This window comes from Nocardioides kongjuensis (assembly GCF_013409625.1).
Taxonomy (GTDB): Bacteria; Actinomycetota; Actinomycetes; order Propionibacteriales; family Nocardioidaceae; genus Nocardioides; species Nocardioides kongjuensis.
On sequence record NZ_JACCBF010000001.1, the window covers coordinates 5,514,703 to 5,569,602 of the forward strand.

At 71.7% G+C, this 54,900-nt stretch carries 56 protein-coding genes (2 of these 56 cut by a window edge); 27 read left to right on the top strand and 29 right to left on the bottom strand.

The window, feature by feature from the left end; genetic code table 11:
- From BJ958_RS26430 to BJ958_RS26445, 4 genes are all read left to right on the top strand, one after another.
- On the top strand, window positions 1-29 hold the end of the coding sequence (locus BJ958_RS26430) for an SGNH/GDSL hydrolase family protein (RefSeq protein ID WP_179729731.1). The gene continues 808 nt to the left of window position 1, outside the view; only the last 29 of its 837 coding nucleotides appear in the window; its start codon lies off the left edge, out of view; the stop codon is at window positions 27-29.
- A complete protein-coding gene (locus tag BJ958_RS26435; RefSeq protein WP_179729732.1) occupies window positions 26-883 on the top strand; it encodes an ATP-grasp domain-containing protein in 858 nt (285 codons plus the stop codon). The genes BJ958_RS26430 and BJ958_RS26435 overlap by 4 nt, the downstream gene beginning before the upstream one ends.
- A 102-nt stretch (window positions 884-985) precedes the next feature.
- Window positions 986-2,614 carry a chaperonin GroEL gene (gene groL / locus BJ958_RS26440; protein ID WP_179729733.1) on the top strand — a complete coding sequence of 543 codons (1,629 nt, stop codon included), beginning with the start codon at window positions 986-988 and terminating at the stop codon, window positions 2,612-2,614.
- Window positions 2,615-2,715: 101 nt separating this feature from the next.
- Window positions 2,716-2,913, top strand: a complete 198-nt coding sequence (locus tag BJ958_RS26445) for a hypothetical protein (RefSeq protein WP_179729734.1) — start codon at window positions 2,716-2,718, stop codon at window positions 2,911-2,913.
- A gap of 188 nt (window positions 2,914-3,101) precedes the next feature.
- Here BJ958_RS26445 and BJ958_RS26450 read toward each other — a convergent pair whose 3' ends face one another.
- The 5 genes from BJ958_RS26450 to BJ958_RS29275 form a co-directional block, all read right to left on the bottom strand.
- Window positions 3,102-3,584, bottom strand: a complete 483-nt coding sequence (locus BJ958_RS26450; RefSeq protein ID WP_179729735.1) for a hypothetical protein — start codon at window positions 3,582-3,584, stop codon at window positions 3,102-3,104.
- Window positions 3,585-4,079, bottom strand: coding sequence for a hypothetical protein (locus tag BJ958_RS26455; protein ID WP_179729736.1), 495 nt, complete (start codon window positions 4,077-4,079; stop codon window positions 3,585-3,587).
- Window positions 4,076-5,278, bottom strand: coding sequence for an ImmA/IrrE family metallo-endopeptidase (locus BJ958_RS26460; protein ID WP_179729737.1), 1,203 nt, complete (start codon window positions 5,276-5,278; stop codon window positions 4,076-4,078). Before BJ958_RS26460 ends, BJ958_RS26455 begins: the two co-directional genes overlap by 4 nt.
- Window positions 5,279-5,722: 444 nt before the next feature.
- Window positions 5,723-7,201: a hypothetical protein gene (locus BJ958_RS26465; RefSeq protein ID WP_179729738.1), complete on the bottom strand. Its 1,479-nt coding sequence runs from the start codon at window positions 7,199-7,201 to the stop codon at window positions 5,723-5,725.
- A 12-nt stretch (window positions 7,202-7,213) separates the two neighbouring features.
- Window positions 7,214-7,786, bottom strand: coding sequence for a VOC family protein (locus BJ958_RS29275; RefSeq protein WP_343052814.1), 573 nt, complete (start codon window positions 7,784-7,786; stop codon window positions 7,214-7,216).
- A 322-nt stretch (window positions 7,787-8,108) separates the two neighbouring features.
- On the opposite strand from BJ958_RS29275, the gene BJ958_RS26475 reads away from it, so the two are divergent.
- From BJ958_RS26475 to BJ958_RS26505, 7 genes are read left to right on the top strand one after another with little or no spacing between them, the layout of a single operon-like run.
- Window positions 8,109-8,435 carry a cupin domain-containing protein gene (locus BJ958_RS26475; protein ID WP_179729739.1) on the top strand — a complete coding sequence of 109 codons (327 nt, stop codon included), beginning with the start codon at window positions 8,109-8,111 and terminating at the stop codon, window positions 8,433-8,435.
- Window positions 8,436-8,444: 9 nt separating this feature from the next.
- The gene (locus tag BJ958_RS26480; RefSeq protein ID WP_179729740.1) at window positions 8,445-9,005 is read left to right on the top strand and encodes an NTP transferase domain-containing protein; all 561 of its coding nucleotides are present in this window, start codon (window positions 8,445-8,447) and stop codon (window positions 9,003-9,005) included.
- A 7-nt stretch (window positions 9,006-9,012) separates the two neighbouring features.
- A complete protein-coding gene (locus tag BJ958_RS26485) occupies window positions 9,013-9,225 on the top strand; it encodes a hypothetical protein (protein ID WP_179729741.1) in 213 nt (70 codons plus the stop codon).
- A gap of 53 nt (window positions 9,226-9,278) precedes the next feature.
- Window positions 9,279-10,157: an AAA family ATPase gene (locus BJ958_RS26490; RefSeq protein WP_179729742.1), complete on the top strand. Its 879-nt coding sequence runs from the start codon at window positions 9,279-9,281 to the stop codon at window positions 10,155-10,157.
- On the top strand, window positions 10,154-11,275 hold the full coding sequence (locus BJ958_RS26495; RefSeq protein WP_179729743.1) for a vWA domain-containing protein: 1,122 nt from the start codon (window positions 10,154-10,156) through the stop codon (window positions 11,273-11,275). Before BJ958_RS26490 ends, BJ958_RS26495 begins: the two co-directional genes overlap by 4 nt.
- Window positions 11,268-12,386, top strand: a complete 1,119-nt coding sequence (locus BJ958_RS26500) for an XdhC family protein (RefSeq protein ID WP_179729744.1) — start codon at window positions 11,268-11,270, stop codon at window positions 12,384-12,386. Before BJ958_RS26495 ends, BJ958_RS26500 begins: the two co-directional genes overlap by 8 nt.
- Window positions 12,387-12,418: 32 nt before the next feature.
- Window positions 12,419-13,657, top strand: a complete 1,239-nt coding sequence (locus tag BJ958_RS26505) for a sigma-54-dependent transcriptional regulator family protein (protein WP_179729745.1) — start codon at window positions 12,419-12,421, stop codon at window positions 13,655-13,657.
- Window positions 13,658-13,671: 14 nt separating this feature from the next.
- On the opposite strand, the gene BJ958_RS26510 is transcribed toward BJ958_RS26505, so the two are convergent.
- Together BJ958_RS26510 and BJ958_RS26515 are read right to left on the bottom strand one after the other, a co-directional pair.
- Window positions 13,672-14,829, bottom strand: a complete 1,158-nt coding sequence (locus BJ958_RS26510; protein ID WP_179729746.1) for a CaiB/BaiF CoA transferase family protein — start codon at window positions 14,827-14,829, stop codon at window positions 13,672-13,674.
- 65 nt (window positions 14,830-14,894) lie between these two features.
- A complete protein-coding gene (locus BJ958_RS26515; protein ID WP_179729747.1) occupies window positions 14,895-15,347 on the bottom strand; it encodes a MaoC family dehydratase in 453 nt (150 codons plus the stop codon).
- A gap of 47 nt (window positions 15,348-15,394) precedes the next feature.
- On the opposite strand from BJ958_RS26515, the gene BJ958_RS26520 reads away from it, so the two are divergent.
- The gene (locus BJ958_RS26520; protein WP_179729748.1) at window positions 15,395-16,501 is read left to right on the top strand and encodes an adenosine deaminase; all 1,107 of its coding nucleotides are present in this window, start codon (window positions 15,395-15,397) and stop codon (window positions 16,499-16,501) included.
- On the opposite strand, the gene BJ958_RS26525 is transcribed toward BJ958_RS26520, so the two are convergent.
- Window positions 16,480-16,998 carry a hypothetical protein gene (locus tag BJ958_RS26525; RefSeq protein WP_179729749.1) on the bottom strand — a complete coding sequence of 173 codons (519 nt, stop codon included), beginning with the start codon at window positions 16,996-16,998 and terminating at the stop codon, window positions 16,480-16,482. The genes BJ958_RS26520 and BJ958_RS26525 overlap by 22 nt on opposite strands.
- On the bottom strand, window positions 16,982-17,632 hold the full coding sequence (locus tag BJ958_RS26530) for an ATP-binding protein (protein WP_179729750.1): 651 nt from the start codon (window positions 17,630-17,632) through the stop codon (window positions 16,982-16,984). Before BJ958_RS26530 ends, BJ958_RS26525 begins: the two co-directional genes overlap by 17 nt.
- A 59-nt stretch (window positions 17,633-17,691) precedes the next feature.
- On the opposite strand from BJ958_RS26530, the gene BJ958_RS26535 reads away from it, so the two are divergent.
- On the top strand, window positions 17,692-18,888 hold the full coding sequence (locus BJ958_RS26535) for a dipeptidase (RefSeq protein ID WP_179729751.1): 1,197 nt from the start codon (window positions 17,692-17,694) through the stop codon (window positions 18,886-18,888).
- A gap of 75 nt (window positions 18,889-18,963) precedes the next feature.
- On the opposite strand, the gene BJ958_RS26540 is transcribed toward BJ958_RS26535, so the two are convergent.
- From BJ958_RS26540 to deoC, 5 genes are all read right to left on the bottom strand, one after another.
- Window positions 18,964-20,247, bottom strand: a complete 1,284-nt coding sequence (locus BJ958_RS26540; RefSeq protein WP_179729752.1) for an HNH endonuclease signature motif containing protein — start codon at window positions 20,245-20,247, stop codon at window positions 18,964-18,966.
- A 242-nt stretch (window positions 20,248-20,489) separates the two neighbouring features.
- A complete protein-coding gene (locus tag BJ958_RS26545; RefSeq protein ID WP_343052815.1) occupies window positions 20,490-21,035 on the bottom strand; it encodes a putative immunity protein in 546 nt (181 codons plus the stop codon).
- Window positions 21,014-21,883: an aldehyde dehydrogenase family protein gene (locus BJ958_RS26550; RefSeq protein WP_179729753.1), complete on the bottom strand. Its 870-nt coding sequence runs from the start codon at window positions 21,881-21,883 to the stop codon at window positions 21,014-21,016. Before BJ958_RS26550 ends, BJ958_RS26545 begins: the two co-directional genes overlap by 22 nt.
- Window positions 21,883-23,319, bottom strand: a complete 1,437-nt coding sequence (locus BJ958_RS26555; RefSeq protein WP_179729754.1) for an aldehyde dehydrogenase family protein — start codon at window positions 23,317-23,319, stop codon at window positions 21,883-21,885. The genes BJ958_RS26550 and BJ958_RS26555 overlap by 1 nt, the downstream gene beginning before the upstream one ends.
- Before the next feature lie 3 nt (window positions 23,320-23,322).
- The gene (gene deoC / locus BJ958_RS26560) at window positions 23,323-24,285 is read right to left on the bottom strand and encodes a deoxyribose-phosphate aldolase (RefSeq protein WP_179729755.1); all 963 of its coding nucleotides are present in this window, start codon (window positions 24,283-24,285) and stop codon (window positions 23,323-23,325) included.
- A 23-nt stretch (window positions 24,286-24,308) separates the two neighbouring features.
- Between deoC and BJ958_RS26565 the strand changes: the two genes are divergently transcribed.
- Together BJ958_RS26565 and BJ958_RS26570 are read left to right on the top strand one after the other, a co-directional pair.
- Entirely contained in the window at window positions 24,309-24,881 is a 573-nt protein-coding gene (locus tag BJ958_RS26565) for a hypothetical protein (RefSeq protein ID WP_179729756.1), read from the top strand.
- Between the two features lie 30 nt (window positions 24,882-24,911).
- On the top strand, window positions 24,912-25,478 hold the full coding sequence (locus BJ958_RS26570; RefSeq protein WP_179729757.1) for an FKBP-type peptidyl-prolyl cis-trans isomerase: 567 nt from the start codon (window positions 24,912-24,914) through the stop codon (window positions 25,476-25,478).
- A 3-nt stretch (window positions 25,479-25,481) separates the two neighbouring features.
- Here the strand turns inward: BJ958_RS26570 and BJ958_RS26575 are convergent, their stop codons facing one another.
- Entirely contained in the window at window positions 25,482-27,152 is a 1,671-nt protein-coding gene (locus BJ958_RS26575; protein ID WP_179729758.1) for a phosphohexomutase domain-containing protein, read from the bottom strand.
- A gap of 106 nt (window positions 27,153-27,258) precedes the next feature.
- Between BJ958_RS26575 and BJ958_RS26580 the strand changes: the two genes are divergently transcribed.
- Window positions 27,259-29,523, top strand: coding sequence for an FdhF/YdeP family oxidoreductase (locus tag BJ958_RS26580; protein ID WP_179729759.1), 2,265 nt, complete (start codon window positions 27,259-27,261; stop codon window positions 29,521-29,523).
- A gap of 16 nt (window positions 29,524-29,539) precedes the next feature.
- On the opposite strand, the gene BJ958_RS26585 is transcribed toward BJ958_RS26580, so the two are convergent.
- Together BJ958_RS26585 and BJ958_RS26590 are read right to left on the bottom strand one after the other, a co-directional pair.
- Entirely contained in the window at window positions 29,540-30,529 is a 990-nt protein-coding gene (locus BJ958_RS26585) for an aldo/keto reductase (RefSeq protein WP_179729760.1), read from the bottom strand.
- A gap of 34 nt (window positions 30,530-30,563) precedes the next feature.
- On the bottom strand, window positions 30,564-30,947 hold the full coding sequence (locus BJ958_RS26590) for a MerR family transcriptional regulator (protein WP_179729761.1): 384 nt from the start codon (window positions 30,945-30,947) through the stop codon (window positions 30,564-30,566).
- 62 nt (window positions 30,948-31,009) lie between these two features.
- Here BJ958_RS26590 and BJ958_RS26595 point away from each other — a divergent pair, with 62 nt between their 5' ends.
- Window positions 31,010-31,456, top strand: a complete 447-nt coding sequence (locus tag BJ958_RS26595) for an SRPBCC family protein (RefSeq protein ID WP_179729762.1) — start codon at window positions 31,010-31,012, stop codon at window positions 31,454-31,456.
- On the opposite strand, the gene BJ958_RS26600 is transcribed toward BJ958_RS26595, so the two are convergent.
- Genes BJ958_RS26600 through BJ958_RS26610 form a run of 3 tightly spaced genes read right to left on the bottom strand, consistent with a single transcriptional unit; the run spans window position 31,453 to window position 33,617 of the window.
- A complete protein-coding gene (locus tag BJ958_RS26600) occupies window positions 31,453-32,022 on the bottom strand; it encodes a VanZ family protein (RefSeq protein ID WP_179729763.1) in 570 nt (189 codons plus the stop codon). The genes BJ958_RS26595 and BJ958_RS26600 overlap by 4 nt on opposite strands.
- A gap of 30 nt (window positions 32,023-32,052) precedes the next feature.
- Entirely contained in the window at window positions 32,053-32,892 is an 840-nt protein-coding gene (locus BJ958_RS26605; protein WP_179729764.1) for an SDR family oxidoreductase, read from the bottom strand.
- On the bottom strand, window positions 32,889-33,617 hold the full coding sequence (locus tag BJ958_RS26610) for an SDR family NAD(P)-dependent oxidoreductase (RefSeq protein ID WP_179729765.1): 729 nt from the start codon (window positions 33,615-33,617) through the stop codon (window positions 32,889-32,891). The genes BJ958_RS26605 and BJ958_RS26610 overlap by 4 nt, the downstream gene beginning before the upstream one ends.
- 120 nt (window positions 33,618-33,737) lie before the next feature.
- On the opposite strand from BJ958_RS26610, the gene BJ958_RS26615 reads away from it, so the two are divergent.
- The 5 genes from BJ958_RS26615 to BJ958_RS26635 are packed head-to-tail and all read left to right on the top strand — an operon-like array spanning window position 33,738 to window position 39,963.
- Window positions 33,738-35,066: a flavin-containing monooxygenase gene (locus BJ958_RS26615; protein WP_179729766.1), complete on the top strand. Its 1,329-nt coding sequence runs from the start codon at window positions 33,738-33,740 to the stop codon at window positions 35,064-35,066.
- Complete coding sequence (locus BJ958_RS26620) at window positions 35,063-35,692, top strand: TetR/AcrR family transcriptional regulator (RefSeq protein ID WP_218865982.1); 630 nt, start codon at window positions 35,063-35,065, stop codon at window positions 35,690-35,692. Before BJ958_RS26615 ends, BJ958_RS26620 begins: the two co-directional genes overlap by 4 nt.
- Window positions 35,689-36,615, top strand: coding sequence for an alpha/beta hydrolase (locus tag BJ958_RS26625; protein WP_179729767.1), 927 nt, complete (start codon window positions 35,689-35,691; stop codon window positions 36,613-36,615). The genes BJ958_RS26620 and BJ958_RS26625 overlap by 4 nt, the downstream gene beginning before the upstream one ends.
- Entirely contained in the window at window positions 36,608-38,209 is a 1,602-nt protein-coding gene (locus BJ958_RS26630; protein WP_179729768.1) for an AMP-binding protein, read from the top strand. The genes BJ958_RS26625 and BJ958_RS26630 overlap by 8 nt, the downstream gene beginning before the upstream one ends.
- Window positions 38,206-39,963: an N-acyl-D-amino-acid deacylase family protein gene (locus BJ958_RS26635; protein ID WP_179729769.1), complete on the top strand. Its 1,758-nt coding sequence runs from the start codon at window positions 38,206-38,208 to the stop codon at window positions 39,961-39,963. Before BJ958_RS26630 ends, BJ958_RS26635 begins: the two co-directional genes overlap by 4 nt.
- On the opposite strand, the gene BJ958_RS26640 is transcribed toward BJ958_RS26635, so the two are convergent.
- Window positions 39,953-40,897: a helix-turn-helix transcriptional regulator gene (locus BJ958_RS26640; RefSeq protein ID WP_218865983.1), complete on the bottom strand. Its 945-nt coding sequence runs from the start codon at window positions 40,895-40,897 to the stop codon at window positions 39,953-39,955. The genes BJ958_RS26635 and BJ958_RS26640 overlap by 11 nt on opposite strands.
- A 62-nt stretch (window positions 40,898-40,959) precedes the next feature.
- Here BJ958_RS26640 and BJ958_RS26645 point away from each other — a divergent pair, with 62 nt between their 5' ends.
- Together BJ958_RS26645 and BJ958_RS26650 are read left to right on the top strand one after the other, a co-directional pair.
- Entirely contained in the window at window positions 40,960-41,979 is a 1,020-nt protein-coding gene (locus tag BJ958_RS26645) for an ABC transporter ATP-binding protein (RefSeq protein ID WP_246319105.1), read from the top strand.
- The gene (locus tag BJ958_RS26650) at window positions 41,976-42,785 is read left to right on the top strand and encodes an ABC transporter permease (protein ID WP_179729770.1); all 810 of its coding nucleotides are present in this window, start codon (window positions 41,976-41,978) and stop codon (window positions 42,783-42,785) included. Before BJ958_RS26645 ends, BJ958_RS26650 begins: the two co-directional genes overlap by 4 nt.
- Window positions 42,786-42,798: 13 nt before the next feature.
- Here the strand turns inward: BJ958_RS26650 and BJ958_RS26655 are convergent, their stop codons facing one another.
- The 4 genes from BJ958_RS26655 to BJ958_RS26670 are packed head-to-tail and all read right to left on the bottom strand — an operon-like array spanning window position 42,799 to window position 47,124.
- The gene (locus BJ958_RS26655) at window positions 42,799-43,773 is read right to left on the bottom strand and encodes a DUF2332 family protein (RefSeq protein WP_179729771.1); all 975 of its coding nucleotides are present in this window, start codon (window positions 43,771-43,773) and stop codon (window positions 42,799-42,801) included.
- A gap of 16 nt (window positions 43,774-43,789) precedes the next feature.
- Window positions 43,790-44,623: a purine-nucleoside phosphorylase gene (locus BJ958_RS26660; protein WP_179729772.1), complete on the bottom strand. Its 834-nt coding sequence runs from the start codon at window positions 44,621-44,623 to the stop codon at window positions 43,790-43,792.
- A 16-nt stretch (window positions 44,624-44,639) separates the two neighbouring features.
- A complete protein-coding gene (locus BJ958_RS26665) occupies window positions 44,640-46,082 on the bottom strand; it encodes a YncE family protein (protein ID WP_179729773.1) in 1,443 nt (480 codons plus the stop codon).
- Between the two features lie 19 nt (window positions 46,083-46,101).
- A complete protein-coding gene (locus tag BJ958_RS26670; RefSeq protein ID WP_179729774.1) occupies window positions 46,102-47,124 on the bottom strand; it encodes a hypothetical protein in 1,023 nt (340 codons plus the stop codon).
- Between the two features lie 105 nt (window positions 47,125-47,229).
- On the opposite strand from BJ958_RS26670, the gene BJ958_RS26675 reads away from it, so the two are divergent.
- Complete coding sequence (locus BJ958_RS26675) at window positions 47,230-48,969, top strand: LVIVD repeat-containing protein (protein WP_179729775.1); 1,740 nt, start codon at window positions 47,230-47,232, stop codon at window positions 48,967-48,969.
- A gap of 9 nt (window positions 48,970-48,978) precedes the next feature.
- Here BJ958_RS26675 and BJ958_RS26680 read toward each other — a convergent pair whose 3' ends face one another.
- Window positions 48,979-49,431, bottom strand: coding sequence for a gamma-glutamylcyclotransferase (locus BJ958_RS26680; protein WP_179729776.1), 453 nt, complete (start codon window positions 49,429-49,431; stop codon window positions 48,979-48,981).
- Between the two features lie 47 nt (window positions 49,432-49,478).
- Complete coding sequence (locus BJ958_RS26685; RefSeq protein ID WP_179729777.1) at window positions 49,479-50,654, bottom strand: S8 family peptidase; 1,176 nt, start codon at window positions 50,652-50,654, stop codon at window positions 49,479-49,481.
- 117 nt (window positions 50,655-50,771) lie between these two features.
- Between BJ958_RS26685 and lpdA the strand changes: the two genes are divergently transcribed.
- Window positions 50,772-52,172: a dihydrolipoyl dehydrogenase gene (gene lpdA, locus BJ958_RS26690; protein ID WP_179729778.1), complete on the top strand. Its 1,401-nt coding sequence runs from the start codon at window positions 50,772-50,774 to the stop codon at window positions 52,170-52,172.
- A 131-nt stretch (window positions 52,173-52,303) separates the two neighbouring features.
- Entirely contained in the window at window positions 52,304-53,035 is a 732-nt protein-coding gene (locus BJ958_RS26695; protein ID WP_179729779.1) for a hypothetical protein, read from the top strand.
- 9 nt (window positions 53,036-53,044) lie between these two features.
- Here the strand turns inward: BJ958_RS26695 and BJ958_RS26700 are convergent, their stop codons facing one another.
- Together BJ958_RS26700 and BJ958_RS26705 are read right to left on the bottom strand one after the other, a co-directional pair.
- Complete coding sequence (locus BJ958_RS26700; protein WP_218865985.1) at window positions 53,045-53,758, bottom strand: hypothetical protein; 714 nt, start codon at window positions 53,756-53,758, stop codon at window positions 53,045-53,047.
- A protein-coding gene (locus BJ958_RS26705) for a protein kinase domain-containing protein (RefSeq protein WP_179729781.1) crosses the window boundary here: on the bottom strand, window positions 53,755-54,900 show its 3' portion. It continues 444 nt past the right edge of the window; 1,146 of the gene's 1,590 nt are visible here — the last part of the coding sequence; its start codon lies beyond the right edge, outside the window; it ends in the stop codon at window positions 53,755-53,757. Before BJ958_RS26705 ends, BJ958_RS26700 begins: the two co-directional genes overlap by 4 nt.

A 54,900-nucleotide genomic window follows, 5' to 3' on the forward strand; every position in this document is an offset into this window, starting at 1 on the left:
ACCTGGCGCCACCTAGCGTGGGGGCATGACCACCGTCCTCCTCGTGACCTTCGACCTGATGCCCGACGGCGAGCCGGGCGGGGCCGCGCTGGCACCCGCGCTGGCGGCGCACGGCATCGACGCCCGCTGGGTGCGCTGGGACGACCCCGCCGTCGACTGGGCGGGTGCCGACCTGGTCGCGGTCCGCTCGACCTGGGACTACCACCGCCGGCTGCCCGCCTTCCTCGCCTGGGCACGGGAGGTGGAGGTGGTGACGCCCCTGCTCAACGGGGCCGAGGTGTTCGCCTGGAACGCGGACAAGGCCTACCTGCTCGAGCTCGCGGACGACGTCCCCACGGTCCCGACGATGCTCCTCGACGACACCGACTGCGCCGGCGGGATCGCGAAGGCCCTGGCCCGGTGGGGGAGCGTGGTCGTGAAGCCGCGCACCGGCGCGGGCGGCGTCGGCGTCGTGGTCGTCGAGAGCATCGACGACGCCCGGCTCGAGGGCCTGGTCGCCGGACCGTGGATCGCGCAGCCGCTCGTCGCGTCGGTGCGGACGACGGGGGAGTCGTCGGTCTACGTCCTCGACGGGGTCGCGGTCGCGCAGGTCGACAAGGTCGCGGCGGCCGGCGAGGTGCGCGTGCACGAGCTGTACGGCGGCACGAGCCGGCCCGTCGTGCTGGACCCGGAGCGGGCGGCTGTCGCCGAGGGCGTCGTACGGGCGGCGGCGAACCGGCGGGGTGCGGACCTGGCCTACGCGCGCGTCGACCTGATGGCCTGGGAGGGGGCCTGGTCGGTGAGCGAGCTCGAGCTGATCGAGCCCGGCCTCTACCTCGACGTCGACCCGGACAACGCGGAGCGGTTCGCGACCCTCGTCGCGGGCCGCCTGGCCCGCTCCTGAGACCCCCTTCTCCTTGCACTCGCCATGGTCGAGTGCTAAACATGATGCTGGCACTCTCGCCTTGAGAGTGACAACGGACATCGCGAAGGAATCGCAGGAGTTATGTCGAAGCTGATTGCTTTCAACGAGGAGGCCCGCCGCGGTCTCGAGCGTGGCATGAACACGCTCGCGGACGCCGTCAAGGTCACCCTGGGCCCCAAGGGCCGCAACGTCGTTCTGGAGAAGAAGTGGGGCGCCCCCACGATCACCAACGACGGTGTCTCCATCGCCAAGGAGATCGAGCTCGAGGACCCCTACGAGAAGATCGGCGCCGAGCTGGTCAAGGAGGTCGCGAAGAAGACGGACGACGTCGCCGGTGACGGTACGACCACCGCGACCGTCCTCGCCCAGGCGCTGGTCCGCGAGGGCCTGCGCAACGTTGCCGCCGGCGCGAACCCGATGGGTCTCAAGCGCGGCATCGAGGCCGCCGTCTCCGCCGTCTCCGAGCAGCTGCTCGGCATGGCCAAGGACGTCGAGACCCGCGAGCAGATCGCTGCCACCGCCACCATCTCCGCCGGTGGCGACGCCACCGTCGGTGACGCCATCGCCGAGGCGATGGACAAGGTCGGCAAGGAGGGCGTGATCACGGTCGAGGAGTCGAACACCTTCGGCATCGACCTCGAGCTCACCGAGGGCATGCGCTTCGACAAGGGCTACATCTCGGCGTACTTCGTCACCGACCCCGAGCGCATGGAGACCGTCCTCGAGGACGCCTACGTGCTCATCGCCAACAGCAAGATCAGCAACGTCAAGGACCTGCTGCCGCTGCTGGAGAAGGTCATGCAGTCGGGCAAGCCGCTCGTCATCCTCGCCGAGGACGTCGACGGCGAGGCGCTGTCGACCCTGGTCGTCAACAAGATCCGCGGCACCTTCAAGTCCGTCGCCGTCAAGGCCCCGGGCTTCGGCGACCGCCGCAAGGCCATGCTGCAGGACATCGCGATCCTCACCGGCGGCCAGGTCATCTCCGAGGAGGTCGGCCTCAAGCTGGAGACCGCCGGTCTCGAGCTGCTCGGCCAGGCCCGCAAGGTCGTCATCACCAAGGACGAGACCACCATCGTCGAGGGTGCCGGCGACGCTGCCCAGATCGAGGGCCGGGTCAACCAGATCCGCGCCGAGATCGAGAAGTCGGACTCCGACTACGACCGCGAGAAGCTGCAGGAGCGCCTCGCCAAGCTGGCCGGCGGCGTGGCCGTCATCAAGGTCGGCGCGGCCACCGAGGTCGAGCTCAAGGAGCGCAAGCACCGCATCGAGGACGCCGTCCGCAACGCGAAGGCGGCCGTCGAGGAGGGCATCCTCCCCGGTGGTGGCGTCGCGCTGGTCCAGGCCGGTGCCAACGCGTTCGACAAGCTCGAGCTCGAGGGTGACGAGGCCACCGGTGCGAACATCGTGAAGGTTGCGCTGTCCGCCCCGCTCAAGCAGATCGCCGTCAACGCCGGCCTCGAGGGTGGCGTCGTCGCGGAGAAGGTTGCCAACCTCCCCGCCGGCCAGGGCCTCAACGCCGCCACGGGCGAGTACGTCGACCTGCTGGCCGAGGGCATCATCGACCCGGCCAAGGTCACCCGCTCGGCGCTGCAGAACGCCGCGTCGATCGCCGCGCTGTTCCTCACCACCGAGGCCGTCGTGGCCGACAAGCCGGAGAAGGCCGCCGCTGGTGGCGACCCGACCGGTGGCATGGGCGGCATGGACTTCTGAGTCCCTCCGCTTCACCTGTTTCACACCACAGGGCCCTCGCTTCGGCGGGGGCCCTGTGGCATTAGTTCGACAGCGCCGACCGGCCGTCCCATGATGGAGACATGGTCGTGCCGGACTGGATCGGTCGCGCCCTCGGACGCCGACAACAGCGCGCGAGGCTCGCGGCGAGGAAGGTCGCCCGGGAACGGGCGGCGGTGCAGGGCGCCGAGCGCTGGGCACAGGAGTCGCACGGTGAGCTGCCGGTCGTGCCGAGCCAGGGGGACCTGATCTGCTTCAACGCGGCGATACATCCCTGCTGATCGCCAGCGAAGGCGGGTCAGCCGGCCAGAGAGTCCACGACTCGACCTCGCTGACGGACCGCCAAGTCGTGGCTGCGCGTCGGGTGCGAAGCGGCTGCTGCACAGGCGCCGTGTGCGGGCCGGCAACTAGCCGTATCGCGGCGAAAGGACACGGGCGCACGACGAGATCACGAGTGATCGCGGGCAGGTCAACGACCGCTGGAGTCGAAGCCAGGAACGAAGGAGAGATCCTGGCCAGGTAGAGACAGGAGGAGTTCGTCGTCGAGGTCGATCTTGAACTCGGCTGCAAGCGCGACGATCTCTTCGCCGACCGAAGTTCGTAGCGCCTCGAGACAGGCCGCAAAGAATGCGAAGTCCTGCTGGAACTTTGACGAGTGCGCACCAGCTGCGGTCACAAAATCTCGCGCGGCCTTCCGCATCCGCTTGAAGGATGCTTCAAGGGTGCCGCCATGCTTGACGTTCGGAATTTCGAGGTTGAGAAGGTCGCGCATCTTCTCCGCTGACAGCCTGCAGAACTCGGGGTCTTCGCGTCGATGGCCATCCGTCAGCAGGCGCATGTCCTCGAATCGGGTGAGCACTCGGCGCACAACGTCCTTGTTCGACTGGACGTACTCAACGTCAAGCGACACTCCCAGCAGTCCGATGCCAGTCAACCGAATCGGGATGCCCATTCAAATCTCCTGTCGAGCGGAATCTGTATCGGAAGGTACTTGTGTTCGGCCGGCGGCGTGGGAGAGTTGCTCTGCGAGGTCCGCCGCACTCAACCACGCGACCTGATGGCGCTCGCAGGCTTCGCGGACTGGGATGTCAGCGGTGACGACTGTGTAGACCTCGCCGATGAGAGACTCGCTAAGCCGTTGGGCGCCGTCGAGGGCGCATGCGATAAGGAGCGGGTCGGCGCAGCCTTCGCCGGCGTACAGGTCGATGAGTTCGAAGTCGTCTGCCGGCACCCGGCCCATCACCTCCTTGAGGTGTTCGAGAACCGAGGGCGTCGTCTTGTACTCAAGCGGGGTCAAGTCGTAACGGTCTGCGTAGATGCCGGCTTCGTGGATGACTTCCGACGGGAACCGGGCCACCTCGCGGAGAAGCGTGGACGTCCGGACGTCTTGCGGCATTTGGAATAGCGCGTTGTTGTCCACGAGGTAGCGATCGAAGTCGATGCTCATGCCGTGGCCGCCAAGTCCCGGACCTCTGAGGTGCTCAGATGGTTGAGGCAGACGCTGCGGCGAAACTCGCCGACATCCAGTCGTCCCGAGCCAAGTTGGATGACCATCCGGCTGAAATATTCAGGGCCGCAATACCGCATGACCGCGTTGATCGGTTTGGCTTTCTGTGCCGGCTTCTTCTCCCGTTGCAGATATACGCGCTCAAGTTCGGCAAGCCAAGCATCGGTGGTCTCGCGGTCAATTAGGTCGAGTTTCCATGCTCGCATCACGAAGGCCGACGGCGTGACTTTGTAGGCCGTTGCGTGCTGCCGCGCGGCGTCGAGGCTAGGTACGGAGACCTTCTTCAGTTCGGCTCGTGGCATGAGAACTTCGCCCGCGACTTCGTACTCGCGCTTGATGGCGCCGTTGCCGGTCTTGTCCTCGAACGTAACGGGGGCGAATGTGCCGTAGCCGACGAGGGCCGCGAGCAGCACCATGGTGAAGATCTTGCGTCCAGCCGGTTCGAAGTCTCCTTCATCACCAGAAGCGAGGAACAGGTACGGAATCTTGTTGTCCTTCACCGCGAGCCCCGAGAACTTGATGCCTTGCGGGACACGCTGCAGCATGTAGCCGGGCTGGTTACGGGACACGAACAACTGGTGGGCTTCGAAGCAGTTGATCAGGAACTCGAATGCCCGCTCTTTCGTGCCGTTCGCGTGCAACTCATCGAGAGTGAACCCAAGCGCTGAGCGCAGGATGTTCGCATCCTCCACCGGGGTCCGTTTGGTCTTGGCAGGCTTGCCCAAGCATCCGACGACCTGGTTCTTCGCCATGTTCGGTTCGAGGCGCTTGAGGTGTTCCTGTTTGCGGAGGAGGTCCTTGACGATCAACTCGACGTCGGCAAGCTGCACCTCGTGTCGTGAGTTCATCGAGAACGCTTGCTTGGACGTGCCTTTGAGCAGCAGATTGGTCTTCCGTTGAACCTGGGATCGGATGTTCTCGACGGGGGCGAAGAACAGGGTCCACGGGATGTCAGCTGCGCGGGCGTGGGCGACGAGGTCGGCCCAATTGATGAATCCGTCCTCGCGGGCGTGTCGAATATCGGCATACCCGCGACGGTGGGAGTTGTCGAAAAGCAGGTCGAATCCAGTCCTAGAAATGGGGACGGTTTGACCGTTGAGCTTGACGAGCAGTTCGTCGCTGGCGTCGGGGTGGGACATCGCTGGGCCTGTTGTAGGTGACGGTGTTCGCCGATCCTCGCGAACAAGTCCCCGCGAGGGTCTGTCCGCGTTCCGGCTCAAACATGTAATCACTGCTCCCTGCCATCTGTGTCAGGTTTCTTCAAATGGGTGCGTGAACCGCGGACGGGACGCTTCGGCCAGGGCTCGCGCCAGCTCAGGCGCCGGCATCGGTCCGGCTGGGGGGCGGAGGGTGCTGCGCGGCGTAGAGATCGCGGGTGATCAAGGATTCTGAAGAACTACTTGGCACCGCGAGCCACTGGCCACGGACCGGTCAATACGTGTCTGGCGGCCCTCGATTCAAGACGCGTCGCACGTTCCGGTCCGGGTCCTTCTGGGCAGAATGACCGAGGAGGCCCAGCCCACCAAGTCACCGGTTCGCTGTCCGGCCGACTCATCCCGGGCGCGCCAGAGCCCCGGCGTCGCTCAGGCTGAGACGGGAGCGGCGTGGACCAGGTCGACGGGTGGGTCGGGGTAGCACTCGCCGAGCACCGTGCCGTCGCGGGCTCGAAGCAGCTCGACGCGGATCGTGCCGCGTGGGGTGACGATGCGGGCGAGGCCGTGGGGCGTGATCCAGCGGTAGGCGGTAAGGCCGAGCTGGCGCACCTGGTAGCCGCCTCCGCCGTCGGGGAGGTGGCCGTGGGTCTTGATCCGATGGTGTCTTCGGGTCAGGGGAGCGGCGTTGTGGTCGCCGGTCTGGTCGGGTGGGCCGCCGCGCACGGGAGGGACGTAGGGAGTGGGGTGGTCGAGGTCGAAGTGCCCGCCGACGCCGGGCGCGTTGGTGGAGTGGGGGAACACGTCACCGCACATCCGCTGGAGGGCGCGCTCACGGACGATGGTGGGGTGCTCGTAGGCGTTCACGCTCGTGACACCGGCGAGGTCCAGCACGGGTTGCACGGTGACGTCGTGGCGGCCGAGGAGCTCGGCGAGCTGCTCGCGCAGGAACGGGCCGAGCCCTTCGACCCGGGCGACGCCGGGAAGGACGCCGGTGAGCGCCAGAGCCGAGACGTGTACGTGGATGACTGCCTTGCGGCGTCGGGCGGGCTTCTTCCTGGGCGGCTCGGGTGAGGGGCTGTCGTCGGCCCCGCCGTCGAGGCCGTCGAGGAACCGTGCGGCGGCGTGCGGGTCGGAGAGGAGCGCGAGCGCCTGGGCACGCAGCTGGGCCCGCGTCGGGGGCTCCTCGTCCGAGGCGCGGTCGTGGTGCGCCTCGAGGGCATCGGCGAGGTCGTCGATGACGGAATCCAGCTGGACCGCGGCACCGGCGGGCAGCTTCGCGGCGAACCGGCGGGTGGCGGCCTCGCCGCCGCCGAGGCGGTCGATGATGTCGCCGGGACGCGGCTTGGAGAGCCAGCACCCGGTCTTCTGGGCGTCCGCGGCGACCCGGGCCTGGTGGGCCGCCAGGTCGGCCTCGATCACCTTCGCCTCGGCGATCCGCAGGATCCGGCCCGGGGACTCCTGCACCGCGGCAGCGACGGCGGCATCGACCAGGCGCACCGCGTCGCGGTCGAGCTCCCGGGACAGCACGGCGACCTTGCGCGCGAGCCAGACCGGCATCCGCAGGTCGAGCACCAGGCTCCACACCGCCGGCAACCGGTGGCGCAGGTCCAGCGCGGCCGCGGCGAGGTTGTGCGTGCTGACGTAGCCGGACTGGAAGGCGATGGCCAGCTCACCGAGGCACAGCTCGGCGACCAGCGGTGTGCCGTCGCCGCCGAGCCGGACCAATCGGTCCCCGCCCCGCGACACCGGTGCGGCGCCGGGGGCGGACTGGGGGTCGTTGCCGTTGCGGTCGCACCACGCCAGCGCCAGCAGGAGCTGGTCGACCTCGGCCTGGCGCCGCTCACGCACGTTGGCCTCGGCGCGCGCCAGCAGCTCTGCCGCTGCCAGCTCGCCCAGGTCCAGGTCCATGCCCACAGTCGATCACGCACCCCCGACACAAACCGGCTCATCCCCATCAAGGGTGTAGGTGGGCGCCCGCGGGCCCATGCGCAGGGGGCGTGGTCCATCGCCGGCCGCGGCATCGCCGACCTGCAGTACCGACGGACAGCCTGACCGACCCGGCGCATCGCGGATCGGGTAGGTCAGCTGCCCCCAGCGATGTTGACCAGCCACGAGGTCCCGAACCGGTCGACGCACATCCCGAACTCGTCGCCCCACGGCTGGGTGGCCATCTCGACCGTCACGGTCCCTCCGTCCGACAGCGCCTGCCAGTAGCCGCGCATTTCCTCGGTGTCGTCCCCGCCGAGGCTGACCGCGAAGTTGTTTCCCGGGCCGCAACGTCTCGCCCGGCAGCATGTCGGCGGCCATCAGCGTGAGGCCAGACGCTGTTTCCAGCTGGCCGTGCATGACCTGGTCGCCTATGCCGTGGTCGTCGGTGCCGAAGTCGCCGAAGTGGTTGATCGTGAGATCGCCGCCGAAGACGTCCTGGTAGAACGCCAGCGCGGCCGAGGCATCACCCGCGAAGCTGAGGTAGGGGTTCAGTCGAGTGGTCATGGACCGACGATAGAGGGCTCATTTCAATCGAGCGTGTCGGAGTTGGGGTCTGAAGCCGCCGGTCTCGAGCAGCGATCTGGCGGTGTGGTTGGTCAGGTTGCGAAACCGAGCGGCGGGTTGGCGTCGGGCGCGTCGGGGTCTTCCGGATGGCGAGCGTGTGAACCTCCATCTTCGGGAGGTCTCGACTCCTACCCGCTCAACGACAGCGCCACCGAACCCACAGCGCTGCATCCTCATCTGGAGAGCCCACAAGCCCGGCCGATGCGGTAGGCATGAGGTGCGGCTCGATCCGCCGTGAAGCGATGTCCGGGAGGAGCACGTCATGGAGTCGACGAACCTGACCGCGCTGGCGGACAGCCAGCTCGAGGCCGCCCGGGCCGCGAGCAGCGGACGTGCCTCCGTCACCGTGTACGGCGGCCGCGAGCACCGGCTGCGGCAGACCTTGATCGCGCTGCGGGCGGGGGAGCGCCTGGGTGAGCACGATGCTCCCGAGGAGGCGACGCTGCAGGTGGTGGAGGGAGAGGTCGCGCTGCACGCGGGTGGCGACACCTGGCGTGGCGGCGTCGGCGACCACCTCGTCATCCCGCCGCAGCGGCACGACCTCGAGGCGATCAGTGACGCAGCGGTGCTGCTGACGGTGGCCAACTAGCCTGACTCCGTGACAACCAGCGGTCTCCTCCTCGCCGCCGGTGCGGGCCGCCGGATGGGCATGCCCAAGGCGCTGGTCCGCGACGACGACGGCACGCCCTGGCTGACTCGATCGGTGCAGGTCCTCCGCGAGGGCGGGTGCGACCGAGTGGTGGTCGTGCTGGGCGCGGGCGCCGACGAGGCGGAGCCGCTGCTCGACGGCCTGGACGGCGTGAGCACGGTCCGCTCGGAGGACTGGTCCTCGGGCATGGGCGCCTCGCTCGCGACCGGCCTGGCAGCCCTCGACGAGGCCGACACCGAAGCCGCTCTGGTCCACCTCGTCGACCTGCCGGACGTCACCGCGGAGGTCGTGGCGCGCGTGCTGGCGACCGCCACGAGTAGTCAGGCACTCGCCCGGGCGTCGTACGACGGCCGCCCCGGTCACCCCGTCCTGATCGGCCGCGACCACTGGCTAGGCGTGATCACGAGCGCCACGGGCGACCAGGGCGCGCGCACCTACTTGGCATCCCACGAGGTGACCCTCGTCGAGTGCGGGGACCTGGCGAGCGGCGCCGACGTCGACCGGCGATGATGGACCGATGACCTCGGGTGCGCAGGGACGGGAAGTGTCGGCCGGGATGCGGCTGCTGGTCATCATGGGCTGCGTCGTCCTCGGCGGCGCGATCGGGACGGTCGCGGCGATCGCGCTCGACGCGTCGAGGGAGGTGGAGACCGTCGCACGCGTGGTGGGCGTCCTGTGCGGCTACGTCGCCAGCCGCACGATCCTGCGCTGGCTCTACACACCCCGCTGACTTCGGCAACAGTTGCCAACCTCCCGCCAACGGCCGCCGCCTAGCCTTGGTGCATGGACACCCGCGTCGCCGATCTCGCCCGCCGGCTGGAGGAGACGGGCTACCTCGCCGACGACGAGCTGGCGACCGTCCTGTTCCTGTCGCTGGAGATGTCGCGCCCGCTGCTGCTCGAGGGTGAGCCGGGCACCGGCAAGACGGCGCTGGCCGAGGCGATCGCGGAGTGCCTGGACCGGCCGCTGATCCGGCTGCAGTGCTACGAGGGCATCGACGCGACGCAGGCGCTCTACGACTGGGACTTCCCGCGCCAGATCCTGCACCTGCGGGCCCTGGAGGCGCTGTCGGGGAGCACCAAGGGTGACGTGGAGGAGGCCGAGAAGAGCCTGTACGACGAGCGTTTCCTCCTCGCGCGACCGGTCCTGGCCGCGCTGCAGCAGAGCCCGGCGGTGCTGCTCATCGACGAGGTCGACCGGGCCGACGACGAGTTCGAGGCGTTCCTGCTCGAGGTGCTCTCCACGTTCCAGGTGACCATCCCCGAGCTCGGCACCGTGCAGGCCGCGACGCCGCCGACGGTCGTGCTCACCTCCAACCGCACCCGCGAGCTGCACGACGCGCTCAAGCGACGCTGCCTCTACCACTGGATCGACCACCCGGGCCTGGAGCGCGAGGTCGCGATCGTCCGGTCGCGGGCGCCGGAGGTCAGCGCGACCCTGGCTCGCCAGGTGGTCGAGGTCGTGCAGCAGCTGCGGGCCGGCACCGACCTGCTCAAGCCGCCGGGCGTCGCCGAGACGCTCGACTGGGCGCGGGCCCTGCAGCACCTCGGCACCACCGACCTCGACGTCGAGACCGCGGCGCGGACCCTCGGCGCGCTGGTGAAGTACCGCGACGACGCCGAGCGGGTGCGCGCCGCGCTCGACCGGATGCTCGCGCGATGACCACCGCGACCCTGACCCACCAGCCCGACGAGATCCTCCTCGGCTTCGCCACCGCGCTCCGGGCGGCCGGCGTACCCGTCACCCAGGACCGCACCCGCGCCTACCTCGACGCCGTCGCCCTGGTCGGCCTCGGCGACCGTACGGCGACCCGCGCGGCCGGGCGCGCGACGCTGTGCGCGACCCCGGAGGACCTCGAGCGCCACGACCGGGTGTTCGACCAGTGGTTCGACCGCGACAACACCACGCCCACCGTCCGTCCCCGCACCGAGCGGCAGCAGCCGACGGCGTCCCTGCTGCCCGACGAGCAGTCGGCCGCAGGTGGCGGGCCCGACGAGGACGACGACCCGGTCAAGGCGGCGGCCAGCGCGACCGAGGTGCTGCGCCACCGCGACGTCGCCACCATGGACCCCGCCGAGCGGATCCGGCTCGCGGCCATGTTCGCCAACCTCCGCGTCACCCTGCCCACCCGCCCGACCGCCCGTCGTACGCCGCACCGCCGCGGCGACGTCGACGCCTCCCGGACCCTGCGCGCCAGCCTGCGCCGGATGGGGGAGCCGGCCGAGATCCACCGCCGGCGGCGCGCGACCCGACCGCGCCGGGTGGTGCTGCTGGTCGACGTGTCCGGCTCGATGAGCGGGTACGCCGACGCGCTGCTCCGCCTCGCCCACCGGGTCGTCAACGCCGGCCCCGGCGTCGAGGTGTTCAGCCTCGGCACCCGGCTCACCCACCTGACCCGCGCCCTCAGGCGCCGCGACCCGGACCGGGCGATCGCGGCCGCGGGCGACGTCGTACCGGACTGGTCGGGCGGTACCCGGCTCGGCGAGACGCTCAAGGCGTTCGTCGACCGGCACGGCCGCCGGGGCATGGCCCGCGGCGCGGTCGTGGTGATCTTCAGCGACGGCTGGGAGCGGGGCGACACCGCGCTGCTGGCCGAGCAGGTCGACCGGCTGCACCGGCTCGCCCACAAGGTCGTCTGGGTCAACCCGCACCGTGGCAAGGACGGCTACGCCCCGGTGCAGCAGGGGATCGTCGCCGTCCTGCCCCATGTCGACGCCTTCCTCGCCGGGCACTCGCTGGCGACGTTCGCCGACCTGCTCGAGGAGGTACGCCGTGCGTGAGGTCCTGCCCCAGCTGCTCGCCTGGTGGGAGGCGGGGGAGAGCGTCGGGATGGGCACCGTCGTGGCCACCTTCCGCTCCGCCCCGCGCCCACCGGGCGCCTCGATGCTGGTCGGCCCCGACGCGTCCGCGGTCGGCTCGGTCTCGGGCGGCTGCGTCGAGGGCGCGGTCTACGACCTGGCCCAGACGGTCACGGCCTCCGGCACCCCGACCCTGCAGCGCTACGGCGTCTCCGACGACGACGCGTTCGCCGTCGGCCTGACCTGCGGCGGCATCCTCGACGTGTACGTCGAGAAGGTGGACCGGGAGACCTTCCCCGAGCTCGCCGACATCGCCGCCGACATCGAGGCCGGCCGCCCGGTCGCGGTCGCGACCGTCGTCGACCACCCCGACCCGGCGTACGTCGGCCGGCGCACCGTGATCCGCCCCGACGAGTCCCCGACGGGCTCGCTGGGAAGCCAGCGCATCGACGACGCCGTGCGCGACGACGCGCTGGGCCTGCTCGCCTCCGGCCACAACGGCACGCTGAGCTACGGCCCCGACGGCGAGCGCCGCGGGGAGGGCATGCGGGTGTTCGTGTGGGCCTTCGCCCCCGCGCCGCGGATGCTGGTCTTCGGTGCCATCGACTTCGCCGCCGCGGTGGCGCGGGTCGGCGGGTTCCTCGGCTACCACGTCACGGTGTGCGACGCGCGACCCGTGTTCGCGACGACCAGCCGGTTCCCGGGCGCCGACGAGGTGGTCGTCGAGTGGCCGCACCGCTACCTCGCCGCCGAGCAGGAGGCCGGTCGCATCGATGCCCGCACGGTGGTCGCGGTGCTCACGCACGACCCGAAGTTCGACGTTCCCCTGCTCGAGGTGGCGTTGCGGCTGCCCGAGGTCGGCTACGTCGGCGCGATGGGCTCGCGGCGCACGCACGACGACCGGATGGAGCGGCTGCGGGAGGCGGGCCTGACCGAGGACGAGCTGGCCCGGCTGCGCAGCCCGATCGGCCTGGACCTCGGCGCCCGCACCCCGGAGGAGACCGCGATCAGCATCGCCGCGGAGATCGTCGCCGGCCGCTGGGGTGGTTCGGGGGAGCCGCTGGGGACGTTGAGCGGTCGCATCCACGCGTGATCGGCGTCACAAGCGGGAGTAGTCTGCAGGGCATGGACGAGCTCGACCAGCGTCGGCGGCGCGCGCTCGCCGCCTGGACCACGTGGGTCGAGGAGGGCGACGGTGCGCTGACCCAGGTGCGTCCCGAGATCCTCGACAGCTGGACCCGCTCGGGGGCCTCCGTCGCCCGCGACGTGATCCAGGCACCGCTGGCCGACGAGTCGGAGACCCGCTCCTTCTGGAAGGGCTCGCCGCTGCAGATCGCGGTCGAGCGGGTCGAGGACGAGCTGCGCCGCACGGCCGAGGACGGCGACCTCGTCCTCGCGGTCACCGACCCCGACACCCGCGTGCTGTGGACCTACGGCGGCCGCGTGATGCGGCGCAAGGCCGAGACCGTGAACTTCGTGCCCGGCGGGCGCTGGGACGACCGCTCCGTCGGCACCAACGCCCTCGACCTGGCCAACCGGCTGGACCGGCCCTCGATGGTGTTCAGCGCCGAGCACTACGCCCCGATCGTGCACAACTGGGTGTGCTGGGCCGCGCCGCTGCACGACCCGGTCAGCGGCACCAAGCTCGGCGTCCTCGACATCTCCACGACCTGGGAGCGCACCCACCCGATCGGCCTGGCCACCGCCCGCGTGCTCGCGCGGCTGGTCGAGCAGGCACTGCCGCGCACCCACTTCTACGAGGAGGCCGCGCCGCCCGAGGAGACCAGCGAGCCGGGGCTGGTGCTCAGCCTGCTCGGCACCGCCGAGGCCCGCGTCGACGGCCAGCGGCTGCTGCTCAACCGCCGCCAGACCGAGATCCTCTCGCTGCTCGCGCTGCACCCCGACGGGCTCTCGCTCGACCAGTTGCACGCGATGCTCTACGGCGACCACGCGGTCACCTTCTCCACGCTGAAGGCGGAGGTGTCCCACCTGCGCGCCGCGCTGGCCGGTCAGCTCGCGTCGCGTCCCTACCGGCTGCTGATGCCGATCGCGACCGACGTCGACCACGTGCTCGCGCTGCTGCGCCGCGGCAACGTCGCCGCCGCCGTCGAGGCCTACGGCGGCGACCTGCTGCCCGGCACCGAGAGCCCGGCGCTGGTCGAGATGGGGGAGTACGTCGCCGTCGCGGTCCGCGAGGCGCTGCTCGCCGACCCGCAGCCCGACGCGGTGCTGCACTACAGCGAGCTGGCGCCGTACGACACCGCGGTGCTGGAGGCCTGCCTCGCCGAGCTCGGCCGTGAGGGCCGGCTGCGGCACCCGGCGATCCCGCTGCTCAAGGCGCGGCTCGCGGTCGCCGACGCCTGAGCACCGCGATCAGCTCAGGAGTCGAGCCACTCCCGGATCGACTCGTTGTGCTGCCCGAGCGTGGGCGGCGCGACGTGCTGCTCGCGGCCGCCGGCGAAGGCGTTGTCGTCGAAGCGCAGCGTCGGTCCGGGCAGCTGGATGTTGCCGAGCGTGGAGTGCTCGACGTCGATGAGCAGGCCCTGCGAGCGGGTCTGCTCCCAGGCGTAGACGTCGTCGAGGCTGCGCACCTTGCCGGCCGGTACGCCGGCCTTGTCGAGGCGCGCGAGGACGTCCTCGGCGTCGAGCGGGGCCAGCAGCTCCTCGATGAGCGCGATCACGGCGTCGCGGTTCCGGACCCGCTCAGGGTTGGTCGCCATGCCCTCGCGCTCGGGGTCGATGCCGAGCTCGGCGCACAGCGCCTGCCACAGCTTCTCCGACCCGCAGGCGATCTGCACCGGGGCGGTCGCGGTCGCGAACATGCCGTACGGCGCGATCGACGGGTGGTGGCCGCCGGCCAGCCCGGGGACCTCCTTGGCGACGGTCCACTTGGTGCCCTGGAAGGCGTGCACGCCGACCATGCCGGCGAGCAGCGAGGTGTGAACGACGCGGCCACGGCCGGTGCGCTCGCGCTCGTAGAGGGCCGACACCACGCCGTACGCACCGTTCATGCCGGCCAGCAGGTCGGCGATCGGCACGCCGACCTTGGTCGGCTCGGTGAGGCCGGTCAGCGACATGAGGCCGCCCTCGCCCTGCGCGATCTGGTCGAAGCCGGAGCGCGTCGCCTCGGGGCCGTCGTGGCCGAAGCCGGTGATCTGCAGGACGATCAGCCGCGGGTTGAGCTCGTGGAGGCGGGAGACCGGGAAGCCGAGGCGGTCCAGCACGCCGACCCGGAAGTTCTCCATCAGCACGTCGGCGCGCTCGACCAGCCGGGCCAGCACGTCCTGGTCGGCGGGGTCCTTGAGGTCGAGGGTGATCGACTCCTTGTTGCGGTTCGCCGAGAGGAAGTACGTCGACTCGCGCTCACCCTCGGTGGGGTCGACGAACGGCGGACCCCAGGTGCGGGTGTCGTCGCCCCCGGGGCTCTCGACCTTGATCACGCGGGCGCCGAGGTCGCCCAGCATCATCGCCGCATGGGGGCCCGCGAGAGCGCGAGTGAGGTCGAGGACCAGGACGTCGTCGAGAGGTGCGGACATGGGTCGACCCTAGTGACGACGGCTCCACGGGTGCATGGCAGGTCTTGCCAACAGATCCGGGCCGATCAGGGCAGCAGGAGCACCACGGTCTCGGCGACCGCGGCCGGCTTGTCCTCGCCCTCGATCTCGATGACGTGCTTGAGGGTGATCTGGTAGCCGCTGGCGAGCTCGGTGACCTCGGCCAGGGTGATCGTCGAGCGGATCCGCTTGCCGACCAGCACCGGGTTCGGGAAGCGCACCTTGTTGATGCCGTAGTTGAGCTTCGCGCCGGGCGTGGCCAGGTCGAAGATCCCGTGGCCGAGCCAGGGGATGAGGGAGAGCGTCAGGTAGCCGTGGGCGATGGTGCCGCCGAACGGCCCCTCCTTCGCACGCTCCACGTCGACGTGGATCCACTGGTGGTCACCGGTCGCCTCGGCGAACTGGTTCACCCGCTCCTGGGTGATCTCGACCCAGTCGCTGGTGCCGAGGACCTCGCCGTTGGCGGCGATCAGCTCGTCGAACGTGGTGAAGACCCGCATGGTTCTCTGCTCCTGGCTCTGTGGTGTCTCGTCACTAGGATTCGGTCATGGAACCTACACGCGGCCTGCCGGCGGACCTGCTGCGGGCGGCACCCAAGGTGCTGCTCCACGACCACCTCGACGGCGGACTGCGGCCGGCGACGATCATCGAGCTCGCCGCCGGGGTGGGCCACGCCCTCCCGGAGACCGACACCGACGCGCTCGCGCGGTGGTTCGCGGAGGCGGCCGACTCGGGTTCCCTCGAGCGCTACCTCGAGACCTTCGCCCACACCGTCGGTGTCATGCAGACCGCGGAAGCGCTCACCCGGGTCGCGCGCGAGTGCGTCGAGGACCTGGCCGCCGACGGTGTCGTGTACGCCGAGATCCGCTACGCCCCCGAGCTCCACGTCGAGTCCGGCCTCGACCTCGAGGAGGTCGTGGCGGCCGTGCAGCAGGGCTTCGAGGAGGGCATGGCCGCCGTCGCCGCGTCCGGTGGCCGGATCATCGTGCGGCACCTGCTGACCGCGATGCGCCAGGCCGCCCGCGCCATGGAGATCGCCGAGCTCGCCATCGCCTGGCGCGACCGCGGCGTCGTCGGCTTCGACATCGCCGGCCCGGAGGCGGGCTACCCGCCCACCCGGTTCATCGACGCGTTCGAGTACCTCCAGCGCGAGAACTCGCACTTCACCATCCACGCCGGCGAGGGCTTCGGCCTGCCGTCGATCTGGGAGGCCGTGCAGTGGTGCGGTGCCGACCGCCTCGGCCACGGCGTGCGGATCGTCGACGACATCAAGGTCGACGACGCCGGGGTGGCGCAGCTGGGCCGGCTGGCGTCGTACATCAGGGACAAGCGGATCCCGCTCGAGATGTGCCCCTCGTCCAACGTGCAGACCGGCGCCGCGCCGTCACTCGCCGAGCACCCGATCAAGCTGCTCGCCTCGCTGCGGTTCCGGGTCACGGTCAACACCGACAACCGGCTGATGAGCCGCACCACGCTGAGCCGGGAGTTCGGGCTGCTCGCCGAGACCTTCGGCTACGGCTGGGCCGAGATGGAGTGGCTGACCGTCAACGCGATGAAGTCCGCATTCATCCCCTACGACGAGCGGTACCGCCTGATCACCGAGACCATCAAGCCCTGGTACGCGGCGCAGGCTCAGACCACGAACCAGAAGTAGCTCCAGCCGGCGACGCCCACCTGCTGCCCGGCCCAGTTCTGCGCGGGCACGTCGATCAGGTGGCCGCTCGCCGGGTCGAACACCTCGATGCCGGTCGCGGTCGCCCGGACGGCGAGCACGACGTGGCGCGGCAGGCACCGGCTGCCGATGTAGACCGCGACGGGTCGGCTGCGCAGCTGCTCGCGCAGGACGTCGTACCCGATCGCGGGGCGGGGGCGCACGACCACCGTCGCGACCTGCTCGCCGCTGAGCGCTCGCATCGCGTTGGCGACCGCCCACGGCGGGGTGCCGAGCGCGCGCGGCCACGGCACCTGGAAACGGTCGCGCGGACTGCGCGACGACGTGAGCAGCCGGTGCTCCTCGGTGATGTCGTGCTCCGGGTCCTCCGGGCGCCACGAGGTCAGCAGGGCACGGGCGCCGAGGACGCTGGCCGCGCCGCAGGTGCGGCTGTCGGGCTGGCGCAGCGCGCTGGGCGCCAGGTCAGCCGGCCACCGCATGGTCGCCCTCCTGGTCGTGGCTGTCCCGCAGCTCGGCGAACGCCCGGTCGCCGGTCGCGACCCGGCAGCCCACGGCGATGGCCCGGCGCACGATCTGGCGCTGGGCACGGGCGAGCGCCAGGCCGCGTCGGACCAGCACCAGGGGCGGCTTGCGGTGCTCGCGCAGGTCGCGGGTGAGCCGGCGCCAGAACGTGACGACCGGGTGCTGGGTGATGCAGTACGCCTCGGCAAGGATCCCGGCGCGGCGGCACTCCTCGACGATCTCGGTCGCGAAGATCCCCTCCGCGCAGAACCGCCGGGCACCGGCCAGGTCGAGACGCTGGGAGCCGTTGCGCCGGCTCTCCGAGATCGAGTACGCCGGCACCTCGGTCGTGCCCGTCGAGCACAGCTCGCGGAGGGCGGCGAAGGCGTCCTCGTGGCTCCAGCTGCCCGGGTGGTCCCAGTCCACCAGCCCCGCGTTGGCGCCCTCGGTGATCAGCGGCAGGTCCGGCTCGTCGCCGTCACGGTAGAAGTCGTCGAGCCGCAGCGTCGGCCAGCCGTACGCCTTCGCGAGCCGCGCGGCGAGGCGGGACTTCCCGGACCCCGAGGGGCCGGCGAGCACGATCACGCGGGCACCAGGCCGACTACCGGTCATGGGGGTCGAGTCTGCCGTACCGGGGATGGGGGAGCGAGCCGGCCGGTAAGTTCGCGGCCATGGGAGAGGGAGGACGGCGGCCGCGCCGCTGGATCAAGAGGACGTTGCTGACACTGCTGGCGCTGGTGGTGCTGGCCGCGATCGGGTTCTTCACGTTCGGGCCGGGCATCGTCGAGAACGGGATGAACAAGGTCGAGCCGGCCGAGCTGCCCGAGGTCAGCCCCGAGACGCAGAAGCTCCACGACTCGCTGGAGATCGTCGACATGCACTCGGACACGCTGATGTGGGACCGCGACATCCTGGACCGCTCCGACCGCGGGCACCTGGACCTGCCCCGGCTCGAGGACGGCAACGTCGCGCTGCAGGTGTTCTCGTCGGTGTCGAAGTCGCCGAAGGGACAGAACTACGACAGCAACTCCGCCGACAGCGACAACATCACGCTGCTGACCATCGCGCAGCTGCAGCCGCCGCGGACCTGGACCTCGCTGCTGCAGCGCTCGCTCTACCACGCCGAGAAGCTGGGGAAGGCCGCGCGCAACTCCAACGGCGCGCTCCGGCTGATCCGCTCCCGCCGCGACCTCGACCGGCTGGTCGCCGACCGCGAGGACGGCCAACAGGTCACCGGCGCGCTGTTCTCGGTCGAGGGCCTGCAGAACCTCGAGGGCGACTTCGACAACCTCGACAAGCTCTTCGACGCCGGCATGCGGATGGCCGGCTTCACGCACTTCTTCGACAACGAGGTCGCCGGCTCCATGCACGGCGAGAAGAAGGGCGGACTGACCGACCTCGGGCGTCGCGTGTTCCGGGAGATGGAGCGTCGCGGGATCATCGTCGACATCGCGCACGCCAGCCACGACTCGGTGGCCGAGATGCTGGCGATGGCGACCAAGCCGGTCGTCCTCAGCCACGGCGGCGTCCAGGCCACCTGCGACGTCAACCGCAACCTCACCGACGACGAGATCCGCGGAGTCGCCGCCACCGGAGGCGTCGTCGGCGTCGGCTACTGGGACGCCGCCGTCTGCTCGCTCACCACGAAGGCCGTCGTCGACGCGATCGACCACGTCGTCGAGGTCGCCGGCATCCGGACCGCTGCCCTCGGCAGCGACTACGACGGCGCCACCACCGTCGGCTGGGACACCACCCACCTGGCCGCGATCACGCAGGAGCTGGTGGACCGTGGCTACGACCGGGCCGCGATCGCCGCGATCATGGGCGGCAACACGCTGCGGGTGATGCGGGCGACCCTCCCGCAGTAGGCGGTCGGACATGCGGACATGCGGACGTGCCGACGCCCCGCAGGACGCTGCTCCTGCGGGTGCGGGGCGGGGTCGCTACTCGTCGGGCGGGTGCACCGGGTGGGTGCCGCGGTGGTCGACCCGGAACCGGAACCCAGTGGGACTGGTCCACACGTAGGTCGCCGGCATCGGGGTGTCGTAGCGCCAGGTCGAGTGGGTCTTGGCGCGGTGGTGCCGTCGACAGAGCGGGACGAGGTTGCAGGGGCAGGTCGGACCACCCCGTTGGTGGGGCTTTGCGTGGTCGATGTCGCACCGGGTCGCGGGACGGGTGCAGTGCGGGAACCGGCAGGTGTGGTCCCGCAACGCGACCCTGGTCTTGTGGCGGTCCGGGATCTCGTAGGCCGTGACGGGGAGATGGTCGGCCAGGTCGACGACCGGACGCACGACGATCGTGGTGTGCCGGGCACGCAGCCACTCACGGATCTGCGCGGTGCTGACGGGGCAGCGGCCCTCCTCCCACCGCCCGACCGGGTTCCGGCCAGCAAGGGTGGTGTCGGTGACGTGCACGTTCAACACGACCTTGCGACCGGGGACGGTCGCGACCACCTCCCCGGTGTCGGGGTCCGGGACCAACAGGTCGAGGGCCAGGTCCTGGCGGGCGAGCTCGGCAGCGGCCTTGGAGCGGCGCACGTCGAGTGACGAGTCGTCCCCGAGCCGGCCGAGCACCTCGGCCCTGCGTCCGATGGCTTGGTCGAGGTCGTGCCCGTCGGCGGCATCCAGGAGCCCGTCGAGGTGCACGAGGCCGTGCTCGTCGACGTCGCTGATGTCGAAGTGCCGGTGGTCGGCGGCCTTGGCCCGGTCGGTCTCGGCCTTGTCGGGGTCGTAGCGGAGAACGGCTTCAGCGACGAGGCGTTCGAGCTGGGCCCACCCGACGCCGGAGGCGTTCCACAGCTGCCGGTCCACGAACCCCGCCGCCTCAGCACCAAGACCCCGGGTGAGGTCCGCGATCCGCTCAGCACGCCACGGCGCCAACCTCCCCGCCACCACCGCCTCGTAGACGTTGGGGAGCCGCCAGGCGCACTCGATGACCCGACCGACATACGCCTTGCCGCCGTCGGGGGTGCGGCCGAGGACCGCGACGAGCTCCATCAACGCGAACTCGCTGACCAGCGGTGCGCCGTCACCGGCGATCGGGACGCCGGTGTCGAGGTAGCCCTCGGTGATCGTCGCCGCACCCTCCGGTCCGGACACGACGTGGTCGCCGGCCCACTCCACGATCGTCGCCCATTCGCGGACGAGGGAGGCCTGGCGGCCTTCGACCTCGGCACGCAGCCCGGACAGCAGAGCTGCTGTCGAACGGGGCCTGGTTCCGAGATCCATGACTGAATTCTCCCACCCACCTGCGACAGAAGCGAACGTTCAGAACCCGCCTGGGGACAGGGGAAACTCCCATTCACGGGTGTGGAGAACCGACGTCACCAACCATCGCGAAGGTGCCTGCGGGACCGTAGCCCGACCGCGGAACCCGACCACCTCCCCACCTCCCTCGTCGCTGCCTTTTCGGAACGAAACCAGCCACCCAACCGACGCCCACGGACAGCCCCGGCGGTCCTCGTCCGGGATCAGCGAGCGCGCTCTCGCAGGGCTGCGTCGAGCACCACCATCAGCTCCGCCACGCGACTCCGGCCGGGCGGTGCGGCGGGGTAGCGACGCAGTACGTCGACCAGCACGGGCGTCGCACGCGCGGCCGCTGCGTCGACCGCGGCCTGACCCGCGAGGGGGTCGTCGCCGGAGGCGAGCTCGGCGATCCGGGCGGCGTTGGCCGAGGCGCGCAGGATGTGGCCGACCTGGTGTGCCCGGGCGATGGGGTGGAGGTAGGCGGCGGACGCGGCGTCGCCCGCGGCCTGCGCGGCGAGCCGGGCCGGCTCGCTCGGAGCGGCGGCCGCGGCCCGGTGGGCGTCCATCGACGCGACCCGCTGGAGGCGGCCGCGCGGCGCGCCGTCGGCGAAGACCCGAGCAGCGTCGAGCGCGGCACGCGGCCGCGGGTCCTCCGGGCAGGCGTCCTCGAACACGGGGAGCAACGGCTCTGCCGAGGCCAGGACGAAGCGCGCGACCTCGCGCAGCTCGCCGGGCGTCAGCTCGAACCTCAGATCCCGATCGGGTGCCACACCGTCTTCTGCTCGACGAACGCGGTCATGGGGGACAGGCCCGGCTCGGCCGACCAGTCCGGCTCGGCGTCGGGCGCCCGGCGTACCCGCTTGAGGTTGTCGGCCGCCGCGACCTCCAGCGAGGTCGCCAGCTCGGCGTCGCCCGCGACGCCGCACAGGTCGATCGCGTTGACGTCCATGTGGGCCGCCAGCCAGGGGCCGAGGGCGGAGGCGTCGCCGGTGAGGATGTTGACCACGCCGCCGGGGACGTCGGAGGTGGCGAGCACCTCGGAGAAGGTGACGGCGGGCAGCGGCCGCTCGTAGGACGACACGACCACCGCGACGTTGCCGGTCACGATCACCGGCGCGACGACCGAGACCAGGCCCAGCAGCGAGGACTCCTGCGGGGCGAGCACGCCCACGACGCCGGTCGGCTCGGGGGCGGTGTGGTTGAAGAACGGGCCGGCGACCGGGTTGGCGTTGCCGATCACCTGGGCGAGCTTGTCGGCCCAGCCGGCGTACCAGACCAGGCGGTCGACGGCGGCGTCGACCTGGGCTCGCGCGACCGCGGCCGAGACGCCCTCGGACTGGCGCACGGCGTCCTCGAACTGCGGGCGGCGGTCCTCCATGACCTCGGCGATCCGGTACAGGATCTGGCCGCGGTTGTAGGCCGTCCGCCCCGACCAGGGACCGAAGGCCTTGCGGGCCGCGACGACCGCGTCGCGGACGTCCTTGCGCGAGGCGAGGGAGGCGTTGGCCACGAACTTCCCCTTGCTGTCGGTGACCTCGTAGGAGTGGCCCGACTCCGAGCGCGGGAACGCGCCGCCGATGTAGAGCTTGTAGGTCTTGCGCACGTCGATGCGAGCCATCAGGCGTCCGCTCCCTTCAGGTACGCGGCGAGGCCCTGGCGCCCGCCCTCGCGGCCGTAGCCGGACTCCTTGTAGCCGCCGAACGGGCTGGCGGGGTCGAACTTGTTGAACGTGTTGGCCCACACCACGCCGGCGCGCAGCTGCGAGGCCATGTGCAGGATCCGCGAGCCCTTCTCGGTCCACACGCCGGCGGAGAGGCCGTACGGCGTGTTGTTGGCCTTCTCGATCGCCTCGGCGGGCGTGCGGAAGGTCAGCACGGACAGGACCGGTCCGAAGACCTCCTCGCGGGCGATCCGGTGGGCCTGGGTGACGCCGGTGAAGACCGTCGGCGGGAACCAGAAGCCCGACGACGGCAGGTCGCACGCCGGGGCCCAGCGCTCGGCGCCCTCGGCCTCGCCGATGTCGGAGAGCTCACGGATGCGGGCCAGCTGCTCGGCGGAGTTGATGGCGCCGATGTCGGTGTTCTTGTCGAGCGGGTCGCCGACGCGCAGCGTGCCCATCCGGCGCTTGAGCCTGCCGAGCACCTCGTCGGCCACGGACTCCTGGACCAGCAGCCGCGAGCCCGCGCAGCAGACGTGGCCCTGGTTGAAGAAGATGCCGCCGACGATGCCCTCGACCGCCTGGTCGATGGGGGCGTCGTCGAAGACGATGTTGGCGGCCTTGCCGCCCAGCTCGAGGGTGGCCTTCTTGTCGGTGCCGGCGATGGCACGGGCGATCGCCTTGCCGACCGCGGTCGAGCCGGTGAAGGCGACCTTGTCGACGTCGGGGTGGGAGACCACGGCCTGTCCGGTCGAGCCGGCACCGGTGACGATGTTGACGACACCGGGCGGCAGGTCGGCCTGCTGGCAGATCTCCGCGAACAGCAGCGCCGTCAGCGGGGTCGTCTCGGCCGGCTTGAGCACGACCGTGTTGCCGCACGCCAGCGCGGGTGCGACCTTCCACGCCAGCATGAGCAGCGGGAAGTTCCACGGGATGACCTGACCGGCGACACCCAGCGGCTGCGGGTCGGGTCCGAGGCCGGCGTGCTCGAGCTTGTCGGCCCAGCCGGCGTAGTAGAAGAAGTGCGCGGCGACGACGGGGACGTCGACGTCGCGGCTCTCCTTGATCGGCTTGCCGTTGTCGATCGACTCGAGGACGGCCAGCTCGCGAGCGCGCTCCTGGATGATCCGGGCGATCCGGAACAGGTACTTGGCCCGCTCCTTGCCCGACATCCGCGACCAGCCGCGGAACGCGCGCCGGGCCGCCCTGACGGCGAGGTCGACGTCGGCGTCGGAGGCCTCGGCGATCTCGGCGAGGGTCTCCTCGGTGGCCGGGTTGACGGTCTTGAACGACGTCCCGCGGCCGTCGACGAACTCGCCGTCGATGAACAGGCCGTAGGAGGGCTTGATGTCGACGATGCTCCGCGACTCGGGAGCCGGTGCGTACTCGAAGGCCATGTCTCAGTCCAGGGTGAAGTAGTCGGGACCGCTGTAGCGGCCGGTGGTCATCTTCGTGCGCTGCATGAGCAGGTCGTTGAGCAGCGTCGAGGCGCCGAAGCGGAACCAGTCGGGGTCCAGCCAGTCGTCGCCGACGACCTCGTTGACCATGACGAGGTACTTGATCGCGTCCTTGGCGGTGCGGATGCCGCCGGCCGGCTTCACGCCGACCTGGACGCCGGTCGCCTCGCGGAAGTCGCGGACCGCCTCGAGCATCACCAAGGTGACCGGCAGGGTCGCCGCCGGCTGGACCTTGCCGGTCGAGGTCTTGATGAAGTCGGTGCCGGCGAGCATCGCGAGCCACGACGCGCGGCGTACGTTGTCGTAGGTCTGCAGCTCGCCGGTCTCGAAGATCACCTTGAGGTGGGCGTGCGAGCCGTCGGGACGCCTGCACGCCTCGCGGGTCGCGACGATCTCCTCGAACACCTGCAGGTAGCGACCGGCCAGGAACGCGCCCCGGTCGATGACCATGTCGATCTCGTCGGCGCCGTTGGCGACCGCGTCACGGGTGTCGGCGAGCTTGACGTCCATCGACGCCCGCCCGCTGGGGAAGGCCGTCGCCACGGCCGCGACGTTGACCTCGTCCCCGACGATCGCCTTGACCTCGCCGACCAGGTCGCCGTAGACGCACACCGCCGCCACCGACGGGCAGGTCGGGTCGGCGGGGTCCGGGCGCAGTGCCTTGTTGGCGAGCGCGCGGACCTTGCCGGGGGTGTCCTGGCCCTCCAGCGTGGTCAGGTCGACCATCCTGATCGCCAGGTCGAGGGCCCACGCCTTCGAGGTGGTCTTGATCGAGCGGGTCCCGAGCCCGGCGGCCCGCGCCTCGGCACCGACCTGGTCGACACCCGGCAGGCCGTGCAGGAACCGGCGCAGCGAGGCATCGCTCGCCGTCACTTCGGAGTACGCCGCGAGGGCGGTGGTCGCCATGGGCCCAGCATAGGGTTGCGACTGTGCAGAGCGAAGGTGTCGACAAGGTCGAGCGGTACAGCTCCGGCGGCCTGGTCATGGGCGTGACCGGGCTGGTGCTGCTGGCGGCCGTGATGATCTACGGACTGGTCGACGACGAGGCCGGTCTCGCGCCCTGGGCCTACCCGTTCTGCCTCCTGCTCGGCGTGCTGACCTGGCTGGTGATGATCCGGCCCGCCGTGCGGTTGCACCGCGACGAGCTCGAGCTGCGCAACGTCCTGCACACGCGGTGGGTGCCCTTCGCCGTCATCACGCGCGTGGACGTCACCCAGGTGACTGTGGTGACCGTCGGTGAGCAGCGCTACGTCGGCAGCGGCTTCGGCCGCACCCGCGGGACCATCCGCCGGGACCGCCGCGCCTCCCACGACACCCCGCTCGAGAAGCGGTCCACCGCGTGGCTGATCGAGGACAAGATCGAGCGTCGGATCGCCGCCGCCCGCGAGCGTCGGACGACGACCGAGGGGGTCGCGCAGGTGCGCCACGCCTGGGCGGTGCCCGAGATCGCGGTGCTCGCCGTGCTCGCCGTGGCGACCGTGGTGCTGGCCCTCGTCCGCTGAGGGTTTCACGCCGTTCGTAGGCTGCACCCCATGCAGACCCGTGTCCGGCTCGCCGCCGCCGCCCTCCTGTCGCTGTCCGTGCTCGCCACCAGTGCGTGTGGTGACGACGGGGAGGACAAGGCCGCCGACAACACCTCCAGCGCGCCGTCCACGACGCCGACCAGTGACGCGCCTGTCCCCGCGGGTGACGAGTGCACGGTCGACGACATCAAGGTCGAGGGCGACTTCGGCGCGACGCCGACGATCACCATCCCCGACGACTGCAAGCCCCCGACCACGCTGCTCTCCAAGGACCTCGTCACGGGCACCGGCCCGGCCGCGAAGGCCGGCGACACCGTCGAGACGAACTACCACCTGGTGACCTGGTCGGACAAGCAGGTGCTCGACAGCTCCTTCGAGCGCGGCCAGACCTTCCCGCTCGAGGACCTCGGCAACGCGCCGGTCATCGACGGCTGGAACCAGGGCCTGATCGGCGTCCAGAAGGGCACCCGCCGGCTGCTCGTCGTGCCGCCGCAGCTGGGCTACGGCGCCGGCGGCAACGGCGTCGCGCCGAACGAGACCCTCGTCTTCGTCGTCGACGCGGTCTCGATCAGCTGACGCTCAGATCCCCGCTGCGGCGGCGATGTCGGCCCGCAACGCGGTGAGCCGCGTCGCCGCCTCGGCCCGGGCCGCGGTGACGTCGCCGCCGGCGACGGGGACCACGACCTCGAGGTAGCACTTGAGCTTGGGCTCGGTGCCGCTCGGACGGACGACGACCCGGCTCCCGTCCTCGGTGCGGTAGCGCAGGCCGTCGGTCGGCGGCAGCTGCGCCGACCCGGCCGTGAGGTCGTCGGCGGTGGTGACCGCCGAGCCGCCGAGGGAGGTCGGCGGCGTCGTGCGCAGCCGCTCCATCGCGGTGGCGATCTCGCCCAGGTCGGTGACCCGCACCGAGAGCTGGTCGGTCGCGTGCAGGCCGTGGGTGACGGCGATGTCGTCGAGCAGGTCGAGCAGGCTGCGGCCGGCGGCCTTGGCCTCGGCGGCGATCTCGCACAGCAGCAGCGCGGCGGAGACGCCGTCCTTGTCGGAGACGTGCGCCGGGTCGACGCAGTAGCCGAGCGCCTCCTCGTAGCCGAACACGAGATCGGGCAGCCGGCCGATCCACTTGAAGCCGGTGAGCGTCTCGGCGTACCGCTGCCCGTGGGCCGCTGCCATCGTCCCGAGCAGCGACGACGACACGATCGAGGTGGCGTAGACGCCGGTGCGACCGGCCCTCAGCAGGTGGTCCGCGAGCAGCGCGCCGACCTCGTCACCGCGCAGCATCCGCCAGCCGTCGGGCCCCGGCACGGCGGCCGCGCACCGGTCGGCGTCGGGGTCGTTGGCGATGACCAGGTCGGCGCCGGTCCGCTCGGCGAGCGCGACGGCGCGGTCGATGGCGCCCGGCTCCTCCGGGTTGGGGAAGGCGACCGTCGGGAAGTCCGGGTCGGGTGCCTCCTGCTCGGCGACCACCTGGGGAGCCGCGAAGCCGGCGGTCTCCAGCACCGTCGGCAGTGCGCCACCGCCGACGCCGTGCAGCGGCGTGTAGACGATGGCCAGGTCGCGCGGCCCGTCGCCGGCGATCGCCGCGACGGTGTCGAGGTAGGCGTCGACGATCCCGTCGTCGAGGACCCGGCCACCGGTCGTCTCCAGCGGCACACGGGCGATCGATTCCAGGCTTCCGACAGCCGCGATCCGCGCGGCGATCTCGCTGTCGGCGGGCGGCACGATCTGGCTGCCGTCGCCGAGGTAGACCTTGTAGCCGTTGTCCTGCGGCGGGTTGTGGCTGGCGGTCACCATCACGCCGGCAGCGCAGCCGAGCTCGCGGATCGCGAACGCCAGCAGCGGCGTCGGCAGCGGCCGGGGGAGCAGCAGCGGCTTGAGGCCGGCGCCGGTCATCACCTCGGCGGTGTCGCGGGCGAAGACGTCGGAGTTGTGGCGGGCGTCGTACCCGATGACGACGGGGGTGCCGGGGGCGGTGCCGGTGTCGAGGAGGTACGCCGCCAGGCCGGCTGCGGCGCGCAGCACGACGACCCGGTTCATCCGGTTGGGCCCGGCGCCCAGCGCGCCGCGCAGGCCCGCCGTACCGAACTCGAGGGTGCCGCGGAAGCGGTCGGCGAGGTCGGCGCGGGCGTTGGCGTCGCCGGCCTCGACGGCCGCGATCACCCGCACCAGCTCGTCGCGGGTCTGGACGTCGGGGTCCTCGGCGAGCCAGGACTGGGCCCTGGCGAGCAGGACGTCGGTGTCAGGCGTGGTCACCGGCCCACCGTAGCCGCGCGGGCCAGTGCGTGGTGGACAACGCCGGCCGCGGACTTTGTCCGCGACGTGCTGTCGCGCGGGGGTGCTGCGGGGTTAGGTTCGCTCCATGGCGGATCAGAGCTGGTCGCAGAAGGACTACCACCATCCGGCAGCCGGCTGGGGGGCCGCGATCTCGGTCAACAAGGTGCTCGCGAAGGAGCGCGCGTTCGGTCGCGGCAGCGCCGCGATGTTCCGGATGAACCACGAGAACGACGGCTTCGACTGCCCCGGCTGCGCCTGGCCCGACGACCTCAAGGGCCTCAAGCTGGACATCTGCGAGAACGGCATCAAGCACGTCGTGTGGGAGATGACGTCGAAGCGGGTGGACCGCGACTTCTTCGCCCGGCACACGGTGAGCGAGCTGGAGGGCTGGTCCGACTTCGAGCTCGAGGACCAGGGCCGGCTGACGGAGCCGATGGTCTACGACGCCGCCTCCGACACGTACGTCCCGATCAGCTGGTCCGACGCGTTCGCGTTGGTGGGCGCGGAGCTGCGGGCGCTCGACGACCCGAACCAGGCATCGTTCTACACCTCGGGCCGGCTCGGCAACGAGGCCACCTTCCTCTACCAGCTCATGGCACGGGAGTACGGCACCAACAACCTGCCCGACTGCTCGAACATGTGCCACGAGGCGTCCGGGCGGGCGCTGCAGGCCTCGCTCGGCACCGGCAAGGGCACCGCCGACCTCGAGGACTGGGAGACCGCGGACGCCCTGTTCATCATGGGCGTCAACGCCGCGTCGAACGCCCCGCGCATGCTGACCGCGCTGACCGAGGCCTTCGACCGGGGCGCCCAGATCGTGCACGTGAACCCGCTCATCGAGGCCGCCTCGCGCAAGGCGATCATCCCGCACGAGATGGTCGACATGGCCCTGATGAAGGCCACCCGCACCGGCACGCTCAACCTGCAGGTGCGTCCCGGCGGCGACATGGCGCTGATGCGGGGCATGGCCAAGGCGCTGTTCGAGGAGTTCCGCACCGACCCGAAGGCGCTCGACGTCGAGTTCATCGAGCGCTACACGCACGGCTTCTCCGACTACCGCGACCTGGTCGAGGCCACGCCGTGGTCCGAGCTGGTCGAGCAGTCCGGGCTGACGGAGAAGGAGATCCGCAAGGCCGCCCGGATCTACTCCGCCTCCGACCGCACCCTGATCAGCTGGTGCCTCGGCGTCACGCAGCACGAGCACGGCCCCGACGCGATCCGTGAGATCGTCAACGTGCTGCTCCTGCGCGGCAACCTCGGCCGCGAGGGCGCCGGCCCGTCACCGGTGCGCGGGCACAGCAACGTCCAGGGCAACCGCACCTGCGGCATCGACCACCGCCCGTCCACCGACTTCCTGGACCGTCTCGACGCGGCGACCGGGATCACGGCGCCGCGCGAGCACGGCCGCGACACCGTCTCGACCATCGCCGGGATGCACGACGGCACCGTGAAGGTGTTCGTCGGGATGGGTGGCAACTTCGTGATGGCGGCCCCGGACACGCCGTACACCGCCGAGGGGCTGCGTCGCTGCGAGCTCACCGTCCAGGTCAGCACCAAGCTCAACCGCAGCCACCTGGTCCACGGCCGCAAGGCGCTGATCCTGCCCTGCCTGGGCCGCACCGAGAAGGACGAGCAGAAGCACGGGCTGATGGAGACCTCGGTCGAGGACTCGATGAGCATGGTCCACCTGTCGCGTGGCAAGCGGAAGCCGGCCTCCTCGCACCTGCTCTCGGAGCCGGCGATCATCGCCGGGATGGCGCGCGCGACGCTGCCGGACAGCGCCACCCCGTGGGACTGGTACGTCGACGACTACGACCGGATCCGCGACACGATGGCCAAGGCGCTGATCGGGTTCGAGGACTTCAACCGGCGGGTCCGGCTGCCGCTCGGCTTCCGGCTCAAGCAGCCCGCGCGCGAGCTGGTCTTCGCGACCCCGTCGGGGCGGGCGGAGTTCTCCTCCGCGCCGCTGCCCGACGTGATCCCGGCCGACCCCGACGTGCTGGTGCTGCAGACGATGCGCTCGCACGACCAGTGGAACACCACGATCTACTCCGACGACGACCGCTACCGCGGGGTGAAGAACCTGCGCACGCTGGTGTTCCTGCACAAGGACGACATGAGGGCCCGGGGGATCGAGCAGGGTGGGCTGGTCGACATCGTCGCGACCTGCAAGGACGGCTCGACCCGCGAGCTGCGGGGGTACACGGCGCTCAGGTACGACCTGCCGCGGGGGAGTGCGGCCGGCTACATGCCCGAGATGAACGTGCTCATCGGCGCCGGCGACTACAGCGAGCAGAGCGACCAGCCCCTGATGAAGAACCTCAAGGTGCGGATCACGCCTGCCCGCTGAGTCGCGGCGGCCGGGCTCAGGCGTCGATCGTGCTCATGTCGCCGTACCGGTCGCCGGCGACGGCGTCGCGCGGCACCGCCGCGTCGAGGGCCGCGAGGTCGTCGGCGCTGAGCGTGATGTCGCGGGCGGCGGCGTTCTCCTCGAGGTAGGCGACCCGCTTGGTGCCGGGGATCGGCACGACGTCCTCGCCCTGGGCGAGCACCCACGCGAGCGCGAGCTGACCGGGGGTGCAGCCGTGCTGGGTCGCCAGCTCCCGGACCTTGTCGACGAGGGCGAGGTTGGTCACGAGGTTGTCGCCCTGGAAGCGCGGGAAGTACGCCGTGGCGCGGCTGTCGCCCTCGGCCGGGGTGTCGGTGATCGCGCCGGTCAGCAGGCCGCGGCCCAGCGGCGAGTAGGGGACCAGGCCGATGCCGAGCTCGCGCAGGGTCGGCAGGATCGCGTCCTCGAGGTCGCGCGTGAACAGCGAGTACTCGGTCTGCAGCGCGGTGACCGGGTGCACCGCGTGCGCGCGCCGGATGGTCTCCGCGGACGCCTCCGACAGCCCGAGGTGGCGCACCTTGCCGGCCTCGACGAGCTCCTTCATCGCGCCGAGGGTGTCCTCGATCGGGACCGTCTTGTCGACCCGGTGCTGGTAGTAGAGGTCGATGTGGTCGACGCCCAGGCGCTGCAGGCTGGCGTCGCAGGCGCGGCGGACGTAGTCGGGGCTGCCGTTGACCCCGAGCCGGGTCCCGTCCGGCAGCCGCTCGTTGCCGAACTTCGTGGCGAGCTGGACCTCGTCGCGGCGTCCGGCGATCGCCTTGCCGACGAGCTGCTCGTTGGTGAAGGGGCCGTACATGTCGGCGGTGTCGAGGAAGGTGATCCCCAGGTCGAGGGCGCGGTGGATGGTCGCGATGCCGGCGGCCTCGTCGGGAGCTCCGTAGAACTCCGACATGCCCATGCAGCCGAGGCCGAGGGAGGAGACGGTCAGCGGGGACGTCGTACCGAGGGTGCGGGTCGAGTTCGTCATGCCGACCATCGAACCCCTTGGAGCGCACTCCAGGTCAAGCGCTCCTGTCGAGCTCCTCGAGCCGGTGCTCGTAGATCCCGATCTTGTGGTCGATCGCCCCGAGGTGCGCGGTCACCTCGGCGAGCCGGCGAAGCACCTCCTCGCGGTGCGCGTGCAGCAGCGCGAGGCGCTCCTCCTCGTTGCCGTCGCCCGCCCGGACCAGGTCGGCGTACCGGCGCACGTCGCGGATCGGCATCCCGGTCGCGCGCAGGCAGGTGACCAGCCGGATCCACCGCAGGTCGGGCTCGTCGTACTGTCGGCGACCGCCGAGGTCGCGGGGGACCGGCCGCAGCAGCAGGCCGTCCTTCTCGTAGTAGCGCAGCGTGTCGGTCGACAGGCCGACGTGGTCGGCCGCCTCAGCGATGCTCACTCCGGGCATGGTCCGAGTGTCTCCCCTGGAGTGCACTCCAGGTCAAGCCGGGGAACCGCCATGATGGAGCCGTGCGCCGCTCCTTCGCCTTCTCCGACTCGTGGGTCGTCGACGCACCGGTCGACCACGTGGCGGCCGTGCTCGTCGACCTCGAGCACTACCCGCGCTGGTGGCCGCAGGTGCGCGCGGTGGCCAAGCTCGGCCCCGACACGGCGTGGGTGCGCTGCCGGTCCACGCTGCCCTACACCCTCGACCTGGTCCTCGACGCCGTCTCCCGCACGCCCCCGGTGGTCGAGGTGGCGATCGGCGGCGACCTGGCCGGCTACGCCCGGTTCACGCTCACCGCCGACGGCGGTGGGACCCGGCTGGACTTCGCGCAGGAGGTCACCGTCGGCGGGCTGCTCGCGCTGGCGTCGTACGGCGGGCGGAGGGTGCTGGAGTGGAACCACCGGCGGATGATGGCGGGCTGCCGGGCGGGGCTCTCGGGCACGACGAGCGAGCCCGGCCCGCCCGCCTAGCGCTGCCGGAGCTTCGCCTGCCGGTGCCGCCACGGCCGGAGCACGACGACGGCGACCAGCCCCAGCACCGCGCCGAACACCGCACCGGTGGTGTTGTCGATGACGTCGGTGACGTCGCAGGCACGGTCGATCCGGGCGAGCTCGAGCTGGGTGATCTCGATCATCGCGGAGTAGGCGGCGAGGCCGAGGAGGCCGGCGGGGGCGAGGAGCCAGCCGGTCCGCCAGCGGGCGACGGCGAGGACGAGGAGGGCGCCGGCGGGCACGAAGAGGACCGTGTTGAGGGTGCGCTGACCGGACTGGAGGATCCAGAAGCCGTCGGGTGCGGGGCCGCCGATGTCCCAGGAGCAGGAGGTCATCCGGGTCTCGGCGGGGACGAAACCGGTGTCGGGGGAGGTGGGGACCAGGGTGACCAGGGCGATCACCACGACCGACCACACGAAGCCCACGATCGCGAACCCGGAGACCCAGCCGAGGGGGCGGGCGAGGGCGAGACCGAGGAGGGCGCAGAGCACTCCCGCGACGCCGATGCCGAGCAGCATGACACCGGTCCCCCCGAACGTGACCATGGGCCCAGACGTTAGCCGCCTGCCCCCACCTCACCCCAGCCGGCGACGCCGGCTCAGGGAGACCTGCGCGCGCTGCTTCGCGATGAACCTCGTCGCCATCCGGTTCACGAGCAACGGCGAGAGCCGGCCGATCCGCCACGCGATCCGGGCCTGGCGCGGCTCGATCACGATCGCCTCGTCGGCGGCGACCGCGGCGAGCACCCGGCGGGCCAGCGCGTCCGGGTCGACGGGCTGCTTCACGCCCTGCCCCTCGAGGTAGTAGTCGCGGCCCTTGAACCGGCCGATCTCACCCTTGTCGAGGATCGGGGTGTCGACGGCGGCGGGACAGACCACGGTGACGCCGACGCCGTGCCCGGCCGCCTCGGTGCGCAGCGCCAGGGACATCCCCACCACCGCGTGCTTCGTCGTGACGTACGACGTCATCAGGCCGGCCGCCATCAGCCCGCCCATCGACGCGGTGTTGACGATGTGCCCGCTGCGCTGGGCGATCATCTGCGGGTACGCCGCGTGCACGCCGTGCACGACGCCGCGGACGTTGACGTCGATGATCGCGTTCCACTGGGCGAGGGTGAGGTCCTCGGTGTTGCCCAGGAAGGTGATGCCGGCGTTGTTGAACATCAGGTCGATCCGGCCGTGCTCGGCGACGACGGCGTCGACGGCGGACTGCACCGCCTCGGCCGAGGTCACGTCGACCTGTCGCGCCACCGCCGTCCCGGGTCCGGCGGTCGAGGAGGCGACGGCGGAGGCGGCGTCGAGGTCGAGGTCGGCGCACACGACGTACGCGCCGTCGGCGACCAGCGCCCGCACGAGCGAGGCGCCGATCCCGGAGCCGCCGCCGGTGACGATCGCGGTCGTCGTCGGGCGGGTCATGCGAACGCCTTCTCGACGAGCCCGACCAGGTCGGGGTAGCGCTTGAGGTGCGCGCCGCCGTTGATGTCGAGGGTCTCGCCGGTGATCCACGACGACTCGTCGGAGAGCAGGAACCGGATGGCGGCGGCGATCTCCGCCGGCTCGCCGGAGCGGCCGAGCGCGGTGTTGTCGAGGTAGTCCTCGCGCACGCCGGGGATGTCCATCGCGGGCGCCGTCAACGGGGTGACGACCAGGCCGGGGGCGACCGCGTTGACGCGTACGCCGCGCGCGCCGAGCTCGAGGGCGGCCACCTCGGTGAGGGCGACCAGGCCCGCCTTCGCCGCGCAGTAGGCCGCCAGGCCGGTCCCGGGCTGACGGGCGTTGAGCGACGAGAGCGACACGATCGAGCCGCCGTCCGCGATCCGGCGCCCGGCGTGCTTGAGCACCAGGAAGGCGCCGTTGAGGCAGACCTCGACGACCCGGCGCCACTCGGCCGCATCGTGGTCCACGACCCGCGACAGCGTGCTGACGCCGGCGCAGTTGACCACGCCGTGCAGGCCGCCGCGCTCGGCGACGACGAGGTCGAGGAGCGCCTCGACGGAGGCCTCGTCCGTGACGTCCACGAAGGCGTCCGCCGCGGTACCGGGGAGGTCCGCGACGACGACCTCGTGGCCCGCGTCGCGCAGCACCCGGGCGGTGGCCGCCCCGATCCCGGACGCGCCGCCGATGACGACCGTTACCTGCATGAGCTCGCTCCTGACATTCGTCTGAATCTGTTGACACGTGTCAAATGACAGGCCTAACGTGACGCCCGTCACCAGGTTTGTCAAGGGTCCCGGTCGGGACCCGACGGGAAGGAAGCAACGATGAGTGGTCCCACCGTCGCCGTGATCGGCGCGGGCATCAGCGGCCTCACGATGAGCAAGATGCTCGCCGACTACGGCGTGGAGTTCACGACCTTCGAGTCGTCGGACCGGGTCGGCGGCAACTGGGCGTTCGGCAACCCCAACGGGCACAGCAGCGCCTACCGCTCGCTGCACATCGACACCTCGAAGCACCAGCTGTCCTTCAAGGACTTCCCGATGCCCGAGGAGTACCCGGACTTCCCGCACCACACCCAGATCAAGGACTACCTCGACGCGTACGTCGACGCCTTCGACCTGCGCCGGCGCATCGAGTTCGAGAACGGCGTGGTCAGCGCCGAGCGCCGCCCCGAAGGCGGCTGGGACATCACCGACCAGGCGGGCCGGACCCGCGACTTCGACGTGCTCCTGGTGGCCAACGGCCACCACTGGGACCCCCGCTTCGCCGAGTTCCCCGGCGAGTTCACCGGCGAGACGATCCACTCGCACGCCTACATCGACCCGTGGACGCCGCTGCACCTGATGGACAAGCGGATCCTCGTGGTCGGGATCGGCAACAGCGCGGCGGACATCACCGTGGAGCTGTCGCAGAAGGCGATGCGCAACCAGGTCACCTTGTCGACGCGGAGCAGCGCGTGGATCGTGCCGAAGCTGCTCTACGGCAAGGCCGCCGACATGAACTACCGCACCAACCCCCACCTGCCGTTGAGCTGGCAGCGCAAGGTGGCGCAATGGGGGCAGCGGTTCACGGCGTCCGACCCCACGCTCTACGGTCTGCCGACACCGAACCACAAGTTCTTCGAGGCCCACCCCACCCAGTCCGGCGAGCTGCCGCTGCGGCTGAAGTCCGGCGACGTCACTCCGAAGGGCAACGTCGCCCGGCTCGACGGCGAGACCGTCCACTTCGAGGACGGCACGAGCGCGGACTTCGACGTGATCATCTACGCGACCGGCTACAACATCACGTTCCCGTTCTTCGATCCCGAGCTCATCAGCGCCCCTGACAACGACATCCGGCTCTACAAGCGGGTCTTCATGCCCGGCTTCGACGACCTCGCCTTCATCGGCTTCGCCCAGTCGACGCCGACCCTGTTCCCGTTCGTCGAGTGCCAGACCCGGATGGTGGCGGCCTGGCTGGTCGGTCGCTACGCGACGCCGTCGACCGACGAGATGGAGCGGGTGATCGACGAGGACACGCAGAAGTACACCGGTCACATGGTCCAGAGCGCCCGGCACACCCAGCAGCTCGACTACTTCGTCTACGAGCACGACCTGCGCACGAGGGAGATCCCCGCCGGCCGGGCCCGCGCGGCCGCGGCGGTGGCCCGATGAACGACGAGCGCCTGTGGGCCCGGATGGTGGACCGGCGCAGCGTCAACCGCGGCGACCAGCGTCGCACGGCGCTGCTCGAGGCGCTCGACGAGCTGCTCCGCGAGCAGACGCTCGAGGAGGTCAACGTCGCGGAGATCTCCCGCCGCGCGGGCGTCACCCGCTCGGCGTTCTACTTCTACTTCGAGAGCAAGGCGACCGCCGTCCTGGCCCTGATGGCCGAGCTGTACGACGACGCGTCGGACGCCACCGACCTGCTGGTCAAGGCCGAGGGCGACCCCCGGACCCGGATCCGCACCGTCGTCGCGACCCTGTTCGACTCCGTGGACAGGACCCCGCACACCTACCGCGCGCTCCTCGAGGCGCGCGCCACGAGCGCCGCCGTCCGCGAGCTGTGGGAGGCCGGGCGCGCCGAGTTCGCGGAGATGACCGCGGAGATGATCGAGCGCGAGCGGGCCGCCGGCCACGCGCAGACCGGTGCCGACGCGCACGTCCTCGCGGCGGTCCTGCTCGACCTCAACGACCACGCCGTCGAGCGGCACGCGATGGGCGTCGGCCCCGAGCGCGAGGCCCACATCGACGCGATCACCCACATCTGGATCCAGAGCATCTACGGGAGCCCCGCATGACCCGCACGACCTTCGACTTCACCTCCGGCGACGTCCGTTGTGCCGCCACCCACTTCGCCGGTGCCGACGGCGCCCCCGTCGTCGTCCTCGCGCACGGCCTCGCGGGCACCCAGGACGCCGGCCTGTTCCCCTTCGCCGAGGCATTCGCCGCGGCCGGACTGCACGCGGTCACCGTCGACTACCGCGGCTTCGGCGCGAGCGACGGCGAGCCGCGACAGGTCGTCTCGCTCGCGGGCCAGGTCGCCGACCTCCACGCGGCGGTCGACGCGGCGAAGCGGCTGCCCGGCGTCGACCCGACCCGGGTCGTGCTCTGGGGCGTCTCGCTCGGTGGCGGACACGTCGTCTCGGTCGCCGCCGAGCGCACCGACATCGCCGCGGTGGTCTCGGTCGTGCCGATGGTCGACGGCCTCGCCGCCGCCCGTCTGGCCACCCAGCACCACCGCCCCGGCCAGCTGCTCGCCTCCACGGGGCGCGGCATCGCGAGCGCCGTACGACGCAGGGCGGGCCTCGGCCCGGCGATGATCCCGGTCGTCGCGCACCCCGGCGAGACCGGTGCGCTGACCCTGTCGGGCGCCTACGAGGACTACCTCGCGATCGCCGGTCCGACCTGGCGCAACGAGGTCGCCGCCGACGTCGTGATGGAGCTCGGCACCCGCGCTCCGGCGAAGGCCGCCGCCGCGATCGCCGGCACCCCGTGGCTGGTGCAGGTCGCCGACTTCGACCGCAGCGCCCCGCTGCACGCCGCGATGAAGGCCGCCTTCGCGGGGCGTGCCGAGGTCCGCCACTACCCGGGCGACCACTTCGACCTGTTCGCCGGCAAGCCGTTCCACGAGCCCGCCGTCGAGCACGCGCTGCACTTCCTGCTGCGGCACGTCACGGTCCCGGCTGTCGCGTCGCCCGATCTGGAGCCGGCCCATGGCTGACACCGTCCAGGGGCTCCTGCTCGCCCACGCGGAGCGCGACTCCGTCGGCCTGCGGCACGAGGACCGCACCTGGTCCTGGCGCGAGGTCGTCGCCGGCGCCGCGGCCCGGGCGCACGTGCTGCGCTCGATGGCCGAGACCGACGATCAGGCCGGCAGCCCGCTGCACGTCGGGCTCCTGCTGCCCAACGGTCCCGAGATGGCGCTCGCGATCTCGGCCGGCGCGATCAGCGGGCACGTCACCGCCGGCATCAACGCGACCCGACGCGGTGAGGCGCTCGCGTCCGACGTACGCCGGGCAGACTGCCAGGTGCTGCTCACCGACAGGACGCACCGCCCGCTGCTCGACGGCCTCGACCTCGGCGGCGCGACGGTGATCGACACCGACGCCGCCGCCTGGCCGGCACTGGTCGCGAACGCACCGACGACCACCGACGGCTTCCCGACGCCGGCGGCGATGGACACCTTCATGCTCATCTTCACCTCGGGCACGAGCGGTGAGCCGAAGGCGGTGCAGGTCGCGCACTTCATGGTGGTGATGGCGGGCTCGGTGCTGGTCGACAAGTACGGCCTCGACGCCGACGACGTCGTCTACTGCTCGATGCCGATGTTCCACAGCAACGCCATCGCGGCCGGCTACGCCGTCAGCGCGGCCTCCGGCGCCGCCCTGGCCGTGGCCGAGTTCTCGGCGCGCGGCTTCATCGACGACGTCCGGCGCCACGGTGCGACCTACCTGAACTACGTCGGCAAGCCGCTCGCCTACGTCCTCGCGACGCCGGAGCGGCCCGACGACGCGGACAACCCGCTGCGCTTCGCCTTCGGCAACGAGGCCTCGGAGCGCGACATCCGCGAGTTCGCGCAGCGCTTCGGCTGCTCGGTGTGGGACGGCTTCGGATCGACCGAGAACGCCATCATCATCACCCGCAACGAGGAGACGCCGCCCGGCTCGATCGGCGTCCCGTTCGACGGGGTGGCGGTCTACGACCGGGTGACCCGCACCGAGTGCCCGCGCGCGACGTACGACGCCGAGGGCCGTGTGACCAACCTCGACGAGGCGGTCGGCGAGCTGGTCAACACCCAGGGGGCGGGCTTCTTCGGCGGTTACTACAACGACGAGAAGGCGACGGCCGAGCGGCTCGAGGGTGGCATGTACTGGTCCGGCGACCTCGCCTACCGCGACGCCGACGGCTTCGTGTTCCTGGCCGGCCGCACCGACGACTGGCTGCGCGTCGACGGCGAGAACCTCGCTGCGGCGCCGGTCGAGCAGCTGCTGCTGCGCCACGACGCGATCTCCCAGGCGGCGGTGTACGCCGTCGCGGACGAGCGGGTCGGTGACCAGCTGATGTGTGCGCTGGTGCTGCGGGACGGGGCCTCCCTCGACCCCGTGGGGTTCGCGTCCTTCCTCGCTGAGCAGCCGGACCTGTCGCCGAAGGCGTGGCCGCGCCACGTCCGGGTGTCCACGGCCCTGCCGAGCACCGCCACCAACAAGGTCCTCAAGCGCGAGCTGCGTGCCCAGGGACTGGCCACCGACGACCTGCTCTGGTCGCGGGGCGAGCGGGACCACGACTACGCGGAAGCGGTCAGGAGCAACTCATGAGCACCCAGGGCTACGACGTCATCGTCCGCAACGGCCGGTGGTTCGACGGGACCGGTGCCCCCTCGGCGGTGCGCCACCTCGGCATCAGCGACGGGAAGGTCGTCGCCGTCAGCGCTGATCCGCTCGACGAGGCGGACTGCCCGCGGGTGATCGACGCGACCGGGCACTGGGTGCTGCCGGGCATGGTCGACATCCACACCCACTACGACGTCGAGGTGCTCGTCCAGCCGGGGCTGACGGAGTCCCTGCGGCACGGCATCACCACGACCTTCCTCGGCTCGTGCTCCCTGTCCACCGTGCACGCCGCGCCCGAGGACGCCGGCGACCTGTTCGGCCGGGTCGAGGCGATCCCGCGCCCGTACGTCGTCGGCGCCCTCGACGAGCTGAAGACGTGGACGAGCGCGGGGGAGTACGTCGCTGCGCTCGAGGAGCTGCCCCTCGGCCCCAACATCGCCGCGTTCATCGGGCACTCCGACATCCGCTCCGCGCGGATGGGACTGTCCCGCTCGACCGACCCGACGGTCCGGCCCAGCGCTGCCGAGCTGGACCGGATGGAGGCCGACCTCCGCGACGCGCTGGACGAGGGCTTCGTCGGCATGTCCTCCCAGGAGCTGATGTTCGACAAGCTGGACGGCGAGACCTGCCGCTCGCGCACCCTGCCGTCGACGTACGCGAGACGGCGCGAGCGCAAGCGCCTCAACAAGCTGCTCCGGGCACGCGGCCGCGCCCTGCAGGGCGGTCCCGACGTCGCGAAGCCGCAGAGCCTGGCCCGGATGGCGTTCAGCAGCTGCGGATGGGGCCGCAAGCCGGCGCTCAAGGTCAGCCTGCTCTCGGCCGCGGACATCAAGGCGATCCCCATGGTCGCCCACCTGTTCCCGCTGATCGCCCGCACCGTCAACCGGTTCGGCGGCGACCTGCGCTTCCAGCACCTGCCGGTGCCCTTCGAGGTCTACTCCGACGGCATCGCGCTGCCGGTGTTCGAGGAGTTCGGCTCCGGTGCCGCCGCGCTGCACCTGTCGAACCAGATCGAGGAGCAGCGCGCGCTGCTCGCCGACGAGGACTATCGCCGCTGGTTCCGCAAGGACTACGACAAGAGGTACGGCCCGCGGGTGTGGCACCGCGACTTCTTCGACGCCGAGATCACCGAGTGCCCCGACGCGACGGTCGTCGGCAAGACCTTCGGCCAGGTCGGGGTCGAGCGTGGCGGCGTGCACCCCGTCGACGCCTTCCTCGACCTCGTCGTCGAGCACGGCGAGAAGGTGCGCTGGCGCACCACGATCTCCAACCACCGGCCGAAGGTCCTCGACAAGCTGACCTCCGACCCGGGCGTCCAGCTCGGCTTCTCCGACGCCGGCGCCCACCTGCGCAACATGGCGTTCTACAACTTCGGGCTCCGGCTGCTGCGGCGGGTCCATGACGCCGAGCGGGCCGGTCGTCCCTTCATGACGCTCGAGCACGCCGTGCACCGGATCACCGGCGAGCTCGGCGACTGGTACGGCATCGACGCGGGCCACCTGCGCGAGGGCGACCGGGCCGACCTCGTGGTCATCGACCCCGAGCGGCTCGACGACTCCCTGGACGCGTACGCCGAGGCCCCGGTCCCGGCCTTCGGCAACCTGTCCCGCATGGTCAACCGCAACGACGCGACCGTGGCCGCGGTGCTCGTCGGTGGCGAGGTCGTCGTCGAGGACGGCGTCCCGACCCCGGCGGTCGGCGTACGACGGACCGGGCGGTTCCTGAGGGCTACCGGCTGACCCGGGCGCCGAGCCGGCCGATCAGCGCGGCCAGCTCGGCCGGCTCCTCGACCTCGAAGTCGCGGTCGAGGTTGGCGAGCACGAGCACCGGCCAGTCGAGCGTGTCGGTGCTCATCGTCATCCGGCAGCGGTCCGCGCCGAGTGCCTCGACCTCGCCCCAGCGGCCCATCACGGCGTGCACCTCGGCGGCGGGCGCCCGGACGACGACCTGCACGTGGTGGCGCTGCGGCCGGTTCCGCAGGCCGCGGCTGACGTACTGCGCCGCGTCGCCACCGGGGACCTCCCGCGGCCGGAACCGCTGGCCCGTGGTGGTCGGTACGTCGGCCAGCCGGTCCACCCGGAACGAGCGCCAGTCCTGGCGCTCGCGGTCGTGCGCGACGAGGTACCAGCGCCGGCCGAGGTTCACCAGCCGGTGCGGCTCGACGCGGCGCGTGGTGCTCGTGCCGTCGGCGGCGGTGTAGGGGAAGGTGACCACCTCGTCGTCGCGGCAGGCCTGGGCCAGCGTCGTCAGCACCGTGGGATCGAGCGTCGGTCCGCCCGACCAGGGCAGCCCCTCGGTCTGGGTCTGCAGTGCGCCCATCCGGCGGCGCAGCCGCGGCGGCATCAGTGCGATCACCTTGGTCAGCGCCTGCAGCGTCGTGTCCTCGAAGCCGGGGACGCCGCCGTTCGCGGCCGCGCGCAGGCCGACCGCGACGGCCACCGCCTCGTCGTCGTCGAGCAGCAGCGGCGCCATCGCCCCGCCCGCGCGCAGCTGGTAGCCGCCGGCCGCCCCGCGGACGGCGTCGACGTCGTACCCCAGGTCGCGCAGGCGCTCGACGTCGCGACGCAGGGTCCGGTCGCTGACCTCGAGGCGCGCGGCGAGGTCGCCGCCGGACCAGAACCGGTGGGTCTGCAGGAGGGACAGGAGCCGCAGCATCCGGGCCGAGGTGGACATGGTTCCACGATAGTCAGGATTCAGGACAGAACCTGACCGGAATGGTCCCTAGCGTGGTGGTCATGGAGATGAACACGACCCACCAGGCCAGCGGGCCGGTGATCCGCACCGCCGGGCTCACCCGCCACTTCACACGCAACAAGCAGACGATCGAGGCCGTGCGCGGTCTCGACCTGGAGGTGGCGGCCGGCGAGCTGGTCGCCTTCCTCGGCCCCAACGGCGCGGGCAAGTCCACGACCCTGCGGATGCTCACCACGCTGATCGCGCCGACCGCGGGCAGCGCGACCGTCGCCGGGCACGACGTGGTCCGCGACCGCGCGGCGGTCCGCCGGTCGATCGGGTACGTCGGCCAGGGCAACGCCGCCGGCCACCAGTACCGCGGCCGCGACGAGATCATGTGCCAGGCCCGCGCCCACGGCCTGTCCCGGCGCGACGCACGGACCCGGACCGAGGAGCTGCTCGAGGCGTTCGACCTCACCGAGCACGCCGACCGCCCGGTCGCCCAGCTCTCCGGCGGTCAGCGGCGGCGGCTCGACGTCGCGATCGGCCTGGTCCAGGAGCCGCCGATCCTCTTCCTCGACGAGCCCTCCACCGGCCTCGACCCGCAGAACCGGGTCAACCTGCAGGAGCAGGTCCGTCGCCTCAACGCCGAGCTCGGCACCACGATCGTGCTGACCACCCACTACCTCGAGGAGGCCGACGCCCTCGCCGGGCGGGTGATCGTGATCGACCACGGCCAGGTGATCGCCGACGACCGCGCCGACGCCCTCAAGTCCGCCCTCGGCGACCTGGTCGCCATGGACTTCGCCTCCGCCGACGCGGCCCGCGCGGCGGCCACCCGCGCCGACCGGATCGAGGGCGCCCAGGTCACCGTCACGGGCAGCCACGTCGCGGTCCGGGCGGCCTTCGGCCGTGACGCCGCCCCCACCCTGGTCGCCGACCTGGCCGCGGCCGGCACGCCGGTCACCCGGATCGAGGTGGTCGGACCGACCCTCGACGACGTCTTCCTCGACCTCACCGGGCGCAGCCTGCGCGAGACCTCCACCACCCCGTCCGCCTCCACCGAAGGAGCAGCAGCATGAGCATCGACCTCGCCCCCGCGGCGGCACCCGCCGTCCGCCGTCCCCGTGTCGACTCGAGGCCGGTCGGCCTCGTCGCCGACATCGTCAACGTGCTCGTGCGCGAGCTGCAGCCGGTGCTGCGCCAGCCGGCGTCGGTGCTGTTCGCGATGGTGCAGCCGCTGGTCTTCCTCGGCCTGTTCGCGCCGCTGCTGCCCGACACGCCGACCGGGTCGGCGCTGCAGTGGTTCGTCCCCGGCATCGTGTCGATGACCGCACTGATGAGCGCGTCCTTCACCGGCGCCAACCTGTCGGAGGAGATCATCAGCGGCTCCTTCGAGCGGCTGCTCGTCTCGCCCGTGCGTCGCTCGTCGCTGCTGATCGGCAAGGCGCTGCGCGAGATGGTGCCGCTGCTGCTGCAGACGCTGATCATCGTCGCGGTCGTGACGCCGTTCAGCTTCGACCTGCACCTGGGCGGCGTGCTCGTCGGCGTGCTCGTCCTGGTCCCGTTCAGCGTCGGCCTCGGCGCCCTCAGCCTGGCCCTCGCCGTCGCTGCGAAGGAGCAGTCCTGGGTGTTCTGGACCGTCCAGCAGACCGTGATCTTCCCGCTCCTGCTGCTCGCCGGCGTCCTGCTCCCGCTCGACGGCGCCCCCGGCTGGCTGCGGACGGCGTCCGACCTCAACCCACTCAGCTACATCGTCGACGCCGAGCGCGCCCTGTTCGCCGGTTCCTTCCCGGCCGACACCGTGCTGGCCGGGTTCGCCGCGTCGCTGGTCGTCGCCGCGTTCGGGCTGTGGGTCGGCGTGCGGCGGATGAACCGCGCCAGCTGACCGGTCCGCCCCGTCACGCCGTCCAGCGCATCGCCCGCCCGTGACCGTGGGTCTGCGCGACCATCTGCCCGTCGATCCCGAGCACGAACGTGGGGTGCTCGGCCGGGATCGGCGGGCCGCTGGCGGTCACGGAGGGCAGCACCCGCTTGCCCTCGTTGCTCACCCAGTGGCACTTCCCGGCGGCGACGAGGTCGCGCACCAGCGTGTCGAACTCCAGCCGGCGCGGTGGCGGGAGGTAGGCGACGACGGCGCTGTGGAACACCACGACGGTCCCGTACGCCGACGCCCGCTCCACCATCGCCGGCAGCTCCGCGACCAGGTCGCCGGCCACGACCACCGGCGGGTCCGTGCGGGCCACGTCGATCGCCCGGACCAGGCGGGTCCGGCGCTCGTCCTGCTCGGGCCAGACCAGGGTCTCCAGCCAGGCCGTGTGGTCGGCGTCGGTGACGTCGAGCGGGTGCAGGTCGATGCCGCCGCGCCAGGCCACGTCGGGCAGCGCGCTCGGCAGGGGAGCGGGCCCCTTCACCCGGCAGGGGAGCAGCGGTTCGTCGCCGAGCACGACGTCGCCGGAGTCGGTGGTCCAGCGGTAGCCCCACCGGTCGGGGTACAGGCACAGCCCGGCGGACGAGCCGACCTCGAGCAGCGCCAGCGGCCCGGGGAAGCGGGTGAACGCCGGCACCAGGGTGGCCAGCCGGCCGACCTCGTTGGTCTGGGTGGCCCGAGCCAGGATGGTGGCCCGCAGCGCACCGGAGTCACCGAGCAGCGCGGCCCGCAGGTCGTCGTACGGACCCGGCGCGGGTACGCCGTGGTGCCGGGCGGCCGCGAACACCAGGTTGGGCTGCTGCTTGAGCTCCGGCAGCGTGCGGATCCACGCGACGACCTCGGGGTCCTCGGCCACGGCGGCCGCCCACGCCGCGAAGGTCGGCGAGTCCGCCGCCTCGTCGGCGAAGCGGCGGTAGGACTCCTCGACCTCGGCGTAGGGCTCCACGGCAGAGGCGGACAGGTCAGATGCGCGGGACGATGCTGCCGAGCAGCGCGCCCATCCGGGTGGCGGCGTTGCGGCCCGCCTCGAGGACCTCGGCGTGGTTGAGCGGCTCGCCGCTCAGGCCGGCGGCGAGGTTGGTGACCAGGCTGATGCCGAGGATCTCCATGCCGGCCTCACGTGCGGCGATCGCCTCGAGGGTGGTGCTCATGCCGACCAGGTGGCCGCCCATGATGCCGGCCATCCGCACCTCGGCCGGGGTCTCGTAGTGGGGGCCGGTGAACTGGACGTAGACGCCCTCGTCGAGGCTGGGCTCCACCTCGCGGCACATCGCGCGCAGTCGCGAGGAGTAGAGGTCGGTGAGGTCCACGAAGTTGGCGCCGACGATGGGCGACTCGCCGGTCAGGTTGATGTGGTCGCTGATCAGCACCGGCGTGCCGGGCGTCCAGGTCTCCTTGAGCCCGCCGCAGCCGTTGGTGAGCACGATCGCGCGGCAGCCGGCGGCGGCCGCCGTACGCACGCCGTGGACGACGGCCGCGACCCCGCGACCCTCGTAGTAGTGGGTGCGGCTGAGGAAGACCAGCAGGTGGCGGTCGGGGTTGCCGTCGGTGCCGGGGATCCGGATCGAGCGGACCTTGCCGGAGTGCCCCTGCACCGCCGACGCCGCGAAGCCCGGCAGCGAGGTCACGTCGATCTCGGTCGTGTTCGCGCCGCCCGCGCCGTCGAGCGCGTCGGCGGCCGGCAGCCAGCCGGAGCCGAGCACGAGCGCGACGTCGTGACGGGCCACGCCGGTGAGCTCGGCGAGACGGGCGGCGGCCTCTTCGGCCAGGGCGTACGGCGTGGGCGACTCGGTCACGGCGCGAGCCTACTCATCACCAGGTCGCGACGAGGCTTTGCGGGACATAGCCGTGCCGCACCCGCTGGGGGTGGTCGCCGACCTCGCGGTAGGCGAGCTCCTCGCCGGTGTTCGTGTCGATGACCGCGACGGCGTCGCTGCCGGACAGCGAGATCCAGCAGGTGTCGTCGAGGCCCTCGGTGGTCCAGTACGGCTTGAGGTAGGTGTGGCCGGTCGTCCCCTCGTCGAAGATCGTGTAGTGGCCCGACGCACGGTCGACCAGTGCGGCGTAGTCGTCCATGGTGCCGGCGACGCAGAGGGTGTCGCCGGCGGCGTTGATCGACAGGCCGTGGTGGGCCGAGTCGTTGACGTACTTCTCGCGCAGCATGTTCGGCACCCGGTTGGGCAGCGGGACCAGCCGCGTGACCGCGCCGACGGACGGCTCGGGCACCCCGCCGAGGGTGTAGTCGACCTTGCCGTCGAGGTCGGGGGCCTGGGTGTCGAACTCGACGAAGCCGTGGAAGAAGGACACCTGGAAGTAGACGTAGCGCTCGTCGGGCGAGACCGCCATCGGGCGCACGGCGCTGCTCATGTTCGGGTACCCGGCCTCGGCCAGCTCGCGGCCGATGCCCCACCTGCGGAGGATCGAGAAGTCGGAGCTGCGCACGACCTGGAACCACCGGTCGCCCTTGAGCGGGTCGAGGAGCGGGACGTCGCCGGGCGTGTAGACCAGGCCGATCGAGGCGTGGAAGATCCGCTGGCCGTCCTGCGTGTAGTTGCTCTCGTGCGGGGTCTCCCCGGACGGGAAGGTGCGCATCCGGTCGCCCATCTTCACCACGGTGCCGTCGGTGAGCGTCTCGTCGACCATGGAGTACTCGATCACCTGGCGCTTGGTCGAGTCCGAGACCAGCAGCCGGCGGCCGTCGCGGGAGAGCGCCATGTGGTCGCTGCGGTTGCCGTCCATCGACTGCTCGCGCACGATCGAGTCCGGGGCACCGGCGGTCGCCTTCGCGATGTCGATCCACACGACGTCGGCGAAGCTGGGGCGCGACACCGCGAGGTAGCGCCCGTCGAGCGTGGTGAACATGTCGTCGACGAACTGGTCGTGGCCCTCGCCGGGGCCGTACCGGATGAGCAGGAAGTACGCCAGGTCGACCGGGCTCCTGCGGATGTCGGCGAGCTCCTGTGCCTTGTCGGGGACCAGGTCGACGCCACGCTTGAGCACCGTGAAGTCGTGAGCGTCGACGACGCTCGCCGTACCGGCCCAGTTGTTGCCGACCCACATCACGTCGCGCAGGCCGGGCGCCCGCTGCGGCAGCGAGGTCGGCGCCGCGGGGAGCGCCGTGCGGGCCGTTCGGTCCGCCGCGTCCTCGCCGGGCTGCGCCGGCGCGGCGTCGGGGAACGCCAGCGACAGGGTGGCGACGCCGACGGCGGTGACGGCGAGGGACAGGCGACGGAGAGCACGGGAGGACGTCCGCATAACCTGACAACGCGTCAGGTTAGTCGGAGGTCACGCTCCGCAGGTAGCGCGCCGCGGCGGGGTCCCACGCGCTCGGCCGGTCGCCGGCGCCGCGGCCGACGGTGAGGGCCACGATCGTCTCGTCCTTCGGCAGTCCGCCGGGGTTCAGGTCAAGCCCGAGCTCGTACGTCGACCCCTCCGGCAGGGTGCCGGCGACGTCCAGCTGGGCGTGGACCAGGGGCCAGAGCCGCTCGCCCCAGGTCGCGGGGGTCACGGCGCCCTCGTCGGTGACGCCGGGCAGCACCAGCCGGGTCCGAATCGACATCGCGGGCCCGGGTGGCGCCTCGCCCTCGGCGAGCCAGTCGTCGTTGCCCTCGCGCAGCCGGACCTTCGCGACGGCGCCGGCGGGCGCACGGTCCAGGGTCGCGCGCAGCGTCCGCCAACGGTCGACGAGGTCGGCGGTGAGCGGCGCCGCCCACGCGACGCCCGACGAGTCGGGGACCTGCCGCTCCCCGGTGCGCACCGACACGTGGGGACTGGCCTGCAGCACCGGGTCGGCCAGCGCGGCATCGAGCGCGGCCGTCACGTCGTCGGGGGACTCGCCGGACAGGACCACCTCGGTGCCGCGCGGGGTCAGGCTGACCGAGCCGTCGAAGGTGCGGGCTGCCGCCAGGAACTGGGGGGCGCGGTCTGTGGCCGTGGCCTCGAGCGGGCCGTAGCCGCCCTCGATCACGTCGCGGTCGCCGAGCTCGGCCGGCACGCTCCTGGGCAGCTCGCCCCAGCCCAGCGAGAGCGCGTACTGGTCGGGGTTCGCCGCCTCGGTCGCGGCCAGGACGTCGGTGAGCTGCTCGGGGGTGATGTCCTTGTCGAGGTCCGCGACGACGACCAGCCCGCGGACGCCGTCCTCGACCTCCTGGAGTCCGGACCACGTGTCCCGGACGCCGGGCATCCCGGCGAGCTTCCCCGTGCCACCGCTGTCGGGGCGCGGGCTCGGGTCCGAGGTGCAGCCGGCGAGGCCCACCGCGACGAGGAGGAGGGCCGCGAGCGTCCGGCGTCGGTGCATGGCCCCTGCATACCCCATCCGTCCCCGACCATGTCCCGCGGCGTTTGGTCCGCGGCCGACCGGGGAACGACGGCACGGCACGGTCGCGCGAGGAACGAGGGCGAGATGACGGATCCCGAGCGTCTCTTCGCGCGGCTCGTGGCCGGGCGACCGGCCCGGCTCCGCGAGCTCGGGGCGGACCTCGTGCTCGAGGACACGAAGATCACCGAGGCGGTCGACCAGCTGACTGCCGGACTCGCCGGCGTCCGCTGGAACGGCGGCATCGCGGTGCTGGCCTGCCTGGGCGCCGGCCAGCGGGTCTTCGTCGCGAGCTGCCTGACCTCGTGGCGGCTCTACCGGACCGGCCGGGTGCTCGACCGGTTGGCCGGGCAGGTGGACGCGATCGAGGAATGGGCCCGTTCGACCATCAAGGTCTGGCGCCGGCGCGACCCCGCCCTCGACGCCGGGCAGGTCGACAGCCTGCGCGCGGCGGTCAACTTCGCCCTGGTCCAGGAGTACGTCGTCTACGCGGCGCTGCTGGCCTCCGCCCGGACCGAGGTCACGACCGCCGACGACGAGCTGCTCGACTGGCTCGAGGACGGCGCCGCGGACGACTACCGATGGGCTCTCGCCTACGGCGGCGGGCGCGGCCCGCGGGTCCCCGACGCCGCGGTCAACGGCGACGACGGTGGCTGGACGCCGCAGGGGCTCGGCTACGACCCCGCGAGCGGCAACTACCTGACGACCTCCTACCGCACCAACGTCGGCGACCCCGAGGAGGCGGACGACGACTACGACGACAGCCAGCTCACCATCACCGACCCGCGCACGGGCGAGGTGGTCAACCAGGTCCGGCTCGGCGGGGCCGGGAACCTCAGCCTCGGCCCGAGCCACGCGGGTGGCGTCGAGGTGGTCGGCAACCACGTCTACGTCGTGGGCGGGGGGAAGCTCTACGACTACGACCTGGCGAAGATCAACGCGGCGGCCCCGGGGGCGACGGTGCACCCGACGGTCGTGAACGAGAGCCTGCCCGCGACGTCGTACGCGACGGCCGCCGACGGCAAGCTCTACCTCGGCAAGTGGGACAAGGAGGGCAAGGAGGACGCCGTCTGGGTCTACGACATCGGCCCCGACGGGCGGCCGGACCTGAGCAGCGGGCAGAGGTACGACGCCCCCGCCGGCGCCAACGGGGTGGCGGTCCTGCCCGGCAACAGGCTGGTCTTCTCGGTGAACCACGGCCGGGGGGAGTCGGGAGCACTCGAGTCGTACGTCGTGCGCGACGGCGAGCTGGACCACGCAGGGTCGATCCCGGTCGCGAACCTCCCCGAGGAGCTGATCGTCACCGACGACGGCCGCCTGGTCGGCATCAACGAGTCGGGGGCCACCGACTACGCCCCCTGGGACACCGATGGCGGCGAGCGCGACGGGACGTACGGCGACGAGGACGACGGCGTCGGCGACACGGGCGGCTCCGAGGGCAGGGACCTCGAGGACTTCTGGGCCCGCACCCACCTCTTCGACCTTCCGGTCGGGGCGTTCGACAGCGAGGGCTACTACGTCGAACCGATCACCCTCGACCAGGGCGCCCTCGACGCGTTCGCCGCCGCGGACGGGCTCGACGCCGTCCGGGCCCGCCTGTCCGGCCTGCACCTGCCCGCCTCGCTCCTCGGTGAGGTCGGTGGTGCCGACGAGCTCAGCGCGGCCGTCGACGCCGCGCTGGAGTCGGCCCGGTCCGACCTGGCGAAGCTGGCCCCGGCCGCCGACCGGATGGGCTCCGAGCTGCGAGCGACCTCGTCGGACTACAGCGCCGCGGACATCGCCAGCGGGCTGCTGCTCAACCTCCTGCTGACCAGGATCCTGCAGTGAGGCCGCGCCTCACAGTCCGGTCGAGCGACAGGCCCGGGCCCGCAGCCCGGTGACGTAGTCGGCCGGCGCGTCGGCGGCCTCGGCCGCGTCGGCCAGCACCCCCAGGTACGAGGCCGAGGGCAGCCCGCCCTCGTAGGCGTCGAGCACGTAGGTCCAGGCGACGACCTCGCCGGCCATGGTGGAGATCCGCACCTTGGTCTTGCGGTAGAGCCCCGAGTCGGCCGACTCCCACTGGTCCAGGTTCGGCTCGTCGAGCGGGCTGACGTCGTAGACGGCGACGAAGACGGCGCTCATCGGGTCCGGTGCGATGGTCGCCAGCGCGCCGTCCCACCCGTGCTCCTCGCCGCCGAAGGTCAGCCGCCACCCGGTCAGCCAGCCGGTGGTCTGCAGCGGCGAGTGGGGGCACCGCTCGCCCATCCGCTGGGGGTCGAGGTTGGTGCCGTAGGCGGCGTACGACGTCACGGGGCTCAGGCTAGACCGTCGTACGCCGCCTGTCGGTGAGGCAGGGCTCAGGCGCCGGTGTACAGCAGGTGGTTGTTGGGGGTGGCGGGGGAGCAGATGATCAGCAGCACGCAGCTCTTCTCGGTGCCGGTGACCTTGTTCTTCGTGGTCGCGCCGAGGACCGCGGTGCCGACCTGGGCGGGCGTGGCGGTCGGGTGGGCGGACAGGTAGAGCGCCGCGGCGCCGGTCACGTGCGGCGTGGCCATCGACGTACCGCTGATCGTGTTGGTGCCGCCGTTGAGCCAGTCCGAGGTGATGTCGACGCCGGGGGCGAACAGGTCGACGCAGGTGCCGCGGTTGGAGAAGCCGGCGCGTGCGTCGGTGCGGTCGCTGGCTGCGACGGTCAGCGCCTCGGGGACGCGGGCCGGGGACTTCGTGCAGGCGTCGGCGTTCTCGTTGCCCGCCGCGACGGCCATCGTGACGCCGTCGGCGATCACCCGCTTGACGGCGGCGTCGAGGGTGGCGGACGCGCTGCCGCCGAGACTCATGTTGGCGACCGCCGGGCGGCCGGCCTGGTGGTTGGCGACCACCCAGTCGAGGCCGGCGATCACGCCGGAGGTCGCGCCGGAGCCGTTGCAGTCCAGCACGCGTACGGCGACCAGCCGGGCCGCCTTCGCCAGCCCCTTGCTGGTGCCGCCGATGGTGCCGGCGACGTGGGTGCCGTGGCCGTTGCAGTCGCTCGCGTCGGCGTCCCCGTCGACCGTGTCGGTGCCGGACACCGCCCGGCCGCCGAGGTCCGGGTGGTTGAGCTGGATGCCGGTGTCGACGACGTACGCGTCGACGCCCGAGCCGGTGCTCGTCCACGAGTAGGCGTTGTCGAGGGGCAGGTTGCGCTGGTCGACCCGGTCCAGGCCCCAGCTGGGCGTCGGCGTCTGCGTGCCGCTGGCGTGGACGGGCGCGTCGAGCTCGATCGACCGCACCCGGCCGTTGCCGCGCAGGGCGCTGAGCGCAGCGTCCGGGAGGCTGGCTGCGAAGCCGTTGATCGCGTGCTCGTAGACGTGGGTGACGCGACCCGGGCCGCCGGCGACGGAGCGGGCGGTGGCCGCGGCGTCGGCGCCCGGAGCGAGGGTGACGATCACGTCGACGAGGCCCGTGGGAGCGGCCTGCGCCTGGGGGAGTGGCACGGCCGCCAGGCCGGCGAGGGCGAGCGCGCAGGACGCGGTGAATCCGAGAATCCGAGACATGGAGGGAGCAGCTTCCTCTTCGCGTACGGCGACCCGATGCCGCCGTACTCGTGGGTAGGTGCACTCTGCCGTGAGCGTGATGTCCGACACAAGCAGGTGCCCTACTACGCTGGCTCCGTGACCCACTTCGATGTCCTCGTCCTCGGTGCCGGCCCCGGTGGTTACGTCGCCGCGATCCGCGCAGCTCAGCTCGGCAAGTCCGTTGCCGTGATCGAGAAGAAGTACTGGGGCGGCGTCTGTCTCAACGTCGGCTGCATCCCCTCCAAGGCGCTGCTCAAGAACGCCGAGCTGGCCCACACGCTGACCCACGAGAAGGCCAAGTTCGGCATCGAGGGTGACGCGACGATGGCCTTCGGCCCGACGCACGCGCGCTCGCGTCAGGTGAGCGCCGGCATCGTCAAGGGCGTCCACTTCCTGATGAAGAAGAACAAGATCACCGAGATCGACGGCTGGGGCACCCTGACCGGTCCGAAGTCGGTCTCCGTCGCCCTCAACGACGGCTCGAGCGCCGACTACACGTGCGACAACCTGATCATCGCCACCGGCGCGACGGTCCGCAGCGTCCCGGGCGTCACGCCCAACGGGCAGAACATCGTCACCTACGAGGAGCAGATCCTCGACGAGAACCTGCCCTCCTCGATCATCATCGGCGGCTCCGGTGCGATCGGCGTGGAGTTCGCCTACGTGTTGAAGAACTTCGGTGTCGACGTCACCATCGTCGAGTTCCTCGACCGGATGGTCCCGACCGAGGACGCCGACGTCTCCAAGGAGCTCGCGCGCCACTACAAGAAGCTCGGCGTGAAGGTGCTGACCTCCACCGCCGTCAAGGGCGTCGAGGACACCGGCTCGGGCGTGCGCGTGCGTGTCGCACCCGCCGCGGGCGGTGACGAGCAGGTGCTCGAGGCCGACAAGTTCCTCGCGGCCTTCGGCTTCGCCCCGCGCGTCGAGGGCTACGGCCTCGACGCCACCGGCGTCGCCCTGACCGAGCGCGGTGCGATCCAGATCGACGAGTTCTGCCGCACCAACGTCGAGGGCGTCTACGCCATCGGTGACGTCACCGGGAAGATGATGCTCGCCCACGTCGCCGAGGCGATGGGCATCGTCGCCGCCGAGCACATGTCCGGTGCCGAGACCATGCCGGTCGAGTACGACTTCGTCCCGCGTGCGACGTACTGCCAGCCCCAGATCGGCTCGTTCGGCTACTCCGAGGCCCAGGCCAGGGAGAAGGGGTACGACGTCAAGACCGCGTCCTTCCCGTTCACCGCCAACGGCAAGGCCATGGGCCTGGGCGAGGCCGTCGGCTTCGTCAAGATCGTCGCCGACGCCGAGTTCAACGAGATCCTCGGCGCCCACATGATCGGCCCCGACGTCACCGAGCTGCTCCCCGCGCTGACCCTCGCGCAGAAGTGGGACCTGACCGCCGACGAGGTGGGTCGCAACGTGTTCGCCCACCCGACGCTGTCCGAGGCGGTCAAGGAGGCGATCCACGGGATCGCCGGCCACATGATCAACCTCTGATCCAGCCCCACGACGGCCCCCGTCCCGCAGCTGCGGGACGGGGGCCGCGTCGTTGCCTGACCCGAACGAGCCACCCCGACTGCGTACGACGACTCAGGCGACCGGCCTCGCCCCGGGCGCACCGTGGAGCCATGAAGGATCTGCGTCGTCTCGTCATCGTTGTCGTCATCGGCTCGTTCAGCCTCGCCGCGCTGCTCGGGATCCTCGCCCTCCTCAGCGGCGAGTTCGGTGACGACCAGGCCCGGGTGCTGCTCACCACCGTGATCGTGGGCGTCGAGTCCACGGTCGTGCTGTGCCTGCTGGCGCTGGCCGGGCACCCGTGGGTGCCGGTGTCGTGGTTCGGGGCGGCCGCGTCGGTGGTCGCGACGGGTGCGGCGCTGGCGCTGACCTGGGGCGACAACGCGTGGGACGACGGGCGCTGGGAGGACCTGCTGCGGCTGTTCGGCACCAGCGCGATCCTGGCCGGAACCTCTGCCCAGCTCGCCCTCCTCATCGCCCTGGTGCTGCGGCCCGGCAGGGAGCCCGGCGGGCTCGCCGCCCTGCTCGGCCTGACGGGCCTGGCCGGCGCCCTCGTCGCGATCCTCGCCATCGGGCCGATCGTCAGCGCCTCGGAGCCCGACGACGGGTACTGGCAGCTGCTCGGCGTGCTGGCGATCCTCGACGTGCTCGGCAGCGTCGTGCTGGTCGCGCTCGGTGCCTTCGGCCGGGTGCGGGAACGGATCGAGACGCCCGCTTCCGCGGTGAGCGAGGTCCGGCTCAGCGCTGCCCAGCAGCAGCGCATCGAGCAGTGGGCCCGCGAGCACCGCACGACGCCGACCGACGTCGTGCAGCGGGCGCTCGACTCCTACCTGCGGCGCAGCTGACGAAACGCGTCATCCCGCCGGCGCCGCGTCCAGTCCGTCGAGGAGCACCAGGTCGTCCGCCGTGATCACGCGTGCCGCGAGGGCGTACTCGACCAGCCGAACGCGCCGATTGCTCGCGGTACGGTCGCTGCTGCCGTGCAGGCCGCGCACGCCGAGGCGCGTGAACTTCTCACACACGTTGTCGAGCTTGCGGTTGAAGCGGGTGGTGGTCCACCCGAGTCGCTCTGCTGCGGTCCTCGAGTGCGGGATCGATCCCGCTCCACGCTGTCCCCTGCGCAGGATGTCCTCGGCGAGGGCGACGATCAGCAGTCGCTGGTCGGGCGTCAGCGCGACCCGGCCCAGTGTCGTCTGCCCGTCGGTGACCTCGAGCTCTGCGGCCTGGACGAACTGCGGCACCGCGTTGAGGACCTCGAACTCGTACGTCGTCGGACCAGCCGTGAACCACACGACCGTGCGTGCGAAGACCAGCGGGATCCGTGCGCCTGGCGCGAGCCAGGTCTGGACCAGGCCGTGCTCGTCGGCGATGGTGGCCGAGGTCGCGTTGCCGACGTTGGCCAGCCACAGCAGGCCGTTGTCGAACCCGATCTCCAGGAACCGCCGGTGCAGGTAGGGATTGTCGTCGATGGCGATGTCACCGTCGCGACCGAGGACGAGCGCCCGATCGAGGGGAACGGTGTGCTGCTCGCCGCAGAAGTCGACCGTCGCGGCCACTGCGTCGCTCACGGCCATGCCTGGCACTTCTCGTACGGTGTCAGCGCTCCGTCGACCGCGACCTTGAGCTGGACGCAGGCCGTGCCCGGCGTGGTCATCGGCACGAGGAGTCCGTCCGGACCAGCCGTCGCGGCGACGTACTGGTTGTCAGGCTGCCTCACGCTCCACCTCAGCTCCGCGTCGGCGGGCGCACCGTGGGCGACGAAGAGGACGCCGTCGGCCTGGGCACGAGCGGTGATCGTCGGCTCCACGGCGGCGGGTATGACGTTGCCCAGGTCGGTCGGGCCCGGAGCGGACGGCGTCGCCGACGGCGGTGTGCGCTCGCCGCTGCCCGAGAGCAGGACGCCGATGACGACGGCAGCCACGGCGAGGACGGCGATCGCGGCCGTCGCGAGCACCTTCGGGCTGACGCCCGCACGGGTGGGGGTCGGCTGGAGCGCCGTATCGGGAGGAGGCGTCGGCGAGGCCACCCGGGGTCGCAGCTCGGTCTCCTCGCCGGTGACCGCAGCCGGGCGTGCCGGGGTGGCGCGGACCGGGCGACGCTCGGTCAGCGCCTCGTGGGCAGCAGGCGACGGTGTGACGGAGGGGCGGACCGTGACGGCGCGCTTGAGCATCGTGACGCCCTCGTCCGGGCTCGGCCCGGAGGGCGTGGCCACGGGGGCCGGCGCCGGCGGCGTGCTCGGCGGGGCGGGGGCCCGGATCGCAGCGGCCGCATCCTCGTCGGCCGGGAGATCCGTCTCGAGGACGACGATCTCGGTCCTGGCCAGCCGCATCTCCTGCTCGACCCGCTGCAGGTGCCGGGCCAGCTCGAGGGCCGTGCGCGGCCGGTGCGCCGGATCCTTCGACATCGCCTGCTGGAGCAGACGGTCCAGGCTCGAAGGAGCATCGGCCCGTCCGGTCGAGGGGACCTTCCCGTGGAGGATCCGGCCGAACAGCGCGCGCTCGCCGTTGTCACCGGTCACCGCGAACGGTGACCGGCCGACCAGGAGGTGCCAGATCGTGGCGGCGAGGGAGTAGATGTCGGATGCCGCGGACCCGTTGGAGTGCCCGGTCAGCACCTCGGGGGGCGACCACGGCATGGAGACGCCGAGGTTGTCGTCGTCCTCGCCCCGGTCGCCGCGCCCGGCGATGCCGAAGTCGCTGAGCGCGGGCAC

Excerpts from the sequence above, each read along its gene's own strand:
- BJ958_RS26435 (WP_179729732.1), top strand. The coding sequence starts at position 26 with ATGACCACCGTCCTCCTCGTGACCTTCGACCTGATGCCCGACGGCGAG.
- groL (WP_179729733.1), top strand. The coding sequence starts at position 986 with ATGTCGAAGCTGATTGCTTTCAACGAGGAGGCCCGCCGCGGTCTCGAG.
- BJ958_RS26445 (WP_179729734.1), top strand. The coding sequence starts at position 2,716 with ATGGTCGTGCCGGACTGGATCGGTCGCGCCCTCGGACGCCGACAACAG.
- BJ958_RS26450 (WP_179729735.1), bottom strand. The coding sequence starts at position 3,584 with ATGGGCATCCCGATTCGGTTGACTGGCATCGGACTGCTGGGAGTGTCG.
- BJ958_RS26455 (WP_179729736.1), bottom strand. The coding sequence starts at position 4,079 with ATGAGCATCGACTTCGATCGCTACCTCGTGGACAACAACGCGCTATTC.
- BJ958_RS26460 (WP_179729737.1), bottom strand. The coding sequence starts at position 5,278 with ATGTCCCACCCCGACGCCAGCGACGAACTGCTCGTCAAGCTCAACGGT.
- BJ958_RS26465 (WP_179729738.1), bottom strand. The coding sequence starts at position 7,201 with ATGGACCTGGACCTGGGCGAGCTGGCAGCGGCAGAGCTGCTGGCGCGC.
- BJ958_RS29275 (WP_343052814.1), bottom strand. The coding sequence starts at position 7,786 with ATGACCACTCGACTGAACCCCTACCTCAGCTTCGCGGGTGATGCCTCG.
- BJ958_RS26475 (WP_179729739.1), top strand. The coding sequence starts at position 8,109 with ATGGAGTCGACGAACCTGACCGCGCTGGCGGACAGCCAGCTCGAGGCC.
- BJ958_RS26485 (WP_179729741.1), top strand. The coding sequence starts at position 9,013 with ATGACCTCGGGTGCGCAGGGACGGGAAGTGTCGGCCGGGATGCGGCTG.
- BJ958_RS26490 (WP_179729742.1), top strand. The coding sequence starts at position 9,279 with ATGGACACCCGCGTCGCCGATCTCGCCCGCCGGCTGGAGGAGACGGGC.
- BJ958_RS26495 (WP_179729743.1), top strand. The coding sequence starts at position 10,154 with ATGACCACCGCGACCCTGACCCACCAGCCCGACGAGATCCTCCTCGGC.
- BJ958_RS26505 (WP_179729745.1), top strand. The coding sequence starts at position 12,419 with ATGGACGAGCTCGACCAGCGTCGGCGGCGCGCGCTCGCCGCCTGGACC.
- BJ958_RS26510 (WP_179729746.1), bottom strand. The coding sequence starts at position 14,829 with ATGTCCGCACCTCTCGACGACGTCCTGGTCCTCGACCTCACTCGCGCT.
- BJ958_RS26515 (WP_179729747.1), bottom strand. The coding sequence starts at position 15,347 with ATGCGGGTCTTCACCACGTTCGACGAGCTGATCGCCGCCAACGGCGAG.
- BJ958_RS26520 (WP_179729748.1), top strand. The coding sequence starts at position 15,395 with ATGGAACCTACACGCGGCCTGCCGGCGGACCTGCTGCGGGCGGCACCC.
- BJ958_RS26525 (WP_179729749.1), bottom strand. The coding sequence starts at position 16,998 with ATGCGGTGGCCGGCTGACCTGGCGCCCAGCGCGCTGCGCCAGCCCGAC.
- BJ958_RS26530 (WP_179729750.1), bottom strand. The coding sequence starts at position 17,632 with ATGACCGGTAGTCGGCCTGGTGCCCGCGTGATCGTGCTCGCCGGCCCC.
- BJ958_RS26535 (WP_179729751.1), top strand. The coding sequence starts at position 17,692 with ATGGGAGAGGGAGGACGGCGGCCGCGCCGCTGGATCAAGAGGACGTTG.
- BJ958_RS26540 (WP_179729752.1), bottom strand. The coding sequence starts at position 20,247 with ATGGATCTCGGAACCAGGCCCCGTTCGACAGCAGCTCTGCTGTCCGGG.
- BJ958_RS26550 (WP_179729753.1), bottom strand. The coding sequence starts at position 21,883 with ATGGCTCGCATCGACGTGCGCAAGACCTACAAGCTCTACATCGGCGGC.
- BJ958_RS26555 (WP_179729754.1), bottom strand. The coding sequence starts at position 23,319 with ATGGCCTTCGAGTACGCACCGGCTCCCGAGTCGCGGAGCATCGTCGAC.
- deoC (WP_179729755.1), bottom strand. The coding sequence starts at position 24,285 with ATGGCGACCACCGCCCTCGCGGCGTACTCCGAAGTGACGGCGAGCGAT.
- BJ958_RS26570 (WP_179729757.1), top strand. The coding sequence starts at position 24,912 with ATGCAGACCCGTGTCCGGCTCGCCGCCGCCGCCCTCCTGTCGCTGTCC.
- BJ958_RS26580 (WP_179729759.1), top strand. The coding sequence starts at position 27,259 with ATGGCGGATCAGAGCTGGTCGCAGAAGGACTACCACCATCCGGCAGCC.
- BJ958_RS26585 (WP_179729760.1), bottom strand. The coding sequence starts at position 30,529 with ATGACGAACTCGACCCGCACCCTCGGTACGACGTCCCCGCTGACCGTC.
- BJ958_RS26590 (WP_179729761.1), bottom strand. The coding sequence starts at position 30,947 with ATGCCCGGAGTGAGCATCGCTGAGGCGGCCGACCACGTCGGCCTGTCG.
- BJ958_RS26600 (WP_179729763.1), bottom strand. The coding sequence starts at position 32,022 with ATGGTCACGTTCGGGGGGACCGGTGTCATGCTGCTCGGCATCGGCGTC.
- BJ958_RS26605 (WP_179729764.1), bottom strand. The coding sequence starts at position 32,892 with ATGACCCGCCCGACGACGACCGCGATCGTCACCGGCGGCGGCTCCGGG.
- BJ958_RS26610 (WP_179729765.1), bottom strand. The coding sequence starts at position 33,617 with ATGCAGGTAACGGTCGTCATCGGCGGCGCGTCCGGGATCGGGGCGGCC.
- BJ958_RS26615 (WP_179729766.1), top strand. The coding sequence starts at position 33,738 with ATGAGTGGTCCCACCGTCGCCGTGATCGGCGCGGGCATCAGCGGCCTC.
- BJ958_RS26620 (WP_218865982.1), top strand. The coding sequence starts at position 35,063 with ATGAACGACGAGCGCCTGTGGGCCCGGATGGTGGACCGGCGCAGCGTC.
- BJ958_RS26625 (WP_179729767.1), top strand. The coding sequence starts at position 35,689 with ATGACCCGCACGACCTTCGACTTCACCTCCGGCGACGTCCGTTGTGCC.
- BJ958_RS26630 (WP_179729768.1), top strand. The coding sequence starts at position 36,608 with ATGGCTGACACCGTCCAGGGGCTCCTGCTCGCCCACGCGGAGCGCGAC.
- BJ958_RS26635 (WP_179729769.1), top strand. The coding sequence starts at position 38,206 with ATGAGCACCCAGGGCTACGACGTCATCGTCCGCAACGGCCGGTGGTTC.
- BJ958_RS26640 (WP_218865983.1), bottom strand. The coding sequence starts at position 40,897 with ATGTCCACCTCGGCCCGGATGCTGCGGCTCCTGTCCCTCCTGCAGACC.
- BJ958_RS26645 (WP_246319105.1), top strand. The coding sequence starts at position 40,960 with ATGGAGATGAACACGACCCACCAGGCCAGCGGGCCGGTGATCCGCACC.
- BJ958_RS26650 (WP_179729770.1), top strand. The coding sequence starts at position 41,976 with ATGAGCATCGACCTCGCCCCCGCGGCGGCACCCGCCGTCCGCCGTCCC.
- BJ958_RS26665 (WP_179729773.1), bottom strand. The coding sequence starts at position 46,082 with ATGCGGACGTCCTCCCGTGCTCTCCGTCGCCTGTCCCTCGCCGTCACC.
- BJ958_RS26670 (WP_179729774.1), bottom strand. The coding sequence starts at position 47,124 with ATGCACCGACGCCGGACGCTCGCGGCCCTCCTCCTCGTCGCGGTGGGC.
- BJ958_RS26675 (WP_179729775.1), top strand. The coding sequence starts at position 47,230 with ATGACGGATCCCGAGCGTCTCTTCGCGCGGCTCGTGGCCGGGCGACCG.
- BJ958_RS26685 (WP_179729777.1), bottom strand. The coding sequence starts at position 50,654 with ATGTCTCGGATTCTCGGATTCACCGCGTCCTGCGCGCTCGCCCTCGCC.
- BJ958_RS26695 (WP_179729779.1), top strand. The coding sequence starts at position 52,304 with ATGAAGGATCTGCGTCGTCTCGTCATCGTTGTCGTCATCGGCTCGTTC.